Below are 56,359 nucleotides of genomic sequence, written 5' to 3'. Positions count from 1 at the left end.
GTCGGGCACGATAGCCACAACATCATCGTCGCCGGTACCAACGAGCCCGACATGCAGGTCGCCATCGCCGCGATCAAGGCGCGGCAGGGCGGCGTTTGCGTCGTTGCCGACGGCGAGGTGAGGGCGCTGGTCCCGCTGCCGATCGCGGGCCTGCTGTCCGACAAGCGAGTCACCGAGGTGGCCGACGAGGTCAGGGTGTTGAAGAAGGAATGGGCGGAGGCCGGCTGCACCATTCCCTACATGGGCTTCAATTTGATTCCCTTATCGGTCATTCCGGAAATTCGCATCACCGACAAGGGTCTCGTGCTGGTGCCGCAGATGGAGCTGGCGCCGCTGTTCGAGTGAGCCGCTTTCACGCGTTCCTGCATCTAACCGATTGACGTTGCCGCAATTTCTCTGCGGCTGCCGCATCGTGGAAAATAAAATCGATCTCGTTGAGATCGGCTCCTGCGCAACCGATGATCTCGCTCGCTGACTTAAACCAAGCGAGGTCCGATATGGCGAAGATGCGAGCCGTCGATGCAGCCGTCCGTATTCTGGAGAGAGAGGGCATCTCGACCGCCTTCGGGGTTCCCGGGGCCGCGATCAATCCCCTGTACTCGGCGCTGAAGAAGCGCGGCTCGATCCACCATATCCTGGCACGGCACGTCGAGGGCGCTTCGCACATGGCGGAGGGCTATACCCGCGCCAAGTCCGGCAATATCGGCGTCTGCATCGGAACCTCGGGGCCGGCGGGCACCGACATGATCACCGGGCTTTATTCCGCGATCGCCGATTCCATCCCGATCCTCTGCATCACCGGACAGGCGCCGCGGGCGCGGCTCTACAAGGAGGATTTCCAGGCCGTCGACATCGAGTCGATCGCAAAGCCCGTAACGAAATGGGCGGTGACGGTGCGCGAGCCGGCGCTGGTGCCGCGCGTGTTCAGCCAGGCCTTTCATGTGATGCGCTCAGGGAGGCCGGGGCCGGTCCTGATCGACATGCCGCTCGACGTGCAGCTCGCCGAGATCGAGTTCGACGACGAGACCTATGAGCCGCTGCCGGTCTACAAGCCTACCGCCACGCGCAAGCAGGTCGAGAAGGCGCTGGAGATGCTCAACGCCGCCGAGCGGCCGCTGATCGTCGCAGGCGGCGGCATCATCAATGCCGATGCTTCGGACCTGCTGGTGGAATTCGCCGAGATCGCCAACGTGCCCGTGGTCCCGACCCTGATGGGGTGGGGTGCGATCCCCGACGATCACGTGCTGATGGCCGGCATGGTCGGGCTTCAGACCAGCCACCGCTACGGCAACGCCACCATGCTGGAATCCGACTTCGTGCTCGGCATCGGCAATCGCTGGGCCAATCGCCACACCGGCTCGGTCGAGACCTACACCAAGGGCCGCACCTTCGTGCATGTCGATATCGAGCCGACGCAGATCGGGCGGGTGTTCAATCCCGATCTCGGCATCGTCTCGGACGCGAAGGCCGCGCTCCAGCTGTTCGTCACCGTCGCCAAGGAGTGGCGGCGGGCAGGCAGGCTCCGCGAGCGCCAGGCGTGGCCCGCCTCCTGCCGCGATCGCAAGAAGACGATGCTGCGCAAGAGTCATTTTGACAACGTCCCGATCAAGCCGCAGCGCGTCTATGAGGAGATGACCAAGGCCTTTGGTCGCGACATCTGCTACGTCACCGTGATCGGTTTGTCGCAGATCGCCGGCGCGCAATTCCTGAGCGTCTATCGTCCACGCAACTGGATCAATGCGGGACAGGCCGGGCCGCTCGGCTGGACCTTGCCCGCTGCGCTCGGCGTGCGCGCGGCCTGTCCGGATCGCGACATCGTCGCGCTGTCCGGCGATTACGACTTCCAGTTCCTGATCGAGGAGCTCGCGGTCGGCGCGCAGTTCAATCTGCCCTACATCCACGTCGTCGTGAACAATTCCTATCTCGGCCTGATCCGCCAGGCCCAGCGCGGCTTCGAGATGGACTATCACGTCCAGCTCTCCTTCGAGAACATCAACGCGCCCGAGATCGGCGTCTACGGCGTCGACCATGTCGCGGTCGCCGAAGGCCTCGGCTGCAAGGCGATCCGCGTCACCGATCCGAAGGACGCGCAGGCTGCGTTCGCGACCGCGCGCGAATTGATGGCGAAGCACCGGGTGCCCGTGGTGGTCGAGTTCATCCTCGAGCGCGTGACCAACATCGCCATGGGTACGGAGATCGACAACATCGTCGAGTTCGAGGAGGTGCTGGACCTGCCGCTCGATGAAGTCGGGACCAAACGGCCCGGCGTGCTGCAGCCGGCGGAATAGGGGAGAGCATCATGCCGAAATTCGCCGCCAACCTCACCATGCTGTTCAACGAGATGCCGTTTCTCGACCGCTTCGCGGCGGCGAAGGCGGCGGGATTTTCCGGGGTCGAATATCTCTTTCCCTATGATTTCGACAAGGCGCAGCTGCGCGAGCAGCTCGAGGCCCATGGCCTGACGCAGGTGCTGCATAATCTGCCGGCCGGAAACTGGGCAGGCGGCGAGCGCGGCATCGCGATCCTGCCCAATCGCACCGCCGAATTCCGTGACGGCGTGTTCCGCGCCATCGACTATGCCAAGGCGCTCGATTGCGATCAGCTCAACTGCCTCGTCGGTATTGCGCCCACTGAGGCCGATCCGCGCGAGCTGAACGAGACGCTGGTCGGAAATTTGCGCTTTGCCGCCTCGACGCTGGCACGCGAAAACATCAAGCTGCTGGTCGAGCCGATCAACACGCTCGACATTCCCGGCTTCTTCCTCAACGGCACCGAGCAGGCGGTGCAGCTGATCTCGGAGGTGCGGTCGAGCAATCTGTTCGTCCAGTACGACATCTATCACATGCAGATCATGGAGGGCGATCTCGCCCGCACCATGCAGGAATATCTGCCTGAGATCGCCCATATCCAGCTCGCCGACAATCCCGGCCGGCACGAGCCGGGCACCGGAGAGATCAACTATCCCTTCCTGTTCCGCCATCTCGACGCGATCGGCTATCGCGGCTGGATCGGCTGCGAATACAAGCCGCGCACCACGACGCTGGAAGGGCTTTCGTGGCACGCCGCACAGACGTTTGAGACGTAGAGGATATCGAGGCCACAGCGACGGTGCACTCCCTCTCCCGCTTGCGGGAGAGGGTTGGGAGAGGGGTGCTTCCGCAATGGGATTCGCGGTGCGGTGAAGATCCCCAAGCGGATAGAGCCCTCACCCGGCGCGCGGGACGATGCTTCGCATCGCCCGGACGCGCCGACCTCTCCCGCAAGCGGGAGAGGTGCGCCGAGCCAGCGGACGAATCTTGCATTTGCAACTGAGGAAAGCTTGACATGATCGACATCGGCTTCATCGGACTTGGCACCATGGGACGGCCGATGGCCGGCCATCTCCTGGCCGCGGGCCATCGTGTTCTGCTGCATGACGTCGCGCCCGTTACGCCGGAGCTGATCGCGGCTGGCGGCACTCCCTGCAAATCCGGCAAAGAGATCGCGGAGGAGGCGGATGCGGTCATCATCATGGTGCCTGATACCCCGCATGTCGAGGCCGTGCTGTTCGGCAAGGACGGGGTCGCGAGCGGGATTTCCAAGGGCAAGATCGTCGTGGACATGAGCTCGATCTCGCCGCTGGCGACGAAGGAATTTGCGAAGAGGATCGAGGCGCTGGGTGCGGACTATCTCGACGCGCCGGTGTCGGGCGGCGAGGTCGGGGCCAAGGCAGCGAGCCTCACCATCATGGTCGGCGGCCCGGAGCGGGCCTTCGGCACCATGAAGCCGGTCTTCGACAAGATGGGCAAGAACGTCACCCGCGTCGGCGCCAATGGCGACGGGCAGACGACCAAGGTCGCCAACCAGATCATCGTCGCGCTGACGATCGAGGCGGTGAGCGAGGCGCTGTTGTTTGCGTCGAAGGCCGGCGCCGATCCGGCGCTGGTGCGGCAGGCGCTGATGGGCGGCTTTGCTTCCTCACGCATTCTCGAGGTTCACGGCGAGCGGATGGTGAAGCGCAATTTCGATCCCGGCTTCCGCATCGAGCTGCACCAGAAGGATCTCAATCTCGCGCTCGAAGGTGCGCGCTCGCTTGGGCTGTCGCTGCCGAGCACGGCGGTGGCGCAGCAATTGTTCTCGGCCTGCACCGCCCATGGCGGCAAGGGCTGGGATCATTCGGCGATGGTGCGGGCGCTGGAACTGATGGCGGGCCACGAGATCGCTGCCGCCTGAACTGTTACGCCGTAACAGTCTCCGGATCTGGGTGTGTCTTTCGCCGCGGGGAACCGGAACAACGGTCCGGCCCCGCGGTTGAAGGCGAATAGCAATCACTGGAGGCTAAAGAACATGAAGACCCGTCTTGCGATTACGTTGGCTGCCGCATCGTTGCTGGCCTCGAGCGCAGCCTTTGCCCAGTCGACGACCGAACAAGGCGCCAGGGACGGCGCGCGTGCAGGTGGCGACATCGGCGGACCGATCGGCGCAATGGTTGGCGGCACCGTCGGTGCAGCTGTCGGCGCCGGCCTCGAAATTCCGAATGCGGTGCTGGGCGGAATCCCGCGCAGCGATTCCGTGGTGATCCAGGAGCGCGTCGTGGTCGGGGAGCCGCTGCCGTCGACCGTGGTGCTCCGCCCCGTGCCGAACTACACCGAGTATCGCTATGCGGTCGTGAACGACCGCCGCGTGATCGTCGAGCCGCGTACGCGCCGCGTCGTCAAGATCCTCGACTGACCGGTGGCAATCCTTAAGCGTTGAGAGGATGGGCCCTGCGGAGTGTCACTCCGCGGGGCCTTCGCTTGTTGCGACAGGCCCTGCGCGAAAGCGCGTGAGCAGCCAATCGACCGCGGCCGCGAGCGCAAAGCCGATGCAGGCGGTGAGCGCGTCGACCAGAAAATCCTCCAGCCGGGCGTGGCGCCCGGGTGCCCAAGATTGCATCAGCTCGAGCACGCCGATCAGGACCACAGCGGCCGCCGCGATCAGCAGGCGCCGGCGCGGATAGGCGAAGCCGAAGGCCAGCCCCACCAGCATGAATGCGAGTGCATGTTCGCCGTCTTGGCCGAGGTCGGAATGAGGCCGCAGTCCGGGGGGACCGAGTGTGGCGAGAGTCACGGCCGCCGCGAGCAGCCAGGCAAATGAACGAACCAAAATGGACATGTGCTCCGCTTAGCACACATTCCCGGGGGCCGGTACAGTCCCTCCATCAGATCGCCGTGTAGTTAATGACAAAACCTCAAAGTGGCTCGCGCACGCCGAGCCCGTGCATGAAGCGCTCCCGTATCTGCACGGGGTCACGCCTCGTGGTGCCGACCCCGGGCTTGTCGTCGATCCGGACGGCGATCAGGTGCGGCTCGGCTGCGGACATGGCCGCGTCGACCAGTCGTTCGAAATCCTCCTCGTCCGCGGCCCAGGCGCTGTTGGAAAGGCCGCAGCCGGTGGCGATGGCCACGATGTCGGCGACGCTTGCCGCAGGTGTCGGCTGGGCGCCCGTAATTTGGTAGATGCCGTTGTCCATCACGATCATGACGAGGTTCTTCGGCCTCAGGCTCGCAATCGTCGAGAGCGCGCCGAGCTGCATCAACAGCGAGCCGTCGCCTTCGAGCGCGAAGACGCGCCGATCCGGTTGCGCCAGCGCCACGCCCAGCGCGATCGGGAAGGCGAGCCCCATGCTGCCCAGCATGTAGAAATTCTGCGGGCGGTGGCCGGCGGCCCAGAGGTCGAAATTGGTGTTGCCGATGCCGCCGATCACGGCTTCCTCGTGCTTGAGCTTTGCGATCAGCCGCGAGGTCACGTCGAAGCGGTTCATGACCTTGGTGTTGCGCGTATTCATGACGGCGCTCACTTGTCGAAAACCTTGCCGCCGGTGAGCAGCGGGTTGAGGATCAGCGCCACCGGCGCCTGCGTGGTGACGGCCTGCTTGATCGAGCGGTCGACGATGAATTCGAGCTCGTCGAGCCGGGTGATGGTGTGATGCTCGAGCGCCAATGAGTCCAGCACCGGGCGCATGGTGCGGCAGACCAGCGATTGCCCGTAATTGAACTCGCCGAGCGTGCCGCGCTCGGACACGAACATGATCAGGGGGATCTGGTAAGGCACCGCGAGCGAGGCCAGCACGTTGGCCAGCGTCGCAAAGCCGGAGGTCTGCATCAGCACCGCGCCGCGCCGGCCGCCCATCCAGGCGCCCGAAACGATCCCGACCGCCTCTTCTTCGCGCGCGGTGGCGAAGGTGGTGAAGAACGGATCGGCGTGCAGATTCTTGATCAGCGGGGTCAGCACGCGGTCGGGCACGTAGGGGACGAGGCTGATCTCGTTTCGTTTCAGGGTTTGCAGGACGATGCCGTGCCAGCTCCTGTCGCTGGACCCCTGTCCCGCCTGGGGCGACGTCCGCTGCTCCGCAATCGCCATTGCGTTCTCCCTCGCGCCGCGCATGCTTCTTGGTCTTCGCCATTGCCATTGCGTTGGCCGTCGCGGCAGTCTGCCGAACTTGACGGAGCGGGCGGGATTGTCAACATGTCCAGGCCGGCACCGTGATCTGCGCCAGACCGCCTGCCGTGGCCGGCACCGCCGTGTCATAAGCGGCGACAATTTGAAAACTGGAGGGAGCCAGGGACGGGCGCGCATCGCCCTGACCTCGCTGCGCCCTTCTAGAGAGCCGGAAGCGTCATGATGTCGGTCAACAATAAGCGCGTCTTCTACGTCAAATACCTGGCCAATCCGATCTATATCGACATCCTGAAGGCGCGGCCCGACGTCCGGCTCGACCGTATCGAGAACGAGAGTCCCGAAGACCTCTACGCGCCGATCCTGCGCGCGGCCCATGTCTACCAGGTCGGCGCCGCCCGCGACGAGCTCGCCCCGCATTTTCATGTCGATGCCGCCTTCCTGAAGCGCACCCCGAACCTGCTGCTTGTCTCCAGCAACGGCGCGGGCTTCGATCCGGTCGACGTCGGGGCCTGCACCGATGCGGGGGTGCTGGTCGTCAATCAGTCGGGCGGCAATGCCCATTCGGTTGCCGAGCACGCGCTGGCGATGATGCTGACGCTGTCCAAGCGCATCATCCAGTCGGATCGCCGCCTGCGCCGCGAGCGCGACGTCAACCGCAACGAGCTCATCGGCAACGAGGTCGAGCACAAGACCGTCGGCATCATCGGCCTTGGCAATGTCGGCCGCCGCATCGCCGCACTGTGCAAGGGCCTGCTCGGCATGAAGGTGCTGGCCTACGACCCGTATCTCTCGGCCGAGGTGATGGCCGAACGGGGCGGAGAGAAAGTCGAGCTCGACGAACTGCTGCGCCGCGCCGATTTCGTCTCGATTTCCTGTCCGCTCGACAAGGGCAGTCGCAACATGATCAGCACGCGCGAGTTTGCGCTGATGCAGCCGCATGCCTACTTCATCACCACGGCGCGCGGCTTCATCCACGACGAGGATGCGCTGCTCCAGGCGCTGCGCGACAAGCGCATCGCCGGTGCAGGTCTCGACGTTTGGTCCAAGGAGCCCCCGCCGCCGGAGCATCCGCTGCTTCAGTTCGACAACGTGCTCGCAAGCCCCCATACCGCGGGGGTGACGATCGAGGCGCGCCGGAACATGGGCCGGATCGCGGCCGAGCAGGTGCTGGACACGCTCGACGGCAAGCGCCCGCCGCGCATCATCAATCCCGAGGTCTGGCCGGTCTATGCGGAGCGCTTCAAGCAGGCTTTCGGCGTGACGCCGGCGTAGGGACAGCCACATTGCCGTTCCGGGAAGGATACGCGGCGGGGAATCGCCGCCCGACCTTGATCCGCGTCAAAATCTCGTTTTCCGGCCCGGCCTAAATGGGATTAGAGTGCTGTCGGGGCAGCAGGGAGGTCCCATGTCAACCTATGTCGTCAAGTTCATGAAGAACGTGCTCGGTGAGTACGGCCGGCAGAGCGAGATTTGCCAGGGCACGCTGGAAATCGACGCCGCCGACGAGAACGAGGCCAGGGAGCAGGCGAAAGCGAGATTCTGCAAGGATCAGGCACTGCATCACTGGTCGCTGCATGCCGACCGCATCCATGTGAAACCGGCCGACTTTCCGTCGTGAGGCCCGTCGCCTGCGCGAGGGTGCGTTTGACATAGTGGTTTGGGCAGCGGTCGACGCGGCTACCGCTTCGCCTCGCCGAACACCACCGTCGGCACCGCGCGGTTGACGATTTCGCGCAAGGCAAAGCTCGATTGCACGCGCGCAACGCGCGGCAGCCGGGACAGCTCGGTCCGGTGAATGCGCTCGAAATCCTGGATGTCGCGGGCCAGCACGATGAGGATGTAATCGTCGGTGCCCGACATCAGGAAGCAGCGCACGACGGAGGGGCATTTCACCACCTCCGCCTCGAAGGCCTTCAGCGCATCGTCGCTCTGGCTCTCCAGCGCGATGCGAACCAGCACGGTGGTGGTGAGGCCGAACTGGGCGAGGTCGAGCGTGGCCTGATAGGCCTGGATGTAGCCCTCGTCTTCAAGCGTCTTCTGTCGCCGTGCCAGCGCCGTGCTCGACAGCCCGATCTTGCTCGCGAGTTCGGCATGACTGGCGCGCGCATTGGTCGTGAGTTCCGCGAGGATCGCGAGGTCTTTCCGGTCGAGGGCCAAGGTTTCGTTTCCAGCGTGAAAGAGCATTTCGGCGCCGGAAACCGGCGCGAGCCCGTTCAAACTAGCGGATATTTGCACGAAACCAAACCGGCCCCGTCGCTACGATGAAGCGCGGAATCAATGCATTGGCACAGGAGCTCAAGATGCGCGTCGGCGTTCCCAAGGAGATCAAGGTGCAGGAATATCGCGTCGGGCTCACCCCGGGCGCCGTCCGTGAATATGTCGCGGCCGGTCATCAGGTTGCGGTCGAGACCGGCGCCGGCGCCGGCATCGGCGCATCCGACGATGTGTATCGGCGGGCAGGGGCCACTATCGCCGACAGCGCCCACGACATCTTTGCCAGGTCCGACATGATCGTGAAGGTGAAGGAGCCGCAGAAGAGCGAGTGGGCCCAGCTCCGGGAAGGCCAGCTTCTATTTACTTATCTTCATCTTGCGCCGGATCCGGAACAGGCCAAGGGCCTGCTTGCCTCCAGCTGCACCGCGATCGCCTATGAAACCGTCACGGACGCGCGCGGTAACCTCCCGCTGCTCGCGCCGATGAGCGAAGTCGCCGGCCGCCTCGCCATCGAGGCCGCCGGCGCCGCGCTCAAGCGATCGGCCGGCGGCCGCGGCCTGCTGCTGGGTGGCGTGCCCGGCGTGCAGCCGGCGCGCGTCGTCGTGCTCGGCGGCGGCGTGGTTGGCACCCAGGCGGCCCGCATGGCCGCGGGTCTCGGAGCCGAGGTCACCGTGATCGACCGCTCGATCCCGCGCCTGCGCGAACTCGACGATCTCTTTGCCGGACGTCTGCGCACCCGCTTCTCGACCATCGAGTCGGTCGAGGAGGAGGTGTTTGCCGCCGACGTCGTGATCGGCGCGGTGCTGGTGCCGGGCGCCAGCGCGCCGAAGCTGGTCACGCGCGCGATGCTGAAATCGATGCGGCCGGGCGCCGTCCTGGTCGACGTCGCGATCGACCAGGGTGGCTGCTTCGAGACTTCGCATCCGACCACCCATACCGATCCGACCTATGAGGTGGACGGCGTCGTGCACTATTGCGTCGCCAACATGCCAGGCGCGGTGCCGGTGACGTCGAGCCAAGCCCTGAACAACGCGACGTTGCCGTTCGGCCTGATGCTGGCGAACAAGGGTTTTGCGGCGGTGCTGGAAAACCCGCATTTGCGCAACGGACTCAATGTGCATCGGGGTCGCATCACCAACAAGGCGGTGGCGGAAAGCCTCGGGCTGGACTTTGGTCCTGTGGAGAGCGGGTTGGCGGCGTAGCTGCGTGCCCTCTCCCGCTTGCGGGAGAGGGTAGGGGAGAGGGTGTCTCCGCAGTGGGATTGTCGCCGCGATGCCGAGGAAGTCCCCTAGAGGAGAAAGCCCTCTCCCGGCGTTTCGCGCCGACCCGCAAGCGGGAGAGGTTGCAGCGGTGCTGGGGCTTCATATCACCCCAACACTGACGCCTTCGTCAGCCTGTACTGCCGCAGATCCGGATCGTGCGTCATGCGCCAATAATCGACGAACCGCCATGGCATCGCCGAGAACACGCGGCCGCTCGCATTGCGGTAATAGGTGCTCATGCCCGGATGGGTCCAGATCATCGCCTCGTGCTCGGCGTCGACCTTGCGGACATAGTCGTCGAGCACGTCCTGGCGGACGTCGATCGCCGTGACGTCTTGCTCGATCATGTCGACCAGGCACGCCGCGATGTAGCGGCTCTGGCATTCCGACTGGAAGATGACGCTGCCGCCATGGGCCGGGCCGGAGTTGGGGCCGAGCATGCAGAAGAAGTTCGGAAAGCCGGGCACGGTGAGGCCGAGAAACGCAGTCGGATTGTCGTTGGCCCAGGCCTGCCGCAAATCCTTGCCGTCGCGACCGCTGATGTTGAGACGGGCCGCCATTTCCGTCACCTTGAAACCGGTCGCCACCACGATGATGTCGGCGGGACGGTGCTTGCCGTCTGCGGTGACGATGCCCGTCTCGTCGAAACGGTCGATCGCATCCGTGACCAGCTCGACATTGTCCCGCCGCAAGGTCTTGAACCAATTGTTGTCAAGCAGGATGCGCTTGCCGTAGGGCGGATAGGTCGGCACGCATTTCTCGATCAGGTCCGGCCGGCCCTGTAGCTCCGACAAGATGAAGTCCGTCAGCTCCTGGCGGTGCCGGTCGTTGCCTTTGTTGACGGCGCGCTCGGGATGCGGCCAGGCCGGATCCTTGCGCAGGAAAGGCAAGAGACCGTCGCCGTAGCGCCAGAACATGTTGAAGCGATACCACTGCACATAGAACGGCAGATGCGCCAGCAGCCAGCGCGCGCCCGCGCTGATCGGATCGGCATAGCCCTTCACCGGCCGCGCCCATTGCGCGCTGCGCTGATAGACCGTGACCGAGGCGACGCGGCCCGCGATCGACGGCACCAGCTGCATCGAGGTTGCACCGGTGCCGATCACGGCGACATGCTTGCGATCGACGTTGATATCGTTTGACCACAGCGCCGAATGCAGGATCGTTCCCTTGAAGTCCTCCTCGCCTTTGAAGCGGGCGCGGGAGGGATCGTTGAGCTGGCCGATCGCGCTGACCAGCGCGGTGGATTCGAAGGTCTGTTCGCCGTCCTTGGTTCTCAGCGTCGAGATCCAGCGCCGCCGGCTTTCATCCCAGCGCGACGAGGTCAGCTCGGTGCTGACGCGCAGATGCTTGCGGATGCCGTGTTCGTCCGCGACCTTCTGGAGATAGCCAAGCAACTCCTCGCGCTGGCAGAAGTAGCGGGTCCACGCATTGCCTGAGCCGAACGAATAGGAATAGGAATGGTTCGGCGTGTCGACGCCGCAGCCGGGATAGCGGTTGATCCACCAGGTGCCGCCAAGCTCGGCGTTCTTCTCGACGATGGTATAGGGGATGCCGAGATGACCGAGTGCGACGCCAAGCGCAATGGCGCAGACGCCGGCGCCCACAATCAGCACATGCTGGCCGGCGAGCTTGTCGTCCGGCGGTGGCTTGGTCCAGCGCGCCTCACGTGAGACAAAGCCCATCTCCTCGCGCATCAGGGGCGCGTATTCCGGCGCGACGTTCTCGCCGAGACAGACGCGCATCATCCTCAGCAGCAGCTCCTCGCCGGGATCGGCGATGACGGGCTCGGGCGTGCCATTGGCGAACAGCTCGACCACCGCGGCGCGGATCTCGTCCTGGATGTCCCGGGGCACGCCGGCCTCGGGATCGGGGATGAGGCGGATATCGCGCCTCGGCAGGTACGGCGGCGCGAGCCATTTCTCGTCGCCGGTCATGTGCACCAGCACCATTAGCAGGCACCGAATGTCGCCTTCTGCGATGGTCGAGGCAAGGTCGAGCCTGTGCGGAGGGGCGATGTTCATGGCGTGTCCTGGTCTCCGGACGGACTGCCGGATCTATGAGCCGAAGGGCAACGAGAGATTCGCCGGCGCTATCTGACCCTGTCGCTGGAACTCCGGTGTCCAGATAGGCCCGGAGAAGAAAACTATCGCTGCGACTCGGCTGCAAGGAAGGAGTTTCCCCACCGGAAGGCAAAAAAGCCAATCGCTTCCATTGCCGTTTGGGGCCGAAACGACGACATTTCCACCAGGAATTGATGGATCGGCAGCTATGGAACGCACCGGATTTGAGCCCTTCGGCGAGCAGTTGGTGTCCGCGACGGACACCCAGCCGCGGTCGCGTGCGTCAAAGATGCTGCTGCGGGTTGGCACTGGTCTGTTCTGGTCGCTGGTGGCCGGCATCGTGCTGGCGCGCGCGGCCTTCTTCGAGCCGGGCATCTATGACGGCTTCAGCCGGGTCGCCGCGCTCGCCAAGAATCTGATCTTCTAAGGCTGCCTGATCTTCCGACGGTCGAATATTCCGGTCTGAGGACAGAACTTCCCTCGGCCCTGATATGTCGAAAACTTATTCCCCATCGAGCTGACGCTGCGTATAAATATTTCTCCTCGGGGAGAGATTTGTGTCGCAGAATCAAGCATCCAGCCCGGCCGGTGCCAAGCCGGCCAGCGCCGCAAGCCGCATCGCGGCGCTGATTCCGGGTATCCTCCTCTGCGTTGCCGTCGCTGGTGTTTCGGCCCTGCTGGAGCGGGCGGAATTGGGCGTTTTCGAGCATCCCTATGTCGAAGCGCTGGTGATGGCGATTCTGCTCGGCATGGCGCTTCGCAGCTTCTGGAAGCCTGCGCCGCGCTGGCAGGCCGGCATCGCCTTCAGCGCCAAACAGCTGCTTGAAGTCGCGGTGATGCTGCTGGGCGCCTCCATCAGCTTCGCCGCCATCGCTGCCTCCGGCGTCGCGCTGCTGGCCTCGATCGCCGCGGTCGTCGTGGTCGCGCTCTGCGCCTCCTTCGGCCTCAGCCGGCTGCTCGGCCTGTCGACGCGGCTGTCGATCCTGATCGCCTGCGGCAACTCGATCTGCGGCAATTCCGCGATCGCGGCGGTGGCGCCGATCATCGGCGCCAGCAATGACGAGATCGCATCATCGATCTCCTTCACCGCCATCCTCGGCGTGATGATGGTGCTCGGCCTGCCGCTGTTGATCCCGTTGCTGCAATTGTCCGCCACGCAATACGGCATCCTCGCAGGCCTCACCGTCTATGCGGTGCCGCAAGTGCTGGCCGCGACGGTCCCGGCCGGCCTCGTCTCGACGCAGATCGGCACGCTCGTGAAACTGATGCGCGTCCTGATGCTCGGACCGGTGGTCGTCGGCCTGTCGCTGGTCGCCTCGCGCTGGCAGAGCGGCGCCAAGAAGGCCAATGTCGGCTTCTTCCGCCTGGTGCCCTGGTTCATCCTCGGCTTCCTCGCGCTCGCGACCCTGCGCTCCCTCGAGATCGTTCCGCCCACGGTGGTCGGCCCGGTGACGAAGATCACGAGCTTTCTCACCGTGGTGTCGATGGCCGCGCTCGGGCTCGGCGTCGACGTCCGCGTGCTTGCCAATGTCGGGGGACGGGTGACCGCAGCCGTGACGCTGTCGCTGATGCTGCTGCTCGGCATCAGCATCGCGCTGGTGCATTGGTTCAAGTGATCAGGGCAAACCTGCCGTAGGGTGGGCAAAGGCGTGAAGCGCCGTGCCCACGATCTCTCCAGTATGGCGACAGGTGGTGGGCACGCTTCGCTTTGCCCACCCTACGAGACCGTCATCGCCGCGAACGGGATGGTCAGGTCAGATCACATCCGCCAGCGAGTGCCCATGCAGCTCGATGCTCAGCCCCTGCATGCCCATGTCGTTGATCTCGCCGCCCATCGCCTTCAGGCTTTCCTCGCGGATCAGCGACATCAGCCCGCGGCGTAGCGCCAAGAACTCCGACGACATCATCATCGATTGCTGCCGCGGCCGCTCCAGCGGGATCGGGATTTCCGCCTTGATCGAGCCGGGGCGCGCGGTCATGCAGTAGACGCGATCGGACAGGAAGATCGCCTCGTCGATATCGTGGGTGACGAACAGCACCGAGATCTTGAGCCGCTGCCACATGTTGGTGAGGATCTGCTGCATGATGACGCGGGTCTGCGCGTCGAGTGCACCGAACGGCTCGTCCAGCAGCAGCACCTTCGGCCCCGTCGCCAGCGCGCGGACGATGCCGACGCGCTGCTTCATGCCGCCGGAGAGTTTTTCGGGATAGTGCTTCTCGAAGGCTTCAAGTCCGGCAAGGCCGAGCAGCGTACGTGCCGCGCGCTCGCGTTGCGAGCGCGGCATGCCGCGCATCTTCAGGCCGAACTCGACGTTCTCACGCACCGTCTTCCAGGGAAACAGCGAATATTGCTGGAACACCATGCCGCGCTCGGCGCTGGGACCGTTCACGCGCTCGCCGTCAACGGTGACGATGCCGGTGGTCGGCTTCAGGAAGCCGGCGACTGCGTTGAGCAGCGTCGACTTCCCGCAGCCGGAGGGGCCGACGATCGAGACGAACTCGCCGGGCTTCACGTGGATCTGCGTGTCCGTGACGGCCTGCACCGCTCCCTCGATGGTCTCGTAGGCGAGGGAGAAGTTCTTGACCTCGATATGGCCCTTTGGCGTGCTCGCGATCGTCTCGCTCATGTCGACCTCCACGGCATCACCAATCGTCCGGCGCCTCTGATCAGGACGCTCGATCCGAGCCCGAGCACGCCGATCGCGATCATGCCGAGCGCGATGTCGGCGTACTGGACCAGCGAATAGGCCTCCCAGGTGAAGTAGCCGATGCCGTACTGACCCGAGATCATCTCGGCGGCGATCAGCGACACCCATGCGACGCCCATGCCGACCGTGAGGCCGGTGAAGATGTGCGGCAGCGAGGCCGGGAAATACACCTCGCGGAAGATCGATCGCTCGCGCGCGCCGAGACATTGCGCGGCGCGCACCAGCACGGGATCGACCAGCGACATGCCGTGCAGGGTGTTGACCAGGATCGGGAAGAACGAGCCGAGGAAGGTGATGAAGACGATGCTCTGCTCGTTGGTCGGCCACAGCATGATCGCCATCGGCACCCAGGCGATCGCCGGGATCGGCCGCAGCACTTCCGCGACCGGGAAGATGATCTCGTGCACCAGCTTGAAACGGCCCATGATCAGTCCGAGCGGGACGCCGACGATGGCGGCGAGCGAGAAGCCGATGAAGATGCGCCGGCAGCTCAGCACGATGTGCATCAGGAATTTGGGATCGTGGATCGCCTTGGTGAAGCTTGCATAGACCGCAAGCGGCGAGGGCACGTTGGTGAAGCGCACGAAGAATACGACGCGATAGGTCGTGAGCAGGTGCCAGACCAGCAGGAAGGCGAGCAACGAAATCACGCCGATCGCGGTCGCGCGCAGCCCGGCCCGATTGAGTCGGTACCAGCGCAGCGCGAGTGTGCCGAAGGAAGGCGGCGTCGTAGGCTGGGCGATAACGGCGGGCGCAGGTCCCGCCTCTGCGACGGCTGTTGCCGGCATGCTGTCCTCGGGATGTCTGAGGAGGGCGGGACTGCTCACGTCTTGCCTCCGCCGACGGCGGCCTTCACCGCGTCGTCGAAGCCGAGCACCTTGCCGCTGACCTTGGCGGCGTAGGCTTCGGCGTCCTTCTTGAGAAGGAACGGGGCGACCTCGCCATTGCCGACCGCGAAGAAGGCTTGGTCGGCGAACAGCTTGATGCCGCGCGTCGTGTCGAAGACATAGGCGACGTTGATCTTCTTGCCCTTGGCCTTGTAGTCGGCGTAAGCCCCGAGGGTGCAGGCGGCGGACGAGAAGGGCATGATGCCCGCATCATCCACCCAGACCTCGCCGGCCTTGCGCGGATCGGCGATCTGCTTCTTGCAGAAGGCATCTTCGCCGGAGATCTCGTAATTGTTCGTTCTGGCTAGCTGTGCGTCGTAGTCGAGCTTCATCTCGGCATAGGCCTTTCGGATGTAGCTGTCGTCGACCCATTTCTTGGGATCGAACTCCTTCATGCGGCCGAGATTCTGCAGCACCTTGACGTCGGTCGTGGCCGCATCGATCAGCGCCGGCTTGATCGTGGGATCGGTGGTCATGTTGCCGCTCGGCCCCAGGAAGATGTAGACGACCTCCTTGTTGATGCCGGTCCATTCCTGGATTTTTTCGGCGGCCAGCTTGGGATCGTCGCGCAACCACTGATTGGCGGCGATCAGCGCCTTGAAATAAGCGACGACGACCTCCGGATATTTTTCCGCGAAGTCGGTGCGGACCACGATGCCGTGGAAGGTCGGCAAGTTCGTCTCGACGCCGTCGAAGATCTTTCGCGCGAAGCCGCGGAACGGCAGCAGCTCGGCGAAAGGGACGAAGTCGGCATGCGCGTCGATCTTCTTCTCCTGGAGATTGGTCGAGCCGACCTCGGGGCTCTGGCTGACGAGCTGGAAGAAGTCCGATGCGTAGCCGCGATCCTGCATCGCCTTCAGCACCATGCCGTGCGCGGCGGAGCCGAAGGGAACGCTGACCAGCTTGCCCTTGAGATCGGCGAGGTCGTAGTAGGGCGAATCCTTGTGGACCACCATGCCATTGCCGGAGCCGGACAGGCTGTAGGCGGCGATGCCCATCAGCCGGCTCTTGCTCTCCGGGTTGCTCTCGAAGGTGAAGCCGTTCACGATCAGGGGATAGTCGCCCATCATGCCGATCTGCAGCTTGTTCGCCATCATGGCATTGGTGACGGGCGGACCGGAGGTGAAGTTCTGCCACTCCAGCTCGAACTTGATGTTGGCGTATTTCCCGTCCTTGGGCAGATATTTTTCCAGAAGATGGAGCTGGCGGATGACGACGCCGGCAGTCACCGTATTGGTCGTGGTGTCCTGCGTTCCGATACCGAGCGTGACGGTTTCCGCCGAGGCCGGCTGCGTGACCAGTAGCGCCAGCGACGTCACCGACATCGCGATCGAGAGCGTGGAAAGATGGCGGACCATTCTCATCCTCATTCGGTTGGATGTGCTGTGGTTGCCATGATTGGGTGAGGGCGGGGGTAGGGCAAATCCGGAATGGTGACCGCAGTCGATTAGTTGCCGGGAAAAGGTGATTGCATACTCCTTGGGCAGTCCTGCACTATAAAGCCGCTTGCCTGTGCACCGGCCTTGGTCGCAAATTCGTCTAGTCGGATGCGTGACCGCGCATCTCCTCCAGCACGTCGGTCCGGCAGACCACGATCTGCGACCGCTTGGTCTGCACGATTCCCTTTTCCTGCATGCGCTTCAGGCTGATGGTGACCCACTGCCTGGTGGCGCCGACCATGTGGGCAATGTCGGCGTGGGTGAAAGCCGCGGCGATCACGGTACCGTCGGCGTCGTCGACGCCGTAGAGCTCGACGAGATGCAAGAGCAGATGCGCAAGGCGCTGGGTGATCGAGCGCGTCCCCAGCATCTGCGCCAGGGCCGAATAGCATTTGCCCTTGAAGGTCAGGCCCTCGATCAGGCCGATGGCAAGGTTCGGGATCTCGGCGGCAAGGGACCGCAGTTCCTTGCCGGGCAGGTGCACGACGCTGCAATTGCTCGAGGCGACGCCCGACCATTGGTGCACGGTGCCTTCGAACACTTCGGGGCCGCCGACGAAATTGCCAACATGCCAATAGGCGAGCGTAATCTCGCGCCCCTGCGGCGAGGTGTAGAACACGCGGATGCGGCCGCTCTCGATCAGCCAGATGCCGTCATGCTTGCCGCCCTGGTTGAACAGGGTCTGGCCGCGGTTCAGCACTTTTCGCCGGCCCTGTTTCAGCACCAGCTCCCGCTCGCGCGGCGACAGCTTGTCCATCAGCGGCGGCGGTCCGCCGATCCATTGCTGGTTCTCGGTGAGCAGCAGCGAGGAGCTGCCCGCGGGCCGGACTGCCGGGGGAACGGCCCCGCGAACCGCATTCGCCGCCTGCAACATCACCTGCCTCCGGAACGTTCAAATCGCTCTAAAGAGGAGCAATGTCCGTGCCAGATCGAAAGCGCCAACCTCCGGCGTCATTCCGGGATGCGCGCAAGGCTCGCAGACCCGGAATCCATAACCACGAGCGGGGGTTATGGATTCCGGGCTCGCCCTCCGGGCGCCCCGGAATGACGACATTGGTCAACGCCCCGCCAGGCTCAGCAGATACGGCTTCGGGTAGATTCCCCTGTTATGCCCGTCCGAGAACGAGATGTTCAGCCCGTAGCCGAGATCGCCGATCTCGGTGATCGCAATTCCTGGAAACGTTGCCGGGAAGCGGCCGTCGAAGCGGGCGCGGGTGCAGTGGGCGCATTTGCAGGAGAGGCGAAGTGTTTCGGCAGAGACGCTCAGCGCATCGTCCTGCGTGGTGCGGACGAGAAGCGCGGCGAGATCGGCGCTGGCTTCATAGTCGGCCACGGTCGGCGCCACCAATGCGGTCATGGTCATGACGAACCTCCGACTTCTATCTATGTCGGCGCGGGCGTGCACGAATAGCAACTAATTGCCGGCGAGGGCACGACCACCGAACTCAGTTCGATGATCGCCCCGCGAAATGGGAAACTAATCGACCGAGAAACCCACTTCCGAATTGCCGGACTCTTCTCTTGCCCTGACCTTGGCGTCATCGAGAAGGAGAGATCATGAGCGCCTTTCAGAAGGAAACGGTTCTGTCGGTTCGGCACTGGACCGATTCCCTGTTCAGCTTCACCGCGACGCGCGATCCCGGCTTCCGTTTCCAGAACGGCCAGTTCGCGATGATCGGGCTCGAGGTCGAGGGCAAGCCCCTCACGCGCGCCTACAGCATGGCCAGCGCCAACCACGAGGAGGCGCTCGAATTCTTCTCGATCAAGGTGCAGGACGGCCCGCTGACCTCGCGCCTGCAGAAGATCAGGGAAGGCGACACCATCCTGATCGGCCGCAAGGCGACGGGCACGCTGATCACAGGCAATCTCATTCCGGGAAAGCGCCTGCTGCTGCTCTCGACCGGCACGGGCCTTGCGCCCTTCGCCAGCCTGATCAAGGACCCCGACGTCTACGAGAATTACCAGACGATCGTGCTCGCCCATGGTTGCCGCCAGGTCTCCGAGCTGGCCTATGGCGAAAATGTCGTCGAAAGCCTGCGCGACCACGAATTCTTCGGACCGCTGATCCGCGACAAGCTGGTCTACTACCCGACCGTGACCCGCGAGCCGTTCCGGAACCGCGGCCGCATCACCGATCTGATCGCCTCGAACCAGCTGTTCGAGGACGTCGGGCTATCGGGCCTCGATATCGAGACCGACCGCATCATGCTGTGCGGTAGCCCCGCGATGCTGGAAGAGCTTCACGCGATGTTCTCGGCGCGCGGCTTCGTCGAGGGCAATCACAGCCGGCCCGGCCATTTCGTGATCGAGAAGGCCTTTGTCGAGCGCTGAGGGGCAAATCGCGCTCCGGCGACAACTAATTGCTATCGCCGCGACGCCCCCTGAACAACTCTGATGCAAAGGCGCCGGGATCGGCGAACCAGGAGCAAGTGATGGCACTAGATCAGATCGTCGACGGACTTTCGGAGGTTTCCTGCGATGTGCTGGTGATCGGCGGCGGCACGGCCGGCCCGATGGCGGCGCTGAAGGCGAAGCTGAAGAACCCGAAGGCCAACGTCGTCCTGCTCGAAAAGGCCAACGTCAAGCGCTCCGGCGCGATCTCGATGGGCATGGACGGGCTGAACAACGCCGTCATCCCCGGCTATGCGACGCCGGAACAGTACACCAAGGAAATCACCATCGCCAATGACGGCATCGTCGACCAGAAGGCGGTCTATAAATACGCCCAGAACTGCTACAAGATCATCGAGGAGCTCGACAGTTTCGGCATCCGATTCCTCAAGAACGAGAACGGCGACTATGCCGTCAAGAAGGTGCACCACATCGGCACCTATGTGCTGCCGATGCCGAACGGCGAGACCGTGAAAAAGGCGCTCTATCGCCAGCTCCGCCGGGCCCGCATCCTGATCTCCAACCGTTACATGGCGACGCGGCTGCTGAAATCGTCGGACGGCCGCATCGCCGGCGCGGTGAGCGTCAACACCCGTACCGCCGAGATGCTGGTGATCAAGGCCAAGGCCGTGATCCTCTGCATGGGCGCCGCCGGCCGCCTCGGCCTGCCGACCTCGGGCTACATGTTCGGCACTTATGAGAACGCCGCCAATTCCGGCGACGGCTACGCCATGGCCTATCATGCCGGCGCCGCGCTCGCGAACCTCGAATGCTTCCAGATCAATCCGCTGATCAAGGACTATAACGGCCCGGCCTGCGCCTATGTCGCCGGTCCCTTCGGCGCGTATACGGCGAATAACGAGGGGTCGCGCTTCATCGAATGCGACTACTGGTCGGGCCAGATGATGCTGGAGTTCTACAACGAGCTCTTGTCCGGCAAGGGCCCGGTGTTCCTCCAGCTCAAGCATCTGCATCCGGACACCATCTCGGAGATCGAATCCACGCTGCACAAGGTGGAGCGGCCGACGCGCGGGCTGTTCCAGCAAGGACGGGGCGTCGACTACCGCAGCGAGTCGATCGAGATGCACATTTCCGAGATCGGCTTCTGCTCGGGCCATAGTGCCTCCGGCGTGTTCGTCGACGACAATGCGCGCACCACCGTGCCCGGTCTCTACGCCGCCGGCGACATGGCGAGCGTGCCGCACAATTACATGCTCGGCGCTTTCACCAACGGCTCGGTCGCGGGCATCGACGCGATGGAGTTCGCCGACAGCCATGATTTTGCTGAGTTCGACGCGGCCGATGTCGCGATGGAGCGCGACCGCGTGATGACGCCGACGAAGCGCGAGGACGGCATTCCGCCCAACCAGGTCGAATACAAGACCCGTCGTCTGGTCAATGATTATCTCCAGCCGCCGAAAGTCACGCGCAAATACGAGCTCGGCATGCGCCGCCTCGCCGAGGCGCGGGAGGATATGCAAGAGCGCATGATCGCGCGCAACGCGCACGAGCTGCTCCGCGCGCTCGAAGTGCAGTCGATCATGGACTGCGCCGACATGGCCGCGCACGCCTCGCTCTACCGCGAGGAAAGCCGCTGGGGCCTCTATCACTGGCGCACCGACTTTCCGGAAAAGGACAACGAGAACTGGTTCTGCCACACCCTTCTGAGCAAGCAGGACGGCAAGATGACCAGCGCGAAGCGCGCGGTCGAGCCCTATGTCGTGCCGATCGCCGACGACGAGAAGGATCTCTACGACAAGCAGCGCATCCGCGCCTCCGCCTGATCCACCGCGCATAAGCAACAGGAGACATCAAATGCCTCTCGCGTCCTATCAGACATCGGTTCCGGTGGTCGTCGACGACGCCAAATGCATTGCCGACAAGGGCTGCACAGTCTGCGTCGACGTCTGCCCGCTCGACGTCTTGCGCATCAGCGACATGACCAACAAGGCCTACATGGCCTATGACGAGTGCTGGTATTGCATGCCATGCGAGGCCGATTGCCCGACCGGCGCCGTCACCGTCAACATTCCCTATTTGTTGAGGTGATCATGTCGAGCCCGTTCGAATCCTACGACGATTTGGAGGACGCCGACGAGCGCCTCCAGGCGGCCGATCCCGCCGAGCGCCGTGTCGCGATCATCGCGCTCGGCCATTCCGGCGATCCCGCAGCCGTCGCGCATCTCGCCAACATGGTGGCCGATCCCGACGCCGGCGTGCGCCAGCAAGTGGCGATGGCGCTCGGCGAGTTCGACGGACCCGAGGCCGCAAGCGCGCTGGTCAAGCTGCTGGTCGACCCTGAAAGGATCGTCGCGGCGGCCGCGGCCGACAGCATGGCCGAGTTCAAGGATCCTGCCTGCGCGGACGTGATCCTGCCCCTGGTCCGGCACGCCCACGCCTTCGTCCGCATGGGCGCGCTGCGTGCGCTCAAGGAATTGCGCTGCAAGGACACGCTGAAGCCGGCGCTGGAAGCGCTTCAGGACACTGACGCCGCCGTGCGCGTGCAGGCGATCGGCGTGATCGGCTTCCTCAAGCTGGAGGAATCCATCCCCGCGCTGACCGCGCTGATCAACGATCCTGACGCCCATGTCCGCCGTGCCGCCGTGAGCGCGCTGGCGTTCTCGCAGATGAAGCCGGCGGCCGAGACCATCACCCGTGCGCTGAAGGATTCGGACTGGATGGTGCGTGAGATGGCCGCGGAGACGCTGGGTCTCAACGTCAATGGCACGATCGCGGCTGAACAGCTCGTCGCTTGCCTCGCGGACGAGTTCTGGCAGGTGCGGCTGAAAGCGATCCGCAGTCTCGGGAGGATGAAGATCGAACGTGCGGTGCGGCCGATCGGCAACTGCGTCAACCACGACCAGGCCAACCTGCGCAAGGAAGCGGCCGCCGCGCTCGGCGAGATCGCCCATCCCGACGGTGAGGCGTTCCTCGCCGTGATCGCTGACGATCCCGATCCCGATGTCCGCAAGAATGCGCGTTGGGCGCTGCAGCAGATCGCGGCGCGAAAGGCGCGGGCAGGGACATAGCGGCTCTTCGCGGCCGCTCTGGACTTCCCCCGCCAGACGTTTATTGGTCTTCGCCAATGGGATCGGCGGCTGCAAATGCAGCTGGTCCTTAGAAACAGCGAGGGCGCGGCCATGACGACATTGACGGTGAAGGATCTTCTCCCCGAGGATGGAACGAAAGGGACGCTGGTTGGCCGCGTCTGGCTGCCGCAGGTGAGCGGTCCGGCCGTCGTCGCGGTGCGCGGTGATGGCATGTTCGACGTCACGGCTAGATTTCCGACCGTCAGCGCACTGTGTGAGGAAGACGATCCGGCCAAGGCGCTCAGTTCAACGAAGGGCGAGCGCATCGGCGATCTCGACGCCATCGTGGCCAACACGGCGCCCGACGGGCGTGATCCGAAGAAGCCTTGGTTGCTCGCGCCGGTCGATCTGCAGACCCTGAAGGCGGCCGGCGTCACCTTCGCCATCTCGATGCTGGAGCGTGTGATCGAGGAGCGCGCCAAGGGCAATCCGGCATCGGCCGAGGCGATCCGCAAGGAGGTGACGCGGCTGATCGGCGACGATCTGTCGAAGCTCAAGCCTGGCTCCGATCAGGCCATGCACCTGAAGCAGGTGCTGATCGACCAGAACGCCTGGAGCCAGTATCTCGAAGTCGGCATCGGCCCCGATGCCGAGGTCTTCACCAAGGCTCCGACCATGTCCTCCGTCGGCACCGGCATGGATGCGGGCCTGCACCCGAAATCGACCTGGAACAATCCCGAGCCTGAGCTCGTGCTGTTCGTCTCCAGCCGCGGCAAGATCGTCGGCGGTGCACTCGGCAACGATGTCAATCTGCGCGACTTCGAGGGCCGCTCGGCGCTGCTGCTGTCGAAGGCCAAGGACAACAACGCCTCCTGTTCGATCGGCCCGTTGCTGCGCCTGTTCGACGACACCTTCACGCTCGACGATGCGCGCAAGCTCGACATCAGCCTGAACGTGAAGGGCACGGACGGCTTTGTTCTCGATGGCCATTCCTCGATCAGCAAGATCAGCCGCGACCCGACCGACCTCGTCGCGCAGACCATCGGCAAGATCCATCAATACCCCGACGGCTTCGTGCTGTTCCTCGGCACGATGTTCGCGCCCGTGAAGGATCGCGATGCGCCGGGGCAGGGCTTCACCCACAAGCGCGACGACATCGTCACGATCGCCGCGCCCCAGCTCGGCAAGCTCGTCAACCGCATGCGCACCAGCGACGAGTGCGAGCCCTGGACCTTCGGCATCGGCGCGCTGATGAAGAACCTGGCGCAGCGGAAGGTGATCTAGCTCGCTCGAGTCCCAGCTCGCCCAGCGAATTTGCGGAAGTCGTCATGCCCGGGCTCGTCCCGGGCATTCACGTTCTTCGTGCCGCGCGGCAAGACGTGGATGGCCGGGACAAGCCCGGCCATGACAGCGGTGGTCCCACCACCCCACACGACTGCGTTCATCTTCTAGTTGCATCGCTGGAACAAAATCGCGCTTGGCGTGTCATAGGAGCCGTGCGCTGTCCTCCGCAGTGCTTTGCGCCAAATAGTCAAATAATATGACTAGTCGGAACCGGTTTTCCGTGAAATAGTGCCTTCCGCCGCCTCAAAGGGACGGCCTGCGGGTGCCATGCTACCAATTGGCGCCCCGGATAACATCTTGGGAGACACGCCTGATGATCCTCAAAGCCCTCTTTGCGGCCAGCGCCACCGCCGCGCTGCTGCTCGCGTTGCCCGCCAATGCCGGCCAGCTCACCATCGGTTTCTCGCAGATCGGATCGGAATCCGGCTGGCGCGCAGCCGAGACTTCGGTTTCCAAGCAGGAGGCCGCCAAGCGCCAGGTCAATCTCAAGATCGCCGACGCGCAGCAGAAGCAGGAGAACCAGATCAAGGCGATCCGCTCCTTCATCGCGCAGAACGTCGATGCGATCTTCCTCGCGCCGGTCGTCTCGACCGGGTGGGATTCGGTGCTGAAGGAAGCCAAGGAGGCCAAGATCCCGGTCGTGCTGCTCGACCGCGACATCGATCCCTCCGGCAAGGAGCTCTATCTCACCGCCGTCACCTCGGACAGCGTGCATGAAGGCGAAGTGGCCGGCGACTGGCTCGCCAAGACCGTCGGCAGCAAGCCCTGCAACATCGTCGAATTGCAAGGCACCGTCGGTGCCAGTGTCGCGACCAACCGCAAGAAGGGGTTCGATACCGCCATCGCCAAGCACGCGAACCTGAAGGTGGTGCGCAGCCAGACCGGCGACTTCACCCGCGCCAAGGGCAAGGAGGTGATGGAGAGCTTCATCAAGGCCGAAGGTGGCGGCAAGTCGATCTGCGCGGTCTATGCGCACAACGACGACATGATGGTCGGCGCGATCCAGGCGATGAAAGAGGCCGGCCTCAAGCCCGGCAAGGACATCCTCACCGTCTCGATCGACGCGGTGCCCGACATCTTCAAGGCGATGGTCGCCGGCGAAGCCAACGCCACGGTCGAGCTGACGCCGAACATGGCGGGGCCGGCGCTCGATGTCGTCGCGGCCTTCAAGGACAAGGGCACGGTTCCGCCGAAGTGGATCCAGACCGAATCCAAGCTCTATACAGCCGCCGATGATCCGCAGAAGATCTACGACAGCAAGAAGGGTCTGGGTTACTGAAGCGGGCTTCGCCGGACCGCGCCTTGCGGTCCGGCACCCTCTTCGCAACCGCTGCGCGAACGAATAGGCTGGGTGTCCGCAAGGTCGGCGGGCGCCGGTGGGAGTGACGTCGCCATGGAGAACAGCCCCGATTCTGCTCCGCCTCTCCTGGAGGTGCGCGGGATCAGCAAGAGCTTCGGCGCCGTGCGCGCGCTGCAGGAGGTCGACTTCACGCTGGGCGCCGGCGAAATCCATGCGCTGCTCGGTGAGAACGGTGCCGGCAAGTCGACGCTGATCAAGGTCGTCACCGGCGTGTTCCCGCGCGATGCCGGCGTGGTCCGGATCGGTGGTGAAGACATTGCGCCGCGCTCGGCCAAGGCTGCGGTGGCAGCGGGCATCGCCACCGTCTACCAGGAAGTCAATTTGCTGCCGAACCTCTCCGTGGCGCAGAACCTGTTCCTCGATCGCCAGCCGATGCGCTTGGGCATCGTGCGCGAAGGCGAGATGCGGCGTCGCGCCAAGGCGCTGCTTGCGGATTTCGGGCTCGACATCGACGTCGCCGCACCGCTCGGCAGCTATTCGGTGGCCGTGCAGCACGTCACCGCGATCGCCCGCGCGGTGGATCTCTCCGCGCGGGTGCTGATTCTGGACGAGCCGACCGCGAGCCTCGACCGTCACGAGGTCGAGATCCTGTTCGGCATCATGCGGCAACTGGCGAAGCGCGGCATCGGCATCGTCTTCGTCAGCCATTTCCTGGACCAGGTCTACGAGATCTCCGACCGCATCACCGTCTTGCGCAATGGCCGCCTGGTCGGCGAGCGCGAGACCGCCTCGCTGCCGCGGCTGGAGCTGATCCGGATGATGCTCGGCCGCGAGTTGGCGGAGACCACCAGCGAACGGGCGACGGCGAGTGAACATCAAGCGCGCGATGTCTGCGCGAGCTTCGAGGGTTACGGCAAGGTCGGTTATGTCGCGCCGTTCAATCTCGAGCTGCGCCACGGCGAGGTCGTCGGCCTCGCCGGCCTGCTCGGCTCGGGCCGCACCGAGACGGCGCGGCTCGTGTTCGGCGCCGAGCGCGCCGATCGCGGGCAGGCGAGGGTGGAGGGCGCTCCGGTCCGGCTGCAGTCGCCCCGCGACGGCGTTCGTCATGGCTTCGGCTATTGCCCGGAGGAGCGCAAGACCGACGGCATCGTCGCCGAGCTCACCGTGCGTGAGAACATCGTGCTCGCGCTTCAGGCCAAGCGCGGCCTGCATCGACCGCTGTCGCGCCGCGATCAGGACGAGATCGCGCGCCGCTACGTCAAGATGCTCGACATCCGTCCGGCCGATCCCGAACGTCCCGTCGGCCTGTTGTCCGGGGGCAATCAGCAGAAGGTGCTGCTGGCGCGCTGGCTTGCGACCTCGCCGCGGCTCCTCGTGCTGGACGAGCCGACCCGCGGCATCGACGTCGGGGCGCATGCCGAGATCATCCGCCTGATCCGCGAGCTCTGCGACGACGGCTTGTCGCTGCTCGTGATCTCCTCCGAGCTCGACGAGATCGTGACCTATTCGGACCGCGTCGTCGTGTTGCGCGACCGCGCCCATGTCGAGGAGCTCGCGGGCGAGGCGATCGACGTCGGCAACATTCTCGCAGCGATCGCCGCCGACGGCGCTGCGGTTGCGCATGAGGCCCACGCATGACAGCGCTGCTGCCGCGCCGCGGCCTTGCCCAGATCCTGGCGCTGATCGTCATCCTCGCGGTCGACCGCGCGGTGTCGCCGCAATTCTTCGACCTGCGCCTCCAGGACGGCCGGCTCTTCGGTAGCCTGGTCGACGTGCTCAACCGCGGCACGCCGGTGGCGCTGCTCTCGCTGGGCATGGTGCTGGTGATCGCAACGCGCGGCATCGATCTGTCGGTCGGCGCGGTGATGGCGATCTCGGGCGCAATCGCGGCGAGCCTTGCCGACACACATGGCCTGCCCGTGGTGCTCTCGGCTGCCCTTGGTGCCGGGCTCGTCTGCGGATTGTGGAACGGATTTCTCGTCGCCGTGCTGGGCATGCAGCCGATCGTGGCGACGCTGATCCTGATGGTGGCAGGGCGCGGCATCGCCCAGCTCATCACCGAAGGGCGCATCGTGACCTTCAGTTCGCCAGACCTGGTCTGGCTCGGGAATGGCTCGGTGCTCGGCCTGCCGGTCCCGGTCGTGATCGCCCTGGGCATGCTGATCCTCACCGGCGCGGTGGTGCGCGGCTCGGCGCTCGGTCTTCTGATCGAGGCGACCGGCGGAAATGCGCGCGCGAGCGAGCTTGCCGGCGTCGGCACCCGTGCGATGATCCTGTCGGTCTATGTGTGGTGCGGCGTCTGCGCCGCCCTCGCGGGCGTGATCGCGGCCGCCGACATCATGGGAGCGGACGCCAACAATGCCGGCCTTTGGCTCGAGCTCGATGCGATCCTGGCCGTGGTGATCGGCGGCACCTCACTGTTCGGCGGCCGTTTCAGCCTCGTGCTGGCCGTGCTCGGCGCGCTGATCATCCAGACCATGAACACCGGCATTTTGCTGTCCGGCTATCCGCCGGAGTTCAACCTGCTGGTCAAGGCGGTGGTGGTGCTCGCGGTGCTGCTGGTGCAATCGCCGAAGCTGTCCGGCATTGCCGGTTTGGTGACGGGGCTGCGGAGGACGAAAGCATGAGAGGCTTGCCGCCCGCCCTCATTACGGCGATCGTGCTGGTCGCAGGCTTCGCGGCCTGCGCGGTGCAGTTTCCCAACATCGCCTCGACCCGCGTCGTCGGCAATCTTCTCACCGACAACGCTTTCCTCGGCATCGTCGCGACCGGCATGACCTTCGTTATCATCTCCGGCGGCATCGATCTGTCGGTCGGCTCGGTCATCGGCTTCAGCACCGTGTTCGTCGCACTCGCGATCGAGCGCTGGGGCATGCCGCCGCTGGTCGCCTTCGTCGCCATTCTCGTGCTCTCGGCGGCCTTCGGTGCGGCGATGGGCGCGGTGATCCACGTCTTCGATTTGCCACCGTTCATCGTGACGCTTGCCGGCATGTTCCTGGCGCGCGGCGCGAGCTTCCTGCTCTCCACTGAATCGGTGCCGATCACGGCGCCGGTCTATTCCACCGTGTCCGATTTCGCACTGCGGATGCCGGGCGGGGGGCGATTGACGACGATTGCGATCATCATGCTCGCGATCGTGATCGGCGGCGCCCTGCTGCTGCATCTCACCCGGTTCGGCGCCAACGTCTATGCGCTCGGCGGCAGCCGGGCGACCGCAAGCCTGATGGGCGTTGCCGTCGGCAAGATGACGGTGAAGATCTACATGCTGTCGAGCCTGCTGGCGGGCATCGCCGGCATCGTCTTCTCCTTCTACACCAGCGCCGGCTATTCGCTCTCCGCCGTCGGCGTCGAGCTCGACACCATCGCCGCCGTCGTGATCGGCGGCACCCTGCTCACGGGCGGGCAGGGCTCGGTGATCGGCACCTTCCTCGGCGTGCTGATCCAGGGCCTGATCCAGACCTACATCAATTTCGACGGCACGCTGTCAAGCTGGTGGACCAAGATCGCGACCGGAATCCTGCTGTTCGCCTTCATCGCCTTGCAGCAGGGGCTGGTCGCGCTCGCGCGCCGGCCGGCGACGAAGAGCGCAGGAGCCGCCACATGACCTCGCGCATCGTCATCATCCCGACGCGGCGGGCCCACTCCAACCATGCGGAGGTCGCCCGCTCGATCGGCATCGACATCATCGCCGGACGTTACGCGGAGGGGACGCGCCTGCCGGGCGACGCCGAGATGATCGCGATGTTCGGCGTGTCGCGGCCGGTGCTGCGCGAGAGCGTGAAGACCCTCGTCGCCAAGGGGCTGCTCACCACCAAGGCGCGCGTCGGCACCGTCGTGCGCGAGCGCGGCGCCTGGAACATGTTCGACGCCGACGTGCTGGCCTGGCATCTGGACGCCGGCATCGACAAGCGTTTCCTGAACGATCTCGCCGAGATCCGACTTGCGGTCGAGCCGCGCGCGGCGATGCTGGCGGCCACGCGGCGGTCCGAGCAGGATCTTGCCGAGCTCCGGCACAGCATGGAGCGGATGCGACACGAAGCGTCCGACTCGGTCGGTTTTGCCGATGCCGACCTCGCGCTTCACGTCGGGGTGGCGCGCGCCTCCGGCAATCTGTTCATGCGCTCGATCGGCCATGTCATCGAAGCGGCGCTGAGGACGTCGTTCCTGCTCAGCGCCCCGGTCGAGCCGGAGGACCGCGACACGGTGCTGCTCTGGCACCAGAACATCGTCGATGCGATCGCTGCGGGCGATCCCGAGGCCGCCTCGGAGGCGATGGTCTTCGTCATTCACAACGGCATGCACCGCCATGAAGATACGGTCATCGAGACCGCAACGGCCGAGACGGTGCCATCGGCCGAATCTGGAGAGGGATCGTGACGGAACTTCGCATCGCCATCGTCGGCTTCGGCAAGATCGCGCGTGACCAGCACGTCGGCGCAATTGCCGCGGTGCCGGGCGCGACGCTGTCGGCGATTGCCAGCCGCAATGCCTCGCTGCCGGGGCTGCCCCACTTCGCCACCATCGAGGAACTGCTGGAGAAAGGCCCGCCGATCGATGCCGTGTCGCTCTGCACGCCGCCGCAGGTGAGGCGCGCGCAGGCGGCCGCGGCGCTCGCTGCCGGCAAGCATGTCATGCTGGAGAAGCCGCCGGGCACAGGCGTCGCTGAGCTCGATCCGCTGATCGAATTGGCGGCGGAGGCAAAGCGAACGCTGTTTGCGACCTGGCATTCGCGCCATGCGCCGGCGGTCGAGCCCGCGCGACAATGGCTCGCCGAGCGACGCATCAAATCCGTGCACATCAGCTGGAAGGAGGATGTCCGCGTCTGGCATCCCGGTCAGAGCTGGATCTGGGAACCAGGTGGTCTTGGCGTGTTCGATCCCGGCATCAACGCGTTGTCGATCCTGACCAAAATCCTGCCCAAGCCGGTGTTCGTCACCGCGGCCGAGCTTGCCTTTCCCGCCAACTGCCAGGCGCCGATCGCTGCGAACCTGACCCTGACCGACATTGGCGGCCTGCCTGTGACCGCCGAGTTCGACTTTCGCCAGACCGGGCCGCAAAGCTGGGATATCGTCGTCGATACTGATCGCGGCCGGATGACCTTGTCCAGCGGGGGTGCGCGCATGGCCATTGACGACAAGGTTCTTGCCGAAGCCCCCGATGAGGAATATCGCGGGCTCTACCGGCGCTTCGTCGAGCTCGCGGCGACCGGCGCAAGCGACGTCGATCTGACACCGCTACGTCTCGTCGCCGACGCCTTCCTGCTCGGCAAGCGCACAATTGTCGAACCGTTCGTGGATTAGACATGGCTGGCTCAACAATCGAAAAAGACGTCTTCGGAAGACTGCCGGACGGCCGCGATGTCGAGCGCATTGTGCTGCGCGGGGCAGGCGGATTCGAAGCGCGAATCATCACCCATGGTGCGGTGCTTCAGGCGCTGATCGCGCCGGATGCGAAGGGCGGCCATGACGACGTCGTGCTCGGCCATGACGCGTTCACCGGCTATCTTTCGGAACGAAAGTTCTTCGGCGCCACCGTCGGCCGCTACGCCAACCGTATCGCCAAGGGACAGTTTTCGCTTGATGGCGAGACGGTGCAGCTTGCCGTCAACAACGGGCCGAATGCGCTGCATGGCGGTCTCGATGGATTCGACCGCAAGCTCTGGGAAATCGTGGAGCTCGACGAGGGCGCCGCGCCCGCAGTGACGCTGACCTATGTCAGCCCGCATGGGGACGAGAATTATCCCGGCCAGCTCGATGTTCGCCTGACCTATCGCGTCACCGGCCCGTCCGAGCTGTCGCTTTCCATGGAAGCGCGCACCGACCGGCCGACCATCGTCAACCTGACCAACCACAGCTTCTTCAATCTCGAAGGCGCAACGTCAGGCACCTCCATCCTCGACCACCGCTTGACGGTCGCCGCCGAGCATTTCCTCGCCATTGATCCCACCGCGATTCCTTTGCCGGAGGCGCCGCGTCGCGTTGCCGGCTCGCCGTTCGATTTCCGCGAGCCTCGGCCGGTCGGCGAGCGCATCCGGCAGGGCGACCAGCAATTGCAGAGCGGCAGGGGCTACGACCACACCTATTGCCTCGGCCGCGACGGCAAGCTCGCGCTCGCCGCAAGGCTGGAGGCGCCACGCTCGGGGCGGATCATGGAGCTGTTCACCGACCAGCCCGGCCTTCAGGTCTATTCCGGCAATTATCTGGACGGCACGGTTTTGGGGAAGGGCGGCAAGCTCATCCGGCAGTCGGATGCCATGTGCCTGGAGCCGCACATTTGGCCTGATGCGCCGAACCGGCCGGATTTTCCGAGTCCGCGCCTCGATCCCGGCCAGGTCTATCGCCATCACACGGTCTATCGCTTTGCAGTGAGGACGTCATGATGGAGCAGGTGCCCACCTCCGTTCTCTCGGACGATCCTTGTCATCTCGGCGAGGGCCCGACCTATGACGTGACCACCGATACCGCCTGGTGGTTCGACATCCGCGAGGGACGGCTGTTCGAGGCGCAACTTGGCCGTGGCAGCATCCGCGTCCATGCGCTCGGCCGGATGGCGAGCGCGCTCGGGCGCATCGATGCCGAACGGCAGTTGATCGTCGCTGAGGACGGGCTTTACATCCGCAAGCTCGCCGATGGCGCCATGACGCTGTTCCTCGCGCTCGAGGCGGACAATCCCGTCACGCGCTCCAATGATTGCCGTGTGCACCAGTCCGGCACGTTCTGGATCGGCACCATGGGCAAGAAGGCCGAGCCGAAGGCTGGGGCGATCTACGCGCTCCATCGCGGCAAGATCTCGACGCTGTTTCCCGGCATCAGCATCCCCAATTCGATCTGCTTCTCGCCGGATGGCGCAACCGGCTATTTCACCGACACTCCGCGCGCCGTGCTCTATGCCGTGCCGCTCAATCCCGCGACCGGCCTGCCGCGCGGCGAGCCGGAGGTGCTGCTGCGCCATACCGGCATTGGCGGTCTCGACGGCTCGGTATGCGACGCCGACGGGCAGATCTGGAACGCCTGCTGGGGCGCGAGCCGGATTGACGTCTATTCTCCGCAAGGTGAACGCCTGCGCTCGCTCAGCGTGCCGGCCCGGCAGGCGAGTTGCCCGGCCTTCGTCGGCCCCGGCCTGTCGCGTCTCCTCGTCACTTCCGCCTGGCAGGATATGGACACGGCCGCCCGCGCCGCCGATCCGCAAGCCGGTTACACTTTTCTATTGGAGGCCTCCGCGCGCGGTCGCGCGGAGCCCGACGTCAAGCTCGCATAGGAGACAAGAAAGAGCCCACGACCACGTTCTCGACGACACGACCAAACAATCTGACACCCAAGGGAGTGAAACATGCTGAAACTGAAGACCGCATTCCTCGCACTGGCGCTGGCGGGCGCTGCGACGATGGCCACAAGCCTTCCCGCTTCCGCCCAGGACAAGGCGACCGTCGGCATCGCCATGCCGACAAAGTCGTCGGCGCGTTGGATCGACGACGGCAACAACATGGTCAAGGTGCTGAAGGAGCGCGGCTACAACACCGACCTGCAATACGCCGAGGACGACATTCCGAACCAGCTGTCGCAAGTCGAGAACATGGTGACCAAGGGCGCGAAGGCGCTGGTGATCGCCGCGATCGACGGCACGACGCTGTCCGACGTGCTCAAGCAGGCGAAAGCAAAAGGCATCACCGTGATCGCCTATGACCGCCTGATCCGCGGCACGCCGAACGTCGACTATTACGCGACCTTCGACAATTTCCAGGTCGGCGTCTTGCAGGCGCAATCGATCGAGCAGGGGCTTGGGCTGAAGGAAGGCAAGGGCCCGTTCAACATCGAGCTGTTCGGCGGCTCGCCGGACGACAACAATGCCTACTTCTTCTACAACGGCGCGATGAGCGTGCTGAAGCCCTACATCGACAGCGGCAAGCTCGTCGTCGCCTCGGGCCAGATGGGCATGGACAAGGTCGCGACCCTGCGTTGGGATGGCGCCACCGCCCAGGCCCGGATGGACAATCTGCTCAGCGCCTACTACGGCAACAAGAAGCTCAATGCCGTGCTGTCGCCCTATGACGGCATCTCGATCGGCATCATTTCGTCACTGAAGGGCGTCGGCTATGGCAGCGCCGGTCAGCCGATGCCGATCATTTCGGGGCAGGACGCTGAGGTGCCCTCGATCAAGGCGATGCTGCGCGGCGATCAATATTCGACCATCTTCAAGGACACCCGCGACCTCGCCAAGGTGACCGCCGACATGGTCGACGCCGCGCTCGCCGGCAAGCAGGTCACGGTCAACGACACCAAGACCTACGAGAACGGCGTCAAGACCGTGCCGTCCTACCTGCTCAAGCCGGTCGTGGTCTACAAGGACAATTGGGAGAAGGTCCTGGTCGACAGCGGCTACTACAAGAAGGCGCAGTTCCAGTAACTTTCTTTTCCCTCTCCCCGCGTGCGGGGAGAGGGGGACTCTCGATGAGGGACGAAAAGCACGTCCACACTCGTCATGCCCGGGCTTGTCCCGGGCATCCACGCCTTCGTCGCAGGCGGCTGCACGTGGATGGCCGGGACAAGCCCGGCCATGACGACGCGGAGACGTTCAGGAGTATGATCACATGACCGCCATGCTGGAGATGCGTAACGTCAGCAAGAGCTTTGCCGGTGTGCAGGCGCTGCGCGACGTCAACTTCTCGGTTCACGCCGGGCAGATCCACGCGCTCGTCGGTGAGAACGGCGCCGGCAAGTCGACGCTGATGAAGGTGCTGAGCGGGGTCTATCCGCACGGCAGCTACGAGGGCACCATCGTCTTCGAAGGCGAGGAGCGGCGCTTCCGCGACATCAACGATTCCGAGGCGCTCGGCATCATCATTATCCACCAGGAGCTGGCGCTGATCCCGCTGATGTCGATCGCGGAAAACATCTTCCTGTCGCATCCGCCCTCGAAGCTCGGCGTGATCGACCGCGACGAGGTGTACCGGCGCACGCAGGAGTTGCTGGCGCAGGTCGGCCTGAAGGAATCTCCGGATACGCTGATCACCGATCTCGGCGTCGGCAAGCAGCAACTGGTCGAAATCGCGAAGGCGCTGTCCAAGCGGGTGCGGATGCTGATCCTGGACGAGCCGACCGCCAGCCTGAACGAGGCCGACAGCGCCGCGCTGCTTGAACGCCTGATGACCTTCCGCGAGCAGGGCATCGGCTCGATTCTGATCTCGCACAAGCTCAACGAGGTCGCCAAGGTTGCCGACCACATCACCGTGCTGCGCGACGGCCGTACCGTCGACAGCATCGATTGCCATGCCGAGCCGATCCAGGAAGACCGCATCATCCGCAGCATGGTCAATCGCGATATGGCTCACCGTTTCCCGGAGCGTAGCGCCAAGATCGGCGAGCCCGTGCTCGACGTTGCCAACTGGTCGGTCTATCACCCGATCCATCCCGAGCGGCAGGTGATCAAGAACGTCAATTTCGGCGTCAGGCGCGGCGAGGTCGTCGGCATTGCCGGATTGATGGGCGCCGGACGCACCGAATTTGCCATGAGCCTGTTCGGCCGCTCCTGGGGAACCAATATCAGCGGCGCCATCCGGCTGGAGGGGCGGGAGATCGTGCTGCCGAGCGTCGCGGCGGCGATCGACGCCGGCCTTGCCTATGTCACCGAGGACCGCAAGCAGCTCGGCCTGATCCTGGCCGACGACGTCCGCAAGAACATCACGCTCGCCAGCCTCGACCAGGTCGCGCCCGGCCGGGTGATCGACGACATCGCCGAGCTGAAGGTCGCCAGCGACTATCGCACCCGCATGCGCATCCGCTGCTCCGACGTCTACCAGGAGACCGGCCAGCTCTCCGGCGGCAACCAGCAGAAGGTGGTGCTGTCGAAATGGCTGATGACCGACCCAAAAGTCCTGATCCTGGACGAGCCCACGCGGGGCATCGACGTCGGTGCCAAATACGAGATTTACTGTATCATCAACGAGCTGGCGGAAGCCGGCCGCGGCGTCGTGGTGATATCCTCGGAAATGCCCGAGCTGCTCGGCATCTGCGACCGCATCTGCGTCATGAATGAGGGCGCCTTCGTTGGCGAGTTCAAGGGCGCGGACGCGACGCAAGAGAAGATCATGCGCGCCATCATGCGCAACGAACGAAACATTGGGAACGCCGCACCCGCGGCCGCGGAAATGGGAGGAATGCAGCCATGACCGACAAGACGGTATCGCTGCCCGAGGAGCGCCGGCACGGCAGCTTCATCAAGAACAATCTGCGCAACTACGGCATGCTGATGTCGTTGATCGCGATCATGCTGTTTTTCCAGGTGATGACCGGCGGCACGCTGCTGCAGCCGCTCAACCTGACCAATCTGGTGCTTCAGAACAGCTACATCGTCATCATGGCGCTGGGCATGCTTCTGGTGATCGTCACCGGCCATATCGACCTCTCGGTCGGCTCGGTCGCGGGCTTTGTCGGCGCGGTCGCCGCTGTGCTGATGGTGACCTACAAGGTCGACTACACGCTCGCCTTCATCGCCTGCCTGCTGCTGGGGGCGGCGATCGGTGCGGCGCAGGGCTACTGGGTGGCCTATTTCGGCATTCCGTCCTTCATCGTCACGCTGGCGGGCATGCTGGTGTTCAAGGGGCTCGCGCTCGCGGTGCTGCAGGGCCAGTCACTCGGCCCGTTCCCGGCAACCTTCCAGAAGCTGTCTTCCGGCTTCATTCCGGAGCTTCTGCCCGAGGCCGGCACGCTGCATCCGACCTCCATGCTGGTCGGCGCCGTGCTCGCGCTCGGCCTCGTCTATGCCAGCGCCAAGGGACGGTCGCGCGAGCAGTTGCATGGCATCGAGGTCGAGCCCTATGCGTTCTTCCTGGGGAAGAGCGTCCTGCTCGCCTGCGCCGTGCTCTATTTCACCTATCTGATCGCTTCGCATCGCGGCCTGCCGAACGTGCTGGTCATCATGACCGCGTTGATCGCGCTCTACGGCTTCGTCACCCGTCGCACCGTGATCGGTCGGCAGGTCTATGCAGTCGGCGGCAATGCGAAGGCGGCGAAGCTGTCGGGCATCAAGACCGAGCGGCTGACCTTCTTCACCTTCGTCAACATGGGCGTGCTCGCCGCACTCGCGGGCCTTGTCTTCGCCGCGCGCCTCAACACCGCGACCCCGAAGGCCGGGCTCGGCTTCGAGCTCGACGTCATCGCCGCCTGCTTCATCGGCGGCGCTTCAGCTTATGGCGGCGTGGGTCGGGTCGGCGGCGCCGTGGTCGGCGCCATGATCATGGGCGTGATGAACAACGGCATGTCCATCCTCGGCATCGGCATCGACTATCAGCAGGTTATCAAGGGTCTGGTGTTGCTCGGGGCGGTGTGTATCGACGTGTATAACCAGCGGCGGTAGCCGCAACGGCGTTGTCGTAGGTAGCCGCAACGGCGCTGTCGTAGGGTGGGCAAAGGCGCATCGCGCCGTGCCCACCACCTGTCTCCGATCGAGAGAAAAATGGTGGGCACGCTTCGCTTTGCTCACCCTACGGTATTACGGCAGCGGTGATTGCGTCGTGAACAGCACCGCCGCGATCGCGACGGAAAGGCTCACCGCCGACACCGTTGCCACGGTCGACAAGACCCCCATTCGCCGGAGCGCGAGGGCGAACACGATGATGATGGGGGTCGCGGTCATCAGCCCGATTTGTGCATCGCTCATCTTATCGCTCGCCGTTTTGCGGAACCGCCGGATGACATCCACCCTATGACGGCAGGGAGGGCGGAACGTTGCGGCAGCGCAAACGCGCCTCTGGCCGGTTGCACTATTTGTCCGCCGACAAAGTCGGAATCGCGCAGGCGGGATATCTCTCCGACGACTTGATGCGGAAGGCAGATGTCGGCTACGGACTTCGAACAACAAGGCACCGGCTGGGGAATCCTGGAAGATCTTCCCGGCGATCCCATGATGTGGGTGCTCATCTTCAGCGAACTCGCCGCTTTCGGCCTGTTCCTCGGTGCCTTCGTCATCGCTCGTGCGCTTCACCCGGCGGTCTTCGCGGCCGGTCAGGCCACGCTTGATGCGCACCTGGCGGGACTCAACACCATCGTGCTCGTGACCAGTGGCTGGACTGCCGCACGGGCGACGGCTGCAGCACGGGCGAGCGCAAGGGGATGTGCGCGCGGCTGGCTGTTCGGCGCCATGGCGCTCGGCGCGCTCTTCATCGCGATCAAGCTGCTCGAATATGCCGGCGAGATCGCGTCAGGAAACGGCCTGGAGACCAGCCCGTTCTTCACACTGTACTTCCTCCTCACCGGCTTCCACCTCCTGCATGTCGGCCTCGGCATCGTGATCCTGGCCGTCGTTTCCCGGGGTGCCCGGCCGGCAAGCGTCGAGACCGGAACCGCGTTCTGGCACATGGTCGATCTGCTTTGGATCGTCATATTTCCGATTCTATATCTCGTGCGCTGATGATTCCGGATCGTCTCGACATCACCTGGCTTGTGCTGATCGGCCTCGCGCTCGCAACCGTTCTGGTTCCATCAATTGTCACGCGACCGCTGCTCGGCAACGCCCTGCTGCTGGCCTTCGCCGCGCTCAAGGGCCGCCGGATCGTGCTCGATTTCCTCGATCTTCGCGCCGCGCCCGCGCTCTGGCGCGGCCTCGTGAGCGCCTGGCTCGTCATCGTCCTGCTGTTTGCCTGGTCCGCGTCGGCGGTGGTCGCCCTGATCTGACACGCTCATTGCGCCCTGACAAAGAACCGGCCGGTCGGAGCGGCAATAAATCGCAGCATCGCACCTCGACTGGAATCAACCGGAAAGGATTGGCAATGGCTGAACGCCTGACCAAGACGGCCGCTCGAAATGTCTTCTACGGCGGCTCGGCCTTTTTCTTCGCCATTTTCATAGGGCTGACGGCACACAGCCACTACTACATGGTCACGACGTCCACGGACGCAACGATGCTGACGTCGTCGGTCGCCCGGGGCAAGCATGTCTGGGAGAAGAACTCCTGCATCAACTGCCACACGCTGCTCGGCGAGGGTGCCTATTTCGCGCCTGAGGTCGGCAACGTCTGGGATCGCTGGGGCGGCAACGAGGACCCGGCCGCAGCGCGCGAGACGCTGAAAGCCTGGATGCAGTCGCAGCCGTCCGGTGCGCCAGGCCGGCGGCAGATGCCGCAGTTCAACCTCACCAACCAGGAGCTCGATGATCTCGCCGACTTCCTGCAATGGACCAGCAAGATCAAGCGGCAGGAATGGCCGCCGAACAAGGCCGGCTGAGCGCCTTCCTCTTTCAAGACAGAGAGAACCCGAGATGAAATATCAAACCCAGAAAGTCGCGATGCTGTATTTCTACGGCGCGCTGACCCTGTTCCTGGCCCAGGTCCTGTTCGGCCTTCTCGCAGGAACCATCTACGTCCTGCCCAACACGCTGTCGACGCTCCTGCCGTTCAATATCGTCAGGATGATCCACACCAACGCGCTGATCGTATGGTCGTTGATCGGCTTCATGGGCGCGACCTACTTCCTGCTCCCGGAAGAGACCGAGACCGAGCTCTATAGCCCGCTGCTGGCGAAGATCCAGTTCTGGATGTTCTTCGGTGCCGCCGGCGTCGCCGTGGTCGGCTATCTCTTCCACTATCACGAGGGCCGTGAGTTCCTCGAACAGCCCTTCATCATCAAGGTCGGCATCGTCGTCGTCTGCCTGATGTTCCTGTTCAACGTCACGATGACGGCGCTGAAGGGCCGCAAGACCACGATCACCAACATCCTGCTGTTTGGCCTGTGGGGCGTCGCGATCTTCTTCCTGTTCGCCTTCTACAACCCGGCGAACCTTGCCGTCGACAAGATGTACTGGTGGTACGTCGTCCATCTCTGGGTCGAAGGCGTCTGGGAGCTGATCATGGCCTCCGTGCTCGCTTATCTCATGATCAAGCTCAACGGCATCGATCGTGAGGTCGTCGAGAAGTGGCTCTACGTGATCATCGGCCTTGCCCTGTTCTCGGGCATCCTCGGCACCGGCCACCACTTCTATTGGATCGGCGCGCCCGGCTACTGGCAGTGGATCGGTTCGCTGTTCTCCACGCTGGAGGTTGCGCCGTTCTTCACCATGGTGATCTTCACGGTGCAGATGACCTGGAAGGCCGGCCGCAAGCATCCGAACCGCGCCGCGCTGTTGTGGTCGGTCGGCTGCTCGGTGATGGCGTTCCTCGGCGCCGGCGTGTGGGGCTTCCTGCACACGCTGTCCTCAGTGAACTACTACACCCACGGCACGCAGGTCACCGCCGCGCACGGCCATCTCGCCTTCTTCGGCGCCTATGTGATGCTGAACCTGTCGGTGATGGCCTATGCGATCCCGCAGCTGAAGGGACGGGCGCCCTATCACCAGTGGCTGTCCATGACGAGCTTCTGGATCATGTGCACGGCCATGATGGTGATGACCTTCGCGCTGACCTTCGCCGGCGTGGTCCAGGTCCATCTCCAGCGCGTGCTCGGCCAGGGCTACATGGACGTGCAGGATCAGCTCGCGATGTTCTACTGGGTCCGTCTCGGCTCCGGTGTGTTCGTTGCGATCTCCGCACTGATGTTCGTCTGGGCCGTGCTGGTGCCGAGCCGCGAGAGGCAGGCGGTCATTCCCGCCGCGCTGCAGCCGGCTGAGTAAACCCAAAGGCCGGCCGCGGTTCGCCGCGGCCGCCGCCCTCTCTTTGCGAATTCCGGAGGAAGATCATGAACGCAGCACTTCTCGCCGTGGCGGCACCTGGACCCGAGTTGCCGGCCTATGTCGCGAGTGGCAACGAATGCGCGCTGTTCGAACACGCCTGGCGCCATCAACTCCCTGTGCTGCTCAAGGGGCCGACCGGCTGCGGCAAGACCCGCTTCGTCGCGCACATGGCGGCGCGGCTGGGGCTGCCGCTTCACACCGTCGCCTGTCATGACGATCTGACCGCCGCCGATCTCACCGGCCGGCATTTGCTCAGGGGCGGCGACACCGTGTGGACCGATGGTCCGCTGACGCGCGCCGTGCGCGAAGGCGGCATCTGCTATCTCGACGAGGTCGTGGAGGCCCGCAAGGACGTCACCGTCGTGCTGCATCCTCTGACCGACGATCGCCGCATCCTGCCGCTGGAACGTACCGGCGAGGAGCTGGTGGCGCCGCGCAGCTTCATGCTCGTCGTCTCCTACAATCCCGGCTACCAGACGCTGCTGAAGGCGCTGAAGCCCTCGACGCGTCAGCGCTTCGTCGCCATCGAATTCGATTTCCTGCCGCCGGAGCAGGAGATCGGTGTCGTGTCCGCCGAAAGCGGGCTGTCGCCGGAGCGCGTGCGGCCGCTGGTGGGGCTGGCTGGTCGGCTGCGTGCGCTTAGGGGACACGATCTGGAGGAGGGCGTCTCGACCCGGCTCGTGGTCTATTGCGCGACCCTGATCGCCGCGGGCACCTCGATCGGCGATGCCGTGCTGGCCGGCATGATCGAGCCGCTGACCGACGACGCCGACGTCAAGGCGGCGCTGCTGGACGTCGCACGCGCCGTCATCGGGTGAGGCCGCACCGATGCTCGACTTCCTCGAACTGGAGGAGACGGTCGGCCGCGCCTGGCACAGGATGGTCGGCGGCATCGCGAGCTATCCGGCTCACGATGATCACGCCGTCTCACTGACCGAGGTGAGAGGGCGGCTGGCGGTGATGTTCCGGGCGCTCGGCGGTGAGACGGGGGTGCAGATTGCAAGCGCGGGCGCGCGAAAATCGGGGCACCGTCTCGGCTGGCGGCAACGCATCGGCCTCGGAGACGAGCGGCTCGAGCAGCCGGGCCGCGACGCCGCGACCATCTTCCTTCCCGATCGCATCTCGATCTTTCCCGACCGCGCCTTGAACGCGGCGCTCTATCGCTGGCTTGCGGCGTGGTTTGCAGCCGCGCCGATCGACACGATCACGGAAGTCGATCCGCTGCGGCGGGATCTGCTGCTGTTGCGCCGGGCCAGCGAGACGGCGGTCTTTGTGCTCACGCAATTTCCCGGGCTTGCTGGCGATTACGCGAGGCTCGCCGCAGCAACTGCCGCGGCCCGGCCTCGTCGTCCCCTCCCGCGCATCGAGCAGGAGGTCGAGCAGATCGTGCTGGCCCTGCTCGGAGCCGGCAAGGCGCCTTCCGGCAAGCTATGGCCGGCGATGATGGGCACCGGCCCGCTGGCGGACAAGGCGCCGCCGGGCTATCGTTCGATCCTGCCGTGCCCGCTCTGGGGGGATTGCTGGACGCGCGAGCTCTCGCCCGCGCATGCCGGCGAGGACGAATGCGCATCGGGCGCGGAAGCTGCGGCCGAGAACGATCGCAAACGCTTTGCCGTCCGCGAGCGCGAGGACAACGCCGACCGCCGCGATCCTTTCGTGCTCAACCGCTTCGAGAAGATCCTGGCGATGGCCGAGATGGTCAATGTCGACCGTCCCGCCGACGACAGCGAGGACGAGGATGCGCAGAAAGCTGCCGGCGATCTCGAGGAGATCACGCTCAGCCGCCGCTCCGGCGAGCCGGCGAGCCGGTTCAAGTTCGATCTCGACCTGCCGCCGGAGGCCCTCGATGCCTCGAAGCTGAATGCGGACCTCGCCTATCCCGAATGGGACTATCGCAGCGGCTCCTACCTGCCGGATCATTGCCGCGTGCTCGCAGGCGCGGCCTCCGAGCAAGGTGAGAGCTGGACGCCTGACGACGCCATGCGCCGGCACATCCGCCAGGTGCGCCGCCGCTTCGAGGTGCTGCGGCCGCGCCGCGAATTGATGCGCGCCCAGGCCGACGGACACGACCTCGATCTCGACGCGCTGGTGCGGGCGCGGTGCGACCTGCGCGCCGGCAGCGGCGGCAGCGGTCTCGATCGCATCCATGTCGCCATGCGCCCGCAAGGGCACGATCTCGCCGTCACGCTGCTCGTCGACGTCTCGCTCTCCACGGATGCCTGGGTCGACGGCTACCGCGTGCTCGACGTCGAGAAGGAGGCGCTGCTGGTGCTTGCCAACGGGCTTTCGGCCTGCGGCGATCACCACAGCATCCTGACCTTCACCTCGCGCCGGCGCTCCTGGGTGCGGCTCGAGACGGTCAAGGCCTTCGGCGAGCCGATGAGCGCGACGGTGGAGCGCCGGATCGGCGCGTTGAAGCCAGGCTATTACACGCGGATCGGCACGGCGGTGCGCCACGCCGCGGCCGAGCTCGCCCGCCAGCCGCAGCGCAAGAAGCTGCTGATCGTCCTTACCGACGGCAAGCCGAACGACGTCGATCATTACGAAGGTCGCTTCGCGGTCGAGGACACCCGCAAGTCGGTGCAAGAGGCGCGCCGGCTCGGCATCGCCGCCTTTGGCGTCACGGTGGACGCGACCGCGCAATCCTACTTCCCGACCCTGTTCGGCCGCGGCGGCTACGCCATCGTCGGCAACATCAAGCGGCTGCCCACGGCGCTGCCGGCGATCTACCGGCAGGTCGCGCATTGACAAGGAACCGCCGGCCCTCGCTGTAGTCGAGCTATTGCTCACTTGCTGGGTATATGATCGAATGGCCGGATGGAGCAGGGCCGGCCGAGACCTGAACTGATCATCTTCGATTGCGACGGCGTGCTCGTCGACAGCGAGCTGCTGAGCTGCCGGTGCCTGTCCGAGGTGCTGGCCGAGTTCGACATCGCGCTCAGCCAGCAGCAGGCGCTCGAGCTCTTTCTCGGCCGCAGCACCAAGGCGATCGAGCAGCATTATCGTGGTCTCGGCCGGATCGTGCCGGAGAGTTTTCTGCCGCGCCTGAAGTCGCAAGTGCTGTCGACGTTCGCAGCTTGTCTTCAGCCGATCCCCGACATTGCCGGCGTGATATCCGACTTGTCCGTGCCGTTTTGCGTGGCCTCGTCCAGCGATTTCGATCGCGTCGCGCTCGCTCTCGACGTGACCGGCCTGCGGGCGCATTTCGGCGAGCGGATCTACACCGCGCAAATGGTCCGGCATGGCAAGCCGGCGCCGGACCTCTTTCTGCTCGCGGCGGAGAAGATGGGGGTGCAGCCTGCGCGCACGCTGGTGATCGAGGACAGCGTCAGCGGAGTTGCGGCGGGCAAGGCGGCCGGCACGACGGTCTGGGGATTTGTCGGCGGCAGCCATTACCGCGGCCGTGACGGGCAGGCTATATTGTCCGGCGCGGGGGCCGACCGGGTCTTCGCCCGCATGAGCGATTTCTGGGAGGCGTGAGGCCCGCATGGCCGCCGACAACGACAAGTCGCGACTCGACGATGCCGCGCGCGCCGGCTGGCTCTATTTCATCGCCGGTCACACCCAGGACGAGATCGCAAAAATGCTCCAGGTCTCGCGGGCCTCGGCGCAGCGGCTGGTCTCGCTGTGCCTTGCCGAGCGCCTCATCACCTTCCGGCTCGAACATCCCATCGCCGCCTGCATGGAGCTTGCGGCGCGCCTGAAGCAGCGGTTCGACCTCGTCCATTGCGAGGTGGTGCCGGCCGATCCTGCTGCTCCCCAGGCCACCGCAGGCATCGCGGAGCGCTGCGCCAATCTGCTGGACGCGACGCTGCGTTCGGAGACGCCCGTGATCGTGGCGCTCGGCACCGGCCGTGCCGTGCGCGCCGCGGTCGAGCGCGTCACGCCGATCGACCGGCCCAATCACCAGATCGTCTCGCTGGTCGGCAACATCTCCGCCGACGGTTCGGCGAGCTTTTACGACACCGTCGGCCGGCTCGCCGACCGCACGGGGGCGCGGCACTATCCGATGCCGTTGCCGTTCCTGATGTCGTCCGAGGACGAGCGCAACAAGATGGTTCGCATCGAACCGATCGCCAAGGTAAAGGCGGTCGCGGCCAAGGCGGATTTGCGCCTCGTCGGCATCGGCCAGATGGACCAGAAGGCGCAGGTCCACATCGACGGCTTCGTCACCCGCGACGAATTGTTCGAGATGATGCGGCTGGGCGCCATCGGCGAGATCACCGGCTGGGCCTATGATTCCAGGGGACGTCTGCTCAAGGCCGGCACCAACAAGCGCCTCACCAGCATTCCGCCGGAAGTGCCGGCGAAGGCCACGACGATCGGTGCCGCGGTGGGGGCGGCGAAGGTGACCGCGATCGCCGCGGCGTTGAACGGGGGGCTGGTTAACGGCCTGATCACCGACGAGACCACCGCAAGGGCGATTCTGGAGCGGTAGGGCGGGCGGTCTCGCCACTTGCTCCGCTGTCATCATCCGCGAAAGCGGATGATCCAGTACGCCGCGGCCCCGCTTGGGGCAAACCAACTGACGACACGGAGGACTGGGTGCCCCGCTTTCGCGGAGCACGATAGCGTGGGTGAGTCATCCACCTGCCACCCCTCCCGCACCGCAGCACTCATAAGTTGCGCAAACGCCCGTGCGCCTGCTTGACAAGGCTCCTTCCTTGAGTTGAACATACGCTCAACGCGTGGGTATATGCTCAAACGCGATTGAGGGGAGGTCACCGTGAAACACATCCTGGGCGCCGTCTGCGGCGCATCTGCACTTTTGCTGGCCGTTCCCGCGATGGCCGAAACGACCCTGACGATCGCCACCGTCAACAACGGCGACATGATCCGCATGCAGGGGCTGACGAGTGAGTTCACCAAGAACAATCCCGACATCACGGTGAAGTGGGTGACGCTGGAGGAGAACGTGCTGCGCCAGCGCGTCACCACCGACATCGCCACCAAGGGCGGTCAATTCGACGTGCTCACCATCGGCACCTATGAGGTGCCGATCTGGGCCAAGAAGGGCTGGCTGGTGCCGCTCGCCAATCTCGGGAGCGATTACGACGTCGCCGACCTCCTGCCCAAGATCAAGGACGCGGTCTCCGTCGACGGCAAGCTCTACGCCGCGCCGTTCTACGGCGAAAGCTCGATGGTGATGTATCGCACCGATCTGTTCGAGAAGGCCGGCCTGAAGATGCCGGAAAAGCCGACCTGGGATTTCGTGGTCGACGCCGCCAGGAAGCTCACCGACAAGAGTGCGGGCACCTACGGCATTTGCCTCCGCGGCAAGGCCGGCTGGGGCGAGAACATGGCGTTCCTCTCGGCCATGGCCAATTCCTACGGTGCGCGCTGGTTCGACGAGAAGTGGCAGCCGCAGTTCAACACGCCGGAATGGAAGGCGACGCTGACGACGTACGTCAATCTCATGAAGGAAGCCGGCCCGCCCGGCGCGAGCTCCAACGGCTTCAACGAGAATCTGGCGCTGTTCAACGCCGGCAAGTGCGCGATGTGGATCGACGCCACGGTCGCGGCATCCTTCGTCACCAACCCGAAGGACTCCAAGGTCGCCGACAAGGTCGGTTTCGCGCTGGCGCCCAACACCGGCCTCGGCAAGAACGCCAACTGGCTGTGGGCCTGGAATCTCGCGATCCCCGCCGGCTCCAAGAAGACTGAAGCGGCCGAGAAGTTCATCGCCTGGGCAACCAGCAAGGACTACACCAAGCTCGTCGCCTCGAAGGATGGCTGGGCCAACGTGCCGCCGGGCACGCGCACCTCGCTCTACCAGAACCCCGACTATCTGAAGGTCGCCCCGTTCGCCAAGCTGACGCTGGCCTCGATCGACGCGGCCGATCCGAACAAGCCGACGGTGAAGCCGGTGCCTTACGTCGGGGTGCAATACGCCGCGATTCCCGAATTCCAGGGCATCGGCACCCAGGTCGGCCAGCAATTCTCGGCCGCGCTTGCCGGCTCGATGACGGTCGAAGCCGCGCTGACGGCGGCGCAATCGGCAACCGAGCGCGAGATGAAGCGCGCCGGCTACATCAAGTGAACCCGAGCTCGACCTCCTGAGCTCAGACTTGCGGCCATCCGCCGATCCCCCGATGGATGGCCGCCTTCTTTCCGAGGTTTCATTTTGACGCGTTTTCCCTCCGCGAACCGGCCTCCACTTCGCTCGAAAACGCTCTGAAGGAGAAGTCAGGGATGGCAACCCGGCAGACGCAGCTTCTTGCGCGCTCGCTCCTGACGCCTGCGGTCGGGCTGCTCTTCATCTGGATGATCGTTCCGCTCGCGCTGACGATATACTTCTCGACCCTGCATTACAGCCTGCTCGATCCCGGCTCCGAGTCGTTCGTGGGCCTGGAGAATTTCCGCTACTTCCTCACCGATCCCGCGTTCCTGGCCTCGCTTCAGAACACGCTGGTGCTGGTCGGCTCCGTGCTCGCGCTGACGATCCTGCTCGGCATTCCGCTCGCGCTGTTGATGGACCAGCCGGTGATCGGGCGCAATTTCGTGCGGCTGATGGTGATCGCGCCGTTCTTCGTGATGCCGACGGTCAGCGCGCTGGTCTGGAAGAATCTGTTGATGCATCCGGTGTCCGGCCTGTTTGCCTGGCTCGCCTCGTTGTTCGGCCTGACGCCGATCGACTGGTTCAACGACGTGCCGCTCTTCGCCGTGATCCTGATCGTGACCTGGCAATGGCTGCCGTTCGCGACGCTGATCCTGCTCACCGCGCTGCAATCGCTCGACGAAGAGCAGAAGGAGGCCGCCGAGATGGACGGCGCCAGCGCGGTATCGACCTTCATTTACATCACGCTGCCGCATCTGGCGCGCCCCATCACGGTGGTGATCCTGATCGAGACGATCTTCCTGCTGACGGTGTTTGCCGAGATCTTCGTCACCACCGGGGGAGGGCCGGGCCTGCAAACCACCAACATCGCCTTCCTGATCTATTCGCAGGCGCTGATCCAGTTCGACGTCGGCAGCGCCTCGGCGGGCGGCCTCGTCGCGGTGGCGATCGCCAACGTCGTCGCCTTCTTCCTCGTCCGCATCGTCGGCCGCAATCTGGAGGCTTGAAGCATGGCGCGGATCGCGACGACACGGCGGGTGGTGGCCTCGACGATCGGAGCGTGGTTCTTCGGCTTCCTGATCTTCTTCCCGATCCTGTGGATGATGCTGACGAGCTTCAAGACCGAGCTCGAGGCGTTTGCGATACCGCCGTCCTTCCTGTTCTTCCACTGGACCACGGAAAACTATGCCACCGTGCAGGAGCGCAGCGACTATTTTCACCACGCGATGAACTCGATCATCATCGCCGGCGGCTCGACGCTCATCGCTCTCTTGATAGCCATTCCCGCGGCCTGGTCGATGGCGTTCTCGCCGACGAAGCGCACCAAGGACATCCTGCTCTGGATGCTCTCAACCAAGATGATGCCGCCGGTCGGCGTCTTGGTGCCGATCTACCTGATCTACAAGTCCTTCGGTCTGCTGGATTCCCGCATCGGCCTCGTCTTCATCCTGTGCCTCGGCAATCTGCCGATCGTGATCTGGATGCTCTTCACCTATTTCAAGGAGATCCCGCGGGACATTCTCGAAGCCGCGCGCATGGACGGCGCCACGATCGGCCGCGAGCTGGTCTACGTGCTGACGCCGATGGCGATCCCGGGGCTGGCGTCCACGATGCTGTTGAACCTGATCCTCGCCTGGAACGAGGCGTTCTGGACGCTCAATCTGTCGACCTCGAACGCGGCGCCGCTGACCACGTTCATCGCCTCCTATTCGAGCCCGGAAGGGCTGTTCTGGGCAAAGCTGTCGGCGGCCTCGACGATGGCGATCGCGCCCATTCTCGTCCTCGGTTGGTTCAGCCAGAAGCAGCTCGTGCGCGGGCTCACCTTCGGCGCGGTGAAGTAGAGGGGCTGCCGGATCATGGGTCAGATCACACTTCAAGGCGTGCAGAAATCCTTCGGCCCCGTGCACATCATCAAGGGCGCCGATTTGGACATCGCCGACGGCTCGTTCGTGGTCTTCGTCGGCCCGTCCGGCTGCGGCAAGACGACCTTGCTGCGTCTGATTGCCGGGCTCGAAGACGTCTCTGGCGGCAAGATCCTGATCGACGGCAAGAACGTCGTCGACACTCCGCCCGCCAAGCGCGGACTGTCGATGGTGTTTCAGTCCTACGCGCTCTATCCGCATATGAGCGTGCGCGGCAATATCGGCTTCGGCCTGAAAATGGCCGGCCTTGCCAAGGACGAGATCAACCGCAAGGTCGAGGCGGCCGCCGCCACGCTGAACCTCACGCCTTATCTCGACCGCAAGCCGCGCGAGCTCTCCGGCGGCCAGCGCCAGCGCGTCGCGATCGGCCGCGCCATCGTGCGCGAGCCCAAGGCGTTCCTGTTCGACGAGCCGCTGTCCAATCTCGATGCCGCGCTGCGCGTGCAGATGCGCATCGAGGTGACCAGGCTCCAGAAGCAGCTCGGCACCACCGCGATCTACGTCACTCACGACCAGGTCGAGGCCATGACCATGGCCGACAAGATCGTCGTACTCAACGGCGGCAAGATCGAGCAATATGGCTCGCCCCTCGAGCTCTACGAGCGGCCCGACAATCTCTTCGTCGCCGGCTTCATCGGTTCGCCCAAGATGAATTTGGTGACCGGGGATCCGGCCAAGCAGCACGGTGCATCCACCATCGGCGTGCGGCCGGAGCACCTCAAGATCGAACGCGACGGCGCCGGCGGCTGGCAGGGCACGATCGCGGTCGCCGAGCATCTCGGCAGCGACACGTTCCTATACGTCGATGCCGGTGCGCTCGGCATGCTGACGGCGCGCTATATCGGGGAATTGAGCCTGCACGCCGGCGACCGCGTCTCGCTGGTGCCGGACCCTGCGCGCATCCACCGCTTCGACGAGGCCGGCAACGCGCTTCGAGGCTGACAAGAAACGTCAAGACAACGGAAACACCATCATGTACCTAGAAAAATTCAAGCTGAACGGCAAGACCGCGTTCATCACCGGCGGCGGCCAGGGCATCGGCCTTGGCTGCGCGGAAGCGCTGGCTGAAGCCGGCGCCAGGGTCGTCATCGGCGACCGCGACGGCAAGGTCGCCGACAGCGCCAAGGCCAGCCTGAAGGCGAAGGGCTTCGACATCGAAACCGCGATCATGGACGTGACCGATACCAAGCGCGTGGCCGAGGTCGCGAACGACCTCGTCGCCCGCCACGGCAAGGTGGACATTCTCGTCAACAATGCCGGCATCGCCCGCAGCGAAACCCCGGCCGAGACCGTCACCGACGAGCACTGGCTCAACGTCATCGACGTCAATCTCAACGGCACCTTCTGGTGCTGCCGCGAATTCGGCAAGCACATGCTGAAGGCGAAAAGCGGCGCCATCGTCAATGTCGGCTCGATGTCCGGCTTCATCGTCAACAAGCCGCAGGAGCAGTGCTTCTACAACGCCTCCAAGGCTGCCGTGCATCACCTGACCAAATCGCTGGCCGCCGAGTGGGGCGCGCGTGGCATCCGCGTCAATGCGGTGGCGCCGACATACATCGAGACGCCGCTCAACGCTTTCGTGAAGAGCAATGCCAAGATGTACGACGCCTGGATCGGTGGAACTCCGATGGCGAGGATGGGGCAGGTCGAGGAGATCGCCTCCGTCGTGCTGTTCCTCTCCTCGGAGGCCGCGAGCCTGATGACCGGCAGCATCGTGCTGGTGGATGGCGGCTACACTTGCTGGTAGGCTCACCGTCAAAACGGACGGAAAGCGACCGGGAGCGACAATGCCGCGAGCGTATATCGGCGTCGACGTGGGGACCACCAGCACGCGGGCAGGGGTGTTTGACCAGGCCGGAAACCTGCTTGCGACCGCGCGGCATCCGATCCGAATCTGGCACGAGGCCGGCGACATCGTCGAGCAGTCGTCTCAGGACATCTGGGAAGCCTGCACGACGTCGGTGCGAGCCGCGATGGCGCAAGCGAGCATTGCGCCCGACAGCATCGGCGGCATCGGCTTTGACGCCACGTGTTCGCTAGTTGTCCTCGACAGACGGGGCGAGCCGCTCACCGTCAGCGCGTCCGGCGAGGCGCAGCGCAATGTCATCGTCTGGATGGATCATCGTGCCATTGCCGAGGCGCGGCTGATCAACGAGACCGAGGATGCCGTGCTGAGCTATGTCGGCGGCTCGATCTCGCCGGAGATGGAGATGCCGAAGCTGCTATGGCTGAAGCGGCACATTCGCGGCAGCTTCGAGGCCGCCGGCCACTTCTTCGATCTGGCGGATTATTTGACCTGGCGCGCGACCGGCTCGCTGCAGCGCTCGACCTGTACCGTCACCTGCAAGTGGAATTATCTGGCCCATGACGGCGGCGGCTGGAGCGCGCAGTTCTTCAAGCGCATCGGCCTGTCGGACTTCGTGAACGAGACATACGCCCGCATCGGCACCGAGATCGTCGCCCCCGGCACGCGGCTCGGCAGCGGTCTCACCCGCACGGCCGCGGCCGAGCTCGGCCTGTCGCCGGGCACGCCGGTCGGTGCCTCGCTGATCGACGCCCATGCCGGCGGCATCGGCGCGATCGGCGGCCGCGACGGCTCGGGCGGGGCCAGCGATGTCTGCGACCGGCTCGCCTACATCATGGGGACGTCGGCCTGCATCATGGCGACGACGAAGGAGCCGTGCTTCGTGCCGGGCGTGTGGGGACCTTATTACTCCGGCATGGTCCCGGACTTCTGGCTCAACGAGGGCGGCCAGTCTGCCGCGGGCGCGGCGATCGACCATCTCCTCAAGTCGCATCCGGCCCATGCCGAGGCCAGCGCGCGGGCGCGCAGCGAGGGGCTCGACCTCATCGACTTCCTCGAGCGCCGCATCATCGCGCGTGCCGGCGATGCCAGCCGCGCCGCGCTGCTCGCGCGCGACGTTCATGTCCTGCCTGAATTCATCGGCAACCGCTCGCCCTACGCCGATCCTGATACGCGCGCGGTGATCGCGGGCCTCGATCTCGACACCGACATCGCCTCGATGGAGCGGCTGTTCGTCGCCGGCCTGTGCGGGCTCGCCTATGGGCTCGCCGAGGTGATCGAGGCCTTTGCCGCACATGGCGTGCGCTCCAGCATGATGATCATGGGCGGCGGCGCCAGCCGCAGCCCGCTGGTGCGGCAGATCATGGCCGACACGACGGGGCTCACCGTCGCGCTGCCGCAGACCAAGGAGCCGGTGCTGCTCGGTGCCGCGATGTTGGGTGCGGTGGCCGGCGGTGCCTATGCGTCGATCGGCGAGACCATGGCCAAGATGTCGGCGCTGGGACGGAAGAGCGAGCCGACCGCGCCTGACATGGCGGCGTTTCACACCCGCAAGCGCGAGGTCTACAAGTTGTTGCGCGAGCTCGATCGCGGCAGCCGCGCGGCGATGGGCGGCATCGCGAGAGGTTGAATGACATGCTGATTGCCTGCGGCGATGCGCTGATCGATTTCGTGCCGACGCGAACCGGCGAGGGGCGCGAGGCCGTGATGCCGGCCGTCGGCGGTTCCTGCCTCAATGTCGCGATCGGCATGGCGCGGCTGGGCGCGCCGACCGGCTTTGTCGGCGGCATCTCGACCGATTTGTTCGGGCGGATGATCGCAGATCATGCCGCGGCCTCTCACGTCGAACTCAATCTCGCGACCCGCAGCGATCGTCAGACCACGCTCGCTTTCGTCCGCATCGTCGCGGGCGAGTCGCACTACGCCTTCTACGATGCCGAGACCGCGACGCGGAACTGGACCTATCGGCGCGGGTCCATTCCCTTCGACACGGTTGAGGCCGTCCACATCGGCTCGACCACCCTGGTCAACGACCAGGGCGCGGCCGAGACCGGGGCCTTGATCGCGGACGCACGGCCGACTTCGACGATCTCCTTCGATCCAAACTGCCGGCCCAATCTGGTCAAGGACAAGCCGGCCTATCTCGCGCGCATGGCCGAGTTCGCGAACCAGGCCGATCTGATCAAGATGTCGGATGTCGACTTCGACTATCTCTTCGGCGACGAGCCGTATCAGCAGCGCGCGCGCGTGCTGCTCGGGCAGGGCACCAGCCTCGTCGTCATCACCCGCGGCAATAACGGCGCGATCGCGTGGCACGCGGGGGCAGGGCAGATCGAGGTCGCAGCGCCCGAGGTCGAAGTCGCTGACACGATCGGCGCGGGCGACAGCTTTCAGGCGGCGCTGCTCTTTGCCCTGCACAAGCAGGGTCGTATTGCCCGGGAAGCCTTGAAGGACATCGGTGCCGACGAGCTCCGCCGCGCGCTGTCCTTTGCCGCCAGTTGCGCCGGCCTCACCTGCACGCGCCCGGGCGCCGATCCGCCCTGGAGCCATGAGATGAGTGGGAACTGGTAGCGCGCCTCATATCCGCGCGACAACCTTCTCGGCGCATTTGAGAAATCTGGAGATCAGCGGGCTCTGGGAATCTCTTCGCCAGCACACCGCGATGTCGATGGAATCGGCTGCATCGCGCAGCGGCCTGAACACGATGCCGCGTGGCGCGCCGAGCTTGGCGCAGGCCGGCACGATCGCAAAGCCTTCGCCGGCGAGAACCAGGCTCATCGCCGAATGCACTGTCTCCACCCGGCTCGCAATCGGCATCACGATCTGATGTCGGCGCAGCATGGCTGCGACTGCGGAGGAGGCCGGATCCTGCTCCGGCGGCGGCAACGCGATCAGCGGGCGGCCCTGCAACCGCTCCATCGGCACCGCGACGAGCCGTGCGAGCGGCGAGCGGATCGGCATTGCCAGCATGAAGGGCTGTGCGCCGATCCTAGCCACCTGGATCTCGGGATGGTTGATGGCCGGCATGCACAGCGCGACCGTCACGCTGCGATCGAGCAGCCGGGCCTCGCGCGTCGATGCGCTGAGCTCGGCGAATTCGAGGTCGACGCCGGGAACCGAGCGCCGTAGCTCGGGGATGAGCCGCGGCAGCATCGCATTCGCCAGCACGAACATGTAGCCGACCGAGAGCCGCCCGCGCTTGCCGGCGGCGACCGCGCGCGCGGCTTCGGCGCCGTCGACGGCCAGCGCCAGCGCCTCGCTCGCGCGGGCCAGCAGCGCCTGGCCGGCCTCGGTCAGATCCATGCCACGGGTGCCGCGGCGGAACAGCGGCGCCCCGATCTCGGCCTCGAGCTTGCGGATCTGGACGGACAGCGGAGGCTGCGCCATCCGCAGCCGCTCGGCGGCCTTGCCGATGCTGCGCGCCTCGGCGACGGCGACGAAATAGCGGAGCCGGCGAAGATCCATTGGCATACCGAAAACGTATGGGTTGGCGATCAAAATCGTATTGGACGGCGAGTTAACAAAACTGTCATTCTCGCTGTCAATGTCCTCGGGCCAACGGCGGCCCGCTCCGGAGCGTGACGTGGCGATGAACGGCGACCCCTGTCTCTTGTCCGCAACCGAACTGCGCGGCCTCGTCGCCGCAAAGCGGATTTCGCCGGTCGAGATCGTCCGTGCCGTGCTTGCGCGCGCCGAGGCGCTCCAACCCGAGTTGAACTGTTTCATCACGCTCTGTGGCGACGAGGCGATGGCGCAGGCGCGCGCGGCCGAGCGCAAGCTGATGGCCGGTGAGCCGCTCGGCCTGCTGCACGGCATCCCGGTCACCGTCAAGGACATCGTCAACACCAAAGGCGTCAAGACCACCTTCGGCGCCGTTCCCTACAAGGACAACGTGCCGACCGAGGATGCCGTCGCGGTGGCGCGGCTGCGCAGCGAAGGCGCCATCCTGATCGGCAAGACCACGACGCCGGAATTCGGCAGCAAATGCCTGACGGATTCGCCCTTGTTCGGCCGGACCCGCAACGCCTGGGACGCCTGCCGCTCGTCCGGCGGCTCCAGCGGCGGCGCGGCGGTTGCGGTCGCCAGCGGCATCGCGCCGCTTGCGATTGCGACCGACGGCGGCGGCTCGACGCGGATTCCCGCCGCCTGCAATGGCGTGGTGGGTTTGAAGCAGAGCAACGGAATCATCCCGCACAGCCAGGCGCTGGACGTATTCGGCAACCAGACCTATGTCACGCCGACCACGCGCACCGTCGCCGACACCGCGCTGATGATGCAGGCCATGGCGGGCGAGGACGCCTGTGATCCCTGGTCGATCGGCGTGCCCGTGCCGGATTTCATCGGCACCGCGGCCCCGCGCGGCGATCTGCGCGGGCTCAGGATCCTGTACTGCCTGACGCCGCCGGGCCGTCCGGTGTCGGCCGAAGTCGCCGCCAGTTTCAAGGCGAGCCTCGACCGGCTGGCAGGGTTAGGGGCCGAGCTCGAGGAATTCTCGGGCGACGGTTTCGACATCGAGCCGATCTGGCGCGCCATCAACCACACGGTCTGGCGCGCGCGCTTTGCCAAGCTCGCCGCCGAGCACAAGGACGAGCTGAGCGAGGCCTTTCTCAAGCAGCTCGCACTCGCGACCGAGGTCACCGGCGTCGACTATCAGGAAGCGATGTTCGCGCGCACCGCGCTGTTCCGCCGCGTGCAATCGCTACTTGTGCGCGGGCACCTGCTGGCGATGCCGACCCTGACGCGGACCGCACTGCCGATCGGCCAGGACCTGTTCGGCACCATCGAGATCGATGGACGGCATTTCGACAGCGTCCGGCCGCACTGGTTCCCCTGGACCATGCCCTTCAATATGACCGGCCATCCCGCCATCAGCGTGCCCTGCGGCTTCGGCCGCGACGGCCTGCCGATCGGCCTGCAGCTCGTCGGCCGCTTCCGCGGTGATGCGGAGCTGCTGCGCGTCAGCGCGCTGTTCGAGCCGTCGAGCGACCTTCTGTCCCGCTGGCCGGCTTGAGGGGACGGGCATGAAGCACAGGGCTCGTGCGCAAGGGACTTGCCTCCGGCGTCCGGACATGTTGATCGTGCCGCAGCTGAGCCCTGAAGCCGAGCGCGCATGAGCGTATTTGTCCTCCGACGTCTGGTGACCTTGCTGGCGACGCTGGTCGGCGCCTCGCTGATCATCTTCCTGGTGCTCGACGCGCTTCCCGGCAATGCCGCGCAGATGCTGATGGGCGCCGATGCCTCGCCGGACGCGGTGCGCGCGCTCACCATCAAGCTCGGGCTCGACCAGCCCCTGGCGGTTCGCTATCTGCAGTGGATCAAGGGACTTCTCTCCGGCGATCTCGGCAATTCCTATGTCTACGGCACGCCGGTCGCCAGCCTGATCGGGGAGCGGCTGCTGCTGACCGTTCCGCTCGCGATCATGGCCATGGCGATCACGGTGACGCTGGCGCTGTCCGCCGGCATCTACACCGCCGCCAACCACAACAAGCTCGGCGACGTCGGCGTGATGTCGCTGACGCAGATCGGCATCGCGCTGCCCAATTTCTGGTTTGCGATCCTGCTGGTGCTCTTGTTCTCCGTGCGGCTGCAATGGCTCTCGGCCGGCGGCTTTGCCGGCTGGGAGGACGGCATCTGGCTCGGCTTCAAATCGCTGCTGCTGCCGGCGATCTCGCTCGCGGTGGTGCAGGCCGCGATCCTCGCGCGCGTCACGCGCTCCGCCGTGCTGGAAGTGTTGCGCGAGGATTTCGTCCGCACCGCACGTGCCAAAGGGCTCGGCAAGCGCGAGGTGCTGTGGAGCCACGTGCTGCGCAACGCCATGATCCCCGTGATGACGGTGATGGGTCTGCAATTCGCCAATCTGCTGGCCGGCACCATCGTGATCGAGAACGTGTTCTACCTGCCTGGTCTCGGCCGCCTGATCTTCCAGTCGATCGCCAACCGCGACCTGATCGTGGTGCGCAATTGCGTGATGCTGCTCGCGACCATGGTCGTCATCGTCAATTTCGTGGTCGACGTGCTCTACGCCTTCATCGATCCCCGCATCAAGGTCCACGACCTGTGAGCGCGCCTATGACCATCGACGCGCCGCTCGCAACGCGGCCACTGCCGGCCCGGACCTTCTGGCGCCGCGCACTGCGCCACCGCAGCTTCGTTCTCGGCGGCGCGTTGAGCCTTCTCGTGCTGGCCTCGGCGCTCCTGTCGCTGGTGTGGACGCCGTGGTCGCCTTACGAGATCGACATCGCCTCGAAGCTGCGGCCGCCGTCGGCGGCGCATTGGCTCGGCACCGATTCCTTCGGCCGCGACATCGTCTCGCTGCTGCTCGCCGGCGCCCGCTCCACCATCATGGTCGGAATCATCGCCGTCAGCATCGGTCTCACCTTCGGCGTCACGCTCGGTCTGATCGCCTCGGCGCGGCGCGGCTGGACCGAAGAGATCATCATGCGCTTCTCCGACTTCACCTTCGCCTTTCCGGCCGTGCTGTCCGCGATCATGCTCGCCGCGGTGGCGGGGCCGGGCATGGTCACCTCGATCATCGCAATCGGCATCTTCCAGATCCCGACGTTGACGCGGCTGACGCGGGGCTCGGCCAATGCGATCTGGGCGCGCGAATTCGTGCTGGCCGCGCGCGCCGCGGGCAAGGGGCGCTTCCGCATCACCATCGAGCACGTGCTGCCGAACATCCTGTCGATCCTGATCGTGCAGGTCACCATCCAGTTCGCGCTCGCCATTCTCGCCGAAGCGGCGCTGTCCTATCTCGGCCTCGGCACGCAGCCGCCGCAGCCGTCCTGGGGGCGGATGCTGAACGATGCGCAGAGCCTGCTGTTCCAATCGCCGATGCTCGCGGTCTATCCGGGCGCGGCG

General features: G+C 65.1%; 56 protein-coding genes (2 of these 56 running past the window's edge). 44 read left to right on the top strand and 12 right to left on the bottom strand.

Translation table 11 applies throughout. The features are described 5' to 3' along the window. The 5 genes from E4K64_RS14385 to E4K64_RS14365 all read left to right on the top strand — a co-directional run. Positions 1-345, top strand: partial view of an adenine deaminase C-terminal domain-containing protein gene (locus E4K64_RS14385; protein ID WP_135164109.1) — the 3' portion only. 1,458 nt of this gene lie to the left of the window's left edge; only the last 345 of its 1,803 coding nucleotides appear in the window; its start codon lies off the left edge, out of view; its stop codon occupies positions 343-345. 152 nt (positions 346-497) lie between these two features. Then, a complete protein-coding gene (gene gcl, locus E4K64_RS14380) occupies positions 498-2,288 on the top strand; it encodes a glyoxylate carboligase (RefSeq protein ID WP_135164108.1) in 1,791 nt (596 codons plus the stop codon). A gap of 11 nt (positions 2,289-2,299) precedes the next feature. Then, the gene (hyi, locus tag E4K64_RS14375; RefSeq protein WP_135164107.1) at positions 2,300-3,085 is read left to right on the top strand and encodes a hydroxypyruvate isomerase; all 786 of its coding nucleotides are present in this window, start codon (positions 2,300-2,302) and stop codon (positions 3,083-3,085) included. A 239-nt stretch (positions 3,086-3,324) separates the two neighbouring features. Further along, positions 3,325-4,212, top strand: coding sequence for a 2-hydroxy-3-oxopropionate reductase (locus E4K64_RS14370; RefSeq protein WP_135164106.1), 888 nt, complete (start codon positions 3,325-3,327; stop codon positions 4,210-4,212). Between the two features lie 114 nt (positions 4,213-4,326). After that, a complete protein-coding gene (locus tag E4K64_RS14365) occupies positions 4,327-4,710 on the top strand; it encodes a DUF1236 domain-containing protein (protein ID WP_135164105.1) in 384 nt (127 codons plus the stop codon). A 45-nt stretch (positions 4,711-4,755) separates the two neighbouring features. On the opposite strand, the gene E4K64_RS14360 is transcribed toward E4K64_RS14365, so the two are convergent. From E4K64_RS14360 to E4K64_RS14350, 3 genes are all read right to left on the bottom strand, one after another. After that, positions 4,756-5,133 carry a VanZ family protein gene (locus tag E4K64_RS14360; RefSeq protein ID WP_135164104.1) on the bottom strand — a complete coding sequence of 126 codons (378 nt, stop codon included), beginning with the start codon at positions 5,131-5,133 and terminating at the stop codon, positions 4,756-4,758. A 76-nt stretch (positions 5,134-5,209) separates the two neighbouring features. After that, on the bottom strand, positions 5,210-5,806 hold the full coding sequence (locus tag E4K64_RS14355) for a thiamine pyrophosphate-dependent enzyme (RefSeq protein WP_167772004.1): 597 nt from the start codon (positions 5,804-5,806) through the stop codon (positions 5,210-5,212). An 8-nt stretch (positions 5,807-5,814) separates the two neighbouring features. Further along, positions 5,815-6,381, bottom strand: a complete 567-nt coding sequence (locus E4K64_RS14350; protein WP_167772003.1) for a thiamine pyrophosphate-binding protein — start codon at positions 6,379-6,381, stop codon at positions 5,815-5,817. Positions 6,382-6,642: 261 nt separating this feature from the next. On the opposite strand from E4K64_RS14350, the gene E4K64_RS14345 reads away from it, so the two are divergent. Further along, on the top strand, positions 6,643-7,692 hold the full coding sequence (locus E4K64_RS14345) for a hydroxyacid dehydrogenase (RefSeq protein ID WP_135164101.1): 1,050 nt from the start codon (positions 6,643-6,645) through the stop codon (positions 7,690-7,692). 133 nt (positions 7,693-7,825) lie between these two features. Further along, positions 7,826-8,038: a hypothetical protein gene (locus tag E4K64_RS14340; protein ID WP_126256049.1), complete on the top strand. Its 213-nt coding sequence runs from the start codon at positions 7,826-7,828 to the stop codon at positions 8,036-8,038. A 59-nt stretch (positions 8,039-8,097) separates the two neighbouring features. On the opposite strand, the gene E4K64_RS14335 is transcribed toward E4K64_RS14340, so the two are convergent. Then, entirely contained in the window at positions 8,098-8,577 is a 480-nt protein-coding gene (locus tag E4K64_RS14335; RefSeq protein WP_167772002.1) for an Lrp/AsnC family transcriptional regulator, read from the bottom strand. 143 nt (positions 8,578-8,720) lie between these two features. On the opposite strand from E4K64_RS14335, the gene ald reads away from it, so the two are divergent. Further along, positions 8,721-9,836 (top strand): alanine dehydrogenase, encoded by a 1,116-nt coding sequence (gene ald / locus E4K64_RS14330; protein WP_135164099.1) that lies wholly within the window; start codon positions 8,721-8,723, stop codon positions 9,834-9,836. Between the two features lie 164 nt (positions 9,837-10,000). On the opposite strand, the gene E4K64_RS14325 is transcribed toward ald, so the two are convergent. Further along, positions 10,001-11,920, bottom strand: coding sequence for a flavin-containing monooxygenase (locus E4K64_RS14325; protein ID WP_135164098.1), 1,920 nt, complete (start codon positions 11,918-11,920; stop codon positions 10,001-10,003). 247 nt (positions 11,921-12,167) lie between these two features. Between E4K64_RS14325 and E4K64_RS14320 the strand changes: the two genes are divergently transcribed. Further along, positions 12,168-12,386 (top strand): hypothetical protein, encoded by a 219-nt coding sequence (locus tag E4K64_RS14320; RefSeq protein WP_135164097.1) that lies wholly within the window; start codon positions 12,168-12,170, stop codon positions 12,384-12,386. A gap of 130 nt (positions 12,387-12,516) precedes the next feature. After that, positions 12,517-13,575: a YeiH family protein gene (locus E4K64_RS14315; protein ID WP_135164096.1), complete on the top strand. Its 1,059-nt coding sequence runs from the start codon at positions 12,517-12,519 to the stop codon at positions 13,573-13,575. Positions 13,576-13,713: 138 nt separating this feature from the next. Here E4K64_RS14315 and E4K64_RS14310 read toward each other — a convergent pair whose 3' ends face one another. The 5 genes from E4K64_RS14310 to E4K64_RS14290 all read right to left on the bottom strand — a co-directional run bounded on the left by E4K64_RS14310 (position 13,714) and on the right by E4K64_RS14290 (position 18,356). Then, positions 13,714-14,586: an ABC transporter ATP-binding protein gene (locus E4K64_RS14310; RefSeq protein ID WP_167772001.1), complete on the bottom strand. Its 873-nt coding sequence runs from the start codon at positions 14,584-14,586 to the stop codon at positions 13,714-13,716. Continuing rightward, complete coding sequence (locus E4K64_RS14305) at positions 14,583-15,494, bottom strand: ABC transporter permease (RefSeq protein ID WP_135164094.1); 912 nt, start codon at positions 15,492-15,494, stop codon at positions 14,583-14,585. The genes E4K64_RS14310 and E4K64_RS14305 overlap by 4 nt, the downstream gene beginning before the upstream one ends. Further along, a complete protein-coding gene (locus E4K64_RS14300) occupies positions 15,491-16,912 on the bottom strand; it encodes an ABC transporter substrate-binding protein (protein WP_167772000.1) in 1,422 nt (473 codons plus the stop codon). The genes E4K64_RS14305 and E4K64_RS14300 overlap by 4 nt, the downstream gene beginning before the upstream one ends. Positions 16,913-17,093: 181 nt before the next feature. Further along, on the bottom strand, positions 17,094-17,867 hold the full coding sequence (locus E4K64_RS14295) for a Crp/Fnr family transcriptional regulator (RefSeq protein WP_209311962.1): 774 nt from the start codon (positions 17,865-17,867) through the stop codon (positions 17,094-17,096). Between the two features lie 183 nt (positions 17,868-18,050). Further along, positions 18,051-18,356 (bottom strand): gamma-butyrobetaine hydroxylase-like domain-containing protein, encoded by a 306-nt coding sequence (locus tag E4K64_RS14290; protein ID WP_126256037.1) that lies wholly within the window; start codon positions 18,354-18,356, stop codon positions 18,051-18,053. A 194-nt stretch (positions 18,357-18,550) separates the two neighbouring features. Here E4K64_RS14290 and E4K64_RS14285 point away from each other — a divergent pair, with 194 nt between their 5' ends. The 16 genes from E4K64_RS14285 to mmsB all read left to right on the top strand — a co-directional run bounded on the left by E4K64_RS14285 (position 18,551) and on the right by mmsB (position 36,409). Further along, on the top strand, positions 18,551-19,324 hold the full coding sequence (locus E4K64_RS14285) for a ferredoxin--NADP reductase (RefSeq protein WP_135164091.1): 774 nt from the start codon (positions 18,551-18,553) through the stop codon (positions 19,322-19,324). 101 nt (positions 19,325-19,425) lie between these two features. Continuing rightward, positions 19,426-21,168: a fumarate reductase/succinate dehydrogenase flavoprotein subunit gene (locus E4K64_RS14280; protein ID WP_135164090.1), complete on the top strand. Its 1,743-nt coding sequence runs from the start codon at positions 19,426-19,428 to the stop codon at positions 21,166-21,168. A 31-nt stretch (positions 21,169-21,199) separates the two neighbouring features. Next, complete coding sequence (locus E4K64_RS14275; protein WP_007593252.1) at positions 21,200-21,433, top strand: 4Fe-4S dicluster domain-containing protein; 234 nt, start codon at positions 21,200-21,202, stop codon at positions 21,431-21,433. A gap of 2 nt (positions 21,434-21,435) precedes the next feature. Beyond that, on the top strand, positions 21,436-22,413 hold the full coding sequence (locus E4K64_RS14270; RefSeq protein ID WP_167767348.1) for a HEAT repeat domain-containing protein: 978 nt from the start codon (positions 21,436-21,438) through the stop codon (positions 22,411-22,413). A gap of 111 nt (positions 22,414-22,524) precedes the next feature. Further along, a complete protein-coding gene (locus E4K64_RS14265; RefSeq protein WP_135164088.1) occupies positions 22,525-23,697 on the top strand; it encodes a fumarylacetoacetate hydrolase family protein in 1,173 nt (390 codons plus the stop codon). Positions 23,698-24,070: 373 nt separating this feature from the next. After that, entirely contained in the window at positions 24,071-25,036 is a 966-nt protein-coding gene (ytfQ, locus tag E4K64_RS14260) for a galactofuranose ABC transporter, galactofuranose-binding protein YtfQ (RefSeq protein WP_126256032.1), read from the top strand. A gap of 114 nt (positions 25,037-25,150) precedes the next feature. Then, the gene (locus E4K64_RS14255) at positions 25,151-26,695 is read left to right on the top strand and encodes a sugar ABC transporter ATP-binding protein (RefSeq protein WP_167771999.1); all 1,545 of its coding nucleotides are present in this window, start codon (positions 25,151-25,153) and stop codon (positions 26,693-26,695) included. After that, a complete protein-coding gene (locus E4K64_RS14250; protein WP_135164086.1) occupies positions 26,692-27,684 on the top strand; it encodes an ABC transporter permease in 993 nt (330 codons plus the stop codon). Before E4K64_RS14255 ends, E4K64_RS14250 begins: the two co-directional genes overlap by 4 nt. Beyond that, the gene (gene yjfF / locus E4K64_RS14245; protein WP_135164085.1) at positions 27,681-28,661 is read left to right on the top strand and encodes a galactofuranose ABC transporter, permease protein YjfF; all 981 of its coding nucleotides are present in this window, start codon (positions 27,681-27,683) and stop codon (positions 28,659-28,661) included. The genes E4K64_RS14250 and yjfF overlap by 4 nt, the downstream gene beginning before the upstream one ends. Beyond that, positions 28,658-29,434, top strand: a complete 777-nt coding sequence (locus E4K64_RS14240) for a FadR/GntR family transcriptional regulator (protein ID WP_135164084.1) — start codon at positions 28,658-28,660, stop codon at positions 29,432-29,434. The genes yjfF and E4K64_RS14240 overlap by 4 nt, the downstream gene beginning before the upstream one ends. After that, positions 29,431-30,357 (top strand): Gfo/Idh/MocA family protein, encoded by a 927-nt coding sequence (locus E4K64_RS14235; protein ID WP_135164083.1) that lies wholly within the window; start codon positions 29,431-29,433, stop codon positions 30,355-30,357. The genes E4K64_RS14240 and E4K64_RS14235 overlap by 4 nt, the downstream gene beginning before the upstream one ends. 2 nt (positions 30,358-30,359) lie before the next feature. Beyond that, on the top strand, positions 30,360-31,436 hold the full coding sequence (locus E4K64_RS14230) for an aldose epimerase family protein (protein ID WP_135164082.1): 1,077 nt from the start codon (positions 30,360-30,362) through the stop codon (positions 31,434-31,436). Continuing rightward, positions 31,436-32,314, top strand: a complete 879-nt coding sequence (locus E4K64_RS14225) for an SMP-30/gluconolactonase/LRE family protein (protein WP_167767376.1) — start codon at positions 31,436-31,438, stop codon at positions 32,312-32,314. Before E4K64_RS14230 ends, E4K64_RS14225 begins: the two co-directional genes overlap by 1 nt. 72 nt (positions 32,315-32,386) lie before the next feature. After that, complete coding sequence (chvE, locus tag E4K64_RS14220) at positions 32,387-33,460, top strand: multiple monosaccharide ABC transporter substrate-binding protein (protein WP_135164080.1); 1,074 nt, start codon at positions 32,387-32,389, stop codon at positions 33,458-33,460. Between the two features lie 184 nt (positions 33,461-33,644). Beyond that, on the top strand, positions 33,645-35,222 hold the full coding sequence (gene mmsA / locus E4K64_RS14215) for a multiple monosaccharide ABC transporter ATP-binding protein (protein WP_135164079.1): 1,578 nt from the start codon (positions 33,645-33,647) through the stop codon (positions 35,220-35,222). After that, on the top strand, positions 35,219-36,409 hold the full coding sequence (gene mmsB / locus E4K64_RS14210) for a multiple monosaccharide ABC transporter permease (RefSeq protein ID WP_135164078.1): 1,191 nt from the start codon (positions 35,219-35,221) through the stop codon (positions 36,407-36,409). The genes mmsA and mmsB overlap by 4 nt, the downstream gene beginning before the upstream one ends. Positions 36,410-36,544: 135 nt before the next feature. Here mmsB and E4K64_RS40300 read toward each other — a convergent pair whose 3' ends face one another. Continuing rightward, entirely contained in the window at positions 36,545-36,712 is a 168-nt protein-coding gene (locus tag E4K64_RS40300) for a hypothetical protein (protein WP_167767349.1), read from the bottom strand. Between the two features lie 174 nt (positions 36,713-36,886). Here E4K64_RS40300 and E4K64_RS14205 point away from each other — a divergent pair, with 174 nt between their 5' ends. The 15 genes from E4K64_RS14205 (at position 36,887) to E4K64_RS14135 (ending at position 52,069) form a co-directional block, all read left to right on the top strand. Continuing rightward, positions 36,887-37,462, top strand: a complete 576-nt coding sequence (locus E4K64_RS14205) for a cytochrome c oxidase subunit 3 family protein (RefSeq protein WP_135164077.1) — start codon at positions 36,887-36,889, stop codon at positions 37,460-37,462. Beyond that, positions 37,462-37,725: a cytochrome C oxidase subunit IV family protein gene (locus E4K64_RS14200; RefSeq protein ID WP_135164076.1), complete on the top strand. Its 264-nt coding sequence runs from the start codon at positions 37,462-37,464 to the stop codon at positions 37,723-37,725. Before E4K64_RS14205 ends, E4K64_RS14200 begins: the two co-directional genes overlap by 1 nt. Before the next feature lie 95 nt (positions 37,726-37,820). Continuing rightward, positions 37,821-38,273, top strand: a complete 453-nt coding sequence (locus tag E4K64_RS14195) for a c-type cytochrome (RefSeq protein WP_135164075.1) — start codon at positions 37,821-37,823, stop codon at positions 38,271-38,273. Positions 38,274-38,307: 34 nt separating this feature from the next. Further along, a complete protein-coding gene (locus E4K64_RS14190) occupies positions 38,308-39,654 on the top strand; it encodes a cbb3-type cytochrome c oxidase subunit I (protein WP_135164074.1) in 1,347 nt (448 codons plus the stop codon). Positions 39,655-39,719: 65 nt separating this feature from the next. Then, positions 39,720-40,532, top strand: a complete 813-nt coding sequence (locus tag E4K64_RS14185; protein WP_135164073.1) for a CbbQ/NirQ/NorQ/GpvN family protein — start codon at positions 39,720-39,722, stop codon at positions 40,530-40,532. A gap of 10 nt (positions 40,533-40,542) precedes the next feature. Beyond that, positions 40,543-42,462: a nitric oxide reductase activation protein NorD gene (locus E4K64_RS14180; RefSeq protein WP_135164072.1), complete on the top strand. Its 1,920-nt coding sequence runs from the start codon at positions 40,543-40,545 to the stop codon at positions 42,460-42,462. A gap of 69 nt (positions 42,463-42,531) precedes the next feature. Further along, positions 42,532-43,194 carry an HAD family hydrolase gene (locus tag E4K64_RS14175; RefSeq protein ID WP_135164071.1) on the top strand — a complete coding sequence of 221 codons (663 nt, stop codon included), beginning with the start codon at positions 42,532-42,534 and terminating at the stop codon, positions 43,192-43,194. A 7-nt stretch (positions 43,195-43,201) separates the two neighbouring features. Beyond that, a complete protein-coding gene (locus E4K64_RS14170) occupies positions 43,202-44,152 on the top strand; it encodes a sugar-binding transcriptional regulator (protein WP_135164070.1) in 951 nt (316 codons plus the stop codon). Positions 44,153-44,440: 288 nt separating this feature from the next. Next, entirely contained in the window at positions 44,441-45,754 is a 1,314-nt protein-coding gene (locus tag E4K64_RS14165) for an ABC transporter substrate-binding protein (RefSeq protein WP_135164069.1), read from the top strand. Between the two features lie 152 nt (positions 45,755-45,906). Then, positions 45,907-46,779: a carbohydrate ABC transporter permease gene (locus E4K64_RS14160; RefSeq protein WP_135164068.1), complete on the top strand. Its 873-nt coding sequence runs from the start codon at positions 45,907-45,909 to the stop codon at positions 46,777-46,779. Positions 46,780-46,782: 3 nt separating this feature from the next. Then, positions 46,783-47,613: a carbohydrate ABC transporter permease gene (locus E4K64_RS14155; RefSeq protein ID WP_135164067.1), complete on the top strand. Its 831-nt coding sequence runs from the start codon at positions 46,783-46,785 to the stop codon at positions 47,611-47,613. Between the two features lie 15 nt (positions 47,614-47,628). After that, positions 47,629-48,636, top strand: coding sequence for an ABC transporter ATP-binding protein (locus tag E4K64_RS14150; protein WP_135164066.1), 1,008 nt, complete (start codon positions 47,629-47,631; stop codon positions 48,634-48,636). Positions 48,637-48,667: 31 nt separating this feature from the next. Further along, complete coding sequence (locus tag E4K64_RS14145; RefSeq protein ID WP_135164065.1) at positions 48,668-49,441, top strand: SDR family NAD(P)-dependent oxidoreductase; 774 nt, start codon at positions 48,668-48,670, stop codon at positions 49,439-49,441. A gap of 40 nt (positions 49,442-49,481) precedes the next feature. Next, the gene (locus E4K64_RS14140) at positions 49,482-51,128 is read left to right on the top strand and encodes an FGGY-family carbohydrate kinase (RefSeq protein ID WP_135164064.1); all 1,647 of its coding nucleotides are present in this window, start codon (positions 49,482-49,484) and stop codon (positions 51,126-51,128) included. 5 nt (positions 51,129-51,133) lie between these two features. Then, positions 51,134-52,069 (top strand): carbohydrate kinase family protein, encoded by a 936-nt coding sequence (locus E4K64_RS14135; protein WP_135164063.1) that lies wholly within the window; start codon positions 51,134-51,136, stop codon positions 52,067-52,069. A 6-nt stretch (positions 52,070-52,075) separates the two neighbouring features. Here E4K64_RS14135 and E4K64_RS14130 read toward each other — a convergent pair whose 3' ends face one another. Next, complete coding sequence (locus tag E4K64_RS14130) at positions 52,076-52,963, bottom strand: LysR family transcriptional regulator (protein WP_135164232.1); 888 nt, start codon at positions 52,961-52,963, stop codon at positions 52,076-52,078. 124 nt (positions 52,964-53,087) lie between these two features. Between E4K64_RS14130 and E4K64_RS14125 the strand changes: the two genes are divergently transcribed. The 3 genes from E4K64_RS14125 to E4K64_RS14115 form a co-directional block, all read left to right on the top strand. Further along, entirely contained in the window at positions 53,088-54,509 is a 1,422-nt protein-coding gene (locus E4K64_RS14125) for an amidase (RefSeq protein WP_167772014.1), read from the top strand. Positions 54,510-54,608: 99 nt separating this feature from the next. Continuing rightward, complete coding sequence (locus tag E4K64_RS14120) at positions 54,609-55,559, top strand: ABC transporter permease (RefSeq protein WP_135164061.1); 951 nt, start codon at positions 54,609-54,611, stop codon at positions 55,557-55,559. Next, positions 55,556-56,359 carry the 5' portion of an ABC transporter permease gene (locus tag E4K64_RS14115; protein WP_126256002.1) on the top strand. The gene runs 84 nt beyond the window's last position, so the window shows 804 of its 888 coding nt (coding positions 1-804); the start codon lies at positions 55,556-55,558; the stop codon falls past the right edge of the window. The genes E4K64_RS14120 and E4K64_RS14115 overlap by 4 nt, the downstream gene beginning before the upstream one ends.

The organism is Bradyrhizobium frederickii, from assembly GCF_004570865.1.
Taxonomy (GTDB): domain Bacteria; phylum Pseudomonadota; class Alphaproteobacteria; order Rhizobiales; family Xanthobacteraceae; genus Bradyrhizobium; species Bradyrhizobium frederickii.
The sequence above is the reverse complement of the archived record's forward strand: the minus strand, read 5'-3'. Positions and strand labels throughout refer to the sequence as shown.

Coding starts and splice junctions, on each gene's coding strand:
- E4K64_RS14170 (WP_135164070.1), top strand. CDS start 43,202: ATGGCCGCCGACAACGACAAGTCGCGACTCGACGATGCCGCGCGCGCC.
- E4K64_RS14145 (WP_135164065.1), top strand. CDS start 48,668: ATGTACCTAGAAAAATTCAAGCTGAACGGCAAGACCGCGTTCATCACC.
- E4K64_RS14140 (WP_135164064.1), top strand. CDS start 49,482: ATGCCGCGAGCGTATATCGGCGTCGACGTGGGGACCACCAGCACGCGG.
- E4K64_RS14300 (WP_167772000.1), bottom strand. CDS start 16,912: ATGGTCCGCCATCTTTCCACGCTCTCGATCGCGATGTCGGTGACGTCG.
- ytfQ (WP_126256032.1), top strand. CDS start 24,071: ATGATCCTCAAAGCCCTCTTTGCGGCCAGCGCCACCGCCGCGCTGCTG.
- E4K64_RS14150 (WP_135164066.1), top strand. CDS start 47,629: ATGGGTCAGATCACACTTCAAGGCGTGCAGAAATCCTTCGGCCCCGTG.
- E4K64_RS14120 (WP_135164061.1), top strand. CDS start 54,609: ATGAGCGTATTTGTCCTCCGACGTCTGGTGACCTTGCTGGCGACGCTG.
- E4K64_RS14275 (WP_007593252.1), top strand. CDS start 21,200: ATGCCTCTCGCGTCCTATCAGACATCGGTTCCGGTGGTCGTCGACGAC.
- E4K64_RS14190 (WP_135164074.1), top strand. CDS start 38,308: ATGAAATATCAAACCCAGAAAGTCGCGATGCTGTATTTCTACGGCGCG.
- E4K64_RS14360 (WP_135164104.1), bottom strand. CDS start 5,133: ATGTCCATTTTGGTTCGTTCATTTGCCTGGCTGCTCGCGGCGGCCGTG.
- E4K64_RS40300 (WP_167767349.1), bottom strand. CDS start 36,712: ATGAGCGATGCACAAATCGGGCTGATGACCGCGACCCCCATCATCATC.
- E4K64_RS14310 (WP_167772001.1), bottom strand. CDS start 14,586: ATGAGCGAGACGATCGCGAGCACGCCAAAGGGCCATATCGAGGTCAAG.
- chvE (WP_135164080.1), top strand. CDS start 32,387: ATGCTGAAACTGAAGACCGCATTCCTCGCACTGGCGCTGGCGGGCGCT.
- E4K64_RS14205 (WP_135164077.1), top strand. CDS start 36,887: ATGTCGGCTACGGACTTCGAACAACAAGGCACCGGCTGGGGAATCCTG.
- E4K64_RS14130 (WP_135164232.1), bottom strand. CDS start 52,963: ATGGATCTTCGCCGGCTCCGCTATTTCGTCGCCGTCGCCGAGGCGCGC.
- E4K64_RS14180 (WP_135164072.1), top strand. CDS start 40,543: ATGCTCGACTTCCTCGAACTGGAGGAGACGGTCGGCCGCGCCTGGCAC.
- E4K64_RS14125 (WP_167772014.1), top strand. CDS start 53,088: ATGAACGGCGACCCCTGTCTCTTGTCCGCAACCGAACTGCGCGGCCTC.
- E4K64_RS14265 (WP_135164088.1), top strand. CDS start 22,525: ATGACGACATTGACGGTGAAGGATCTTCTCCCCGAGGATGGAACGAAA.
- E4K64_RS14195 (WP_135164075.1), top strand. CDS start 37,821: ATGGCTGAACGCCTGACCAAGACGGCCGCTCGAAATGTCTTCTACGGC.
- E4K64_RS14255 (WP_167771999.1), top strand. CDS start 25,151: ATGGAGAACAGCCCCGATTCTGCTCCGCCTCTCCTGGAGGTGCGCGGG.
- E4K64_RS14320 (WP_135164097.1), top strand. CDS start 12,168: ATGGAACGCACCGGATTTGAGCCCTTCGGCGAGCAGTTGGTGTCCGCG.
- E4K64_RS14280 (WP_135164090.1), top strand. CDS start 19,426: ATGGCACTAGATCAGATCGTCGACGGACTTTCGGAGGTTTCCTGCGAT.
- E4K64_RS14250 (WP_135164086.1), top strand. CDS start 26,692: ATGACAGCGCTGCTGCCGCGCCGCGGCCTTGCCCAGATCCTGGCGCTG.
- E4K64_RS14240 (WP_135164084.1), top strand. CDS start 28,658: ATGACCTCGCGCATCGTCATCATCCCGACGCGGCGGGCCCACTCCAAC.
- E4K64_RS14365 (WP_135164105.1), top strand. CDS start 4,327: ATGAAGACCCGTCTTGCGATTACGTTGGCTGCCGCATCGTTGCTGGCC.
- E4K64_RS14355 (WP_167772004.1), bottom strand. CDS start 5,806: ATGAATACGCGCAACACCAAGGTCATGAACCGCTTCGACGTGACCTCG.
- mmsB (WP_135164078.1), top strand. CDS start 35,219: ATGACCGACAAGACGGTATCGCTGCCCGAGGAGCGCCGGCACGGCAGC.
- hyi (WP_135164107.1), top strand. CDS start 2,300: ATGCCGAAATTCGCCGCCAACCTCACCATGCTGTTCAACGAGATGCCG.
- E4K64_RS14155 (WP_135164067.1), top strand. CDS start 46,783: ATGGCGCGGATCGCGACGACACGGCGGGTGGTGGCCTCGACGATCGGA.
- E4K64_RS14225 (WP_167767376.1), top strand. CDS start 31,436: ATGGAGCAGGTGCCCACCTCCGTTCTCTCGGACGATCCTTGTCATCTC.
- E4K64_RS14340 (WP_126256049.1), top strand. CDS start 7,826: ATGTCAACCTATGTCGTCAAGTTCATGAAGAACGTGCTCGGTGAGTAC.
- E4K64_RS14175 (WP_135164071.1), top strand. CDS start 42,532: ATGGAGCAGGGCCGGCCGAGACCTGAACTGATCATCTTCGATTGCGAC.
- mmsA (WP_135164079.1), top strand. CDS start 33,645: ATGACCGCCATGCTGGAGATGCGTAACGTCAGCAAGAGCTTTGCCGGT.
- ald (WP_135164099.1), top strand. CDS start 8,721: ATGCGCGTCGGCGTTCCCAAGGAGATCAAGGTGCAGGAATATCGCGTC.
- gcl (WP_135164108.1), top strand. CDS start 498: ATGGCGAAGATGCGAGCCGTCGATGCAGCCGTCCGTATTCTGGAGAGA.
- E4K64_RS14230 (WP_135164082.1), top strand. CDS start 30,360: ATGGCTGGCTCAACAATCGAAAAAGACGTCTTCGGAAGACTGCCGGAC.
- E4K64_RS14135 (WP_135164063.1), top strand. CDS start 51,134: ATGCTGATTGCCTGCGGCGATGCGCTGATCGATTTCGTGCCGACGCGA.
- yjfF (WP_135164085.1), top strand. CDS start 27,681: ATGAGAGGCTTGCCGCCCGCCCTCATTACGGCGATCGTGCTGGTCGCA.
- E4K64_RS14160 (WP_135164068.1), top strand. CDS start 45,907: ATGGCAACCCGGCAGACGCAGCTTCTTGCGCGCTCGCTCCTGACGCCT.
- E4K64_RS14370 (WP_135164106.1), top strand. CDS start 3,325: ATGATCGACATCGGCTTCATCGGACTTGGCACCATGGGACGGCCGATG.
- E4K64_RS14200 (WP_135164076.1), top strand. CDS start 37,462: ATGATTCCGGATCGTCTCGACATCACCTGGCTTGTGCTGATCGGCCTC.
- E4K64_RS14325 (WP_135164098.1), bottom strand. CDS start 11,920: ATGAACATCGCCCCTCCGCACAGGCTCGACCTTGCCTCGACCATCGCA.
- E4K64_RS14345 (WP_135164101.1), top strand. CDS start 6,643: ATGTCGGTCAACAATAAGCGCGTCTTCTACGTCAAATACCTGGCCAAT.
- E4K64_RS14290 (WP_126256037.1), bottom strand. CDS start 18,356: ATGACCATGACCGCATTGGTGGCGCCGACCGTGGCCGACTATGAAGCC.
- E4K64_RS14185 (WP_135164073.1), top strand. CDS start 39,720: ATGAACGCAGCACTTCTCGCCGTGGCGGCACCTGGACCCGAGTTGCCG.
- E4K64_RS14295 (WP_209311962.1), bottom strand. CDS start 17,867: ATGTTGCAGGCGGCGAATGCGGTTCGCGGGGCCGTTCCCCCGGCAGTC.
- E4K64_RS14285 (WP_135164091.1), top strand. CDS start 18,551: ATGAGCGCCTTTCAGAAGGAAACGGTTCTGTCGGTTCGGCACTGGACC.
- E4K64_RS14350 (WP_167772003.1), bottom strand. CDS start 6,381: ATGGCGATTGCGGAGCAGCGGACGTCGCCCCAGGCGGGACAGGGGTCC.
- E4K64_RS14270 (WP_167767348.1), top strand. CDS start 21,436: ATGTCGAGCCCGTTCGAATCCTACGACGATTTGGAGGACGCCGACGAG.